58 protein-coding genes and 1 tRNA gene (2 of these 59 cut by a window edge) are annotated in these 55,484 nt (G+C 57.0%); 36 read left to right on the plus strand and 23 right to left on the minus strand.

Annotated elements, in window-relative coordinates; genetic code table 11:
- The 5 genes in view from bluB to AC4FIA_RS07150 are tightly spaced (at most 7 nt apart) and all read right to left on the minus strand, a layout consistent with a single transcriptional unit that may run on beyond the window.
- Positions 1 to 98, minus strand: the 5' end (the start) of a protein-coding gene (gene bluB, locus AC4FIA_RS07130) for a 5,6-dimethylbenzimidazole synthase (protein WP_490365268.1). It extends 526 nt beyond the left edge of the window; the window shows 98 of its 624 coding nt (coding positions 1–98); the start codon lies at positions 96 to 98; the stop codon falls past the left edge of the window.
- Positions 92 to 1,072: a threonine-phosphate decarboxylase CobD gene (gene cobD / locus AC4FIA_RS07135; protein WP_490365269.1), complete on the minus strand. Its 981-nt coding sequence runs from the start codon at positions 1,070 to 1,072 to the stop codon at positions 92 to 94. The genes bluB and cobD overlap by 7 nt, the downstream gene beginning before the upstream one ends.
- A gap of 7 nt (positions 1,073 to 1,079) precedes the next feature.
- Positions 1,080 to 2,015 (minus strand): adenosylcobinamide-phosphate synthase CbiB, encoded by a 936-nt coding sequence (gene cbiB / locus AC4FIA_RS07140; RefSeq protein WP_490365270.1) that lies wholly within the window; start codon positions 2,013 to 2,015, stop codon positions 1,080 to 1,082.
- Positions 2,012 to 2,788 (minus strand): propanediol utilization protein, encoded by a 777-nt coding sequence (locus tag AC4FIA_RS07145; protein WP_490365271.1) that lies wholly within the window; start codon positions 2,786 to 2,788, stop codon positions 2,012 to 2,014. The genes cbiB and AC4FIA_RS07145 overlap by 4 nt, the downstream gene beginning before the upstream one ends.
- Entirely contained in the window at positions 2,785 to 3,363 is a 579-nt protein-coding gene (locus AC4FIA_RS07150; RefSeq protein WP_490365272.1) for a histidine phosphatase family protein, read from the minus strand. Before AC4FIA_RS07150 ends, AC4FIA_RS07145 begins: the two co-directional genes overlap by 4 nt.
- A 54-nt stretch (positions 3,364 to 3,417) precedes the next feature.
- Between AC4FIA_RS07150 and cobU the strand changes: the two genes are divergently transcribed.
- From cobU to AC4FIA_RS07185, 7 genes are all read left to right on the plus strand, one after another.
- Positions 3,418 to 3,948 (plus strand): bifunctional adenosylcobinamide kinase/adenosylcobinamide-phosphate guanylyltransferase, encoded by a 531-nt coding sequence (cobU, locus tag AC4FIA_RS07155; RefSeq protein ID WP_490365273.1) that lies wholly within the window; start codon positions 3,418 to 3,420, stop codon positions 3,946 to 3,948.
- On the plus strand, positions 3,932 to 4,948 hold the full coding sequence (gene cobT, locus AC4FIA_RS07160; RefSeq protein ID WP_490365274.1) for a nicotinate-nucleotide--dimethylbenzimidazole phosphoribosyltransferase: 1,017 nt from the start codon (positions 3,932 to 3,934) through the stop codon (positions 4,946 to 4,948). The genes cobU and cobT overlap by 17 nt, the downstream gene beginning before the upstream one ends.
- Positions 4,945 to 5,679, plus strand: coding sequence for an adenosylcobinamide-GDP ribazoletransferase (gene cobS, locus AC4FIA_RS07165; RefSeq protein WP_490365275.1), 735 nt, complete (start codon positions 4,945 to 4,947; stop codon positions 5,677 to 5,679). Before cobT ends, cobS begins: the two co-directional genes overlap by 4 nt.
- A gap of 150 nt (positions 5,680 to 5,829) precedes the next feature.
- Positions 5,830 to 7,074 carry a tryptophan synthase subunit beta gene (gene trpB, locus AC4FIA_RS07170; protein ID WP_490365276.1) on the plus strand — a complete coding sequence of 415 codons (1,245 nt, stop codon included), beginning with the start codon at positions 5,830 to 5,832 and terminating at the stop codon, positions 7,072 to 7,074.
- A gap of 186 nt (positions 7,075 to 7,260) precedes the next feature.
- Positions 7,261 to 7,749 (plus strand): PepSY domain-containing protein, encoded by a 489-nt coding sequence (locus tag AC4FIA_RS07175; protein ID WP_490365277.1) that lies wholly within the window; start codon positions 7,261 to 7,263, stop codon positions 7,747 to 7,749.
- 79 nt (positions 7,750 to 7,828) lie between these two features.
- Positions 7,829 to 8,311, plus strand: a complete 483-nt coding sequence (locus AC4FIA_RS07180) for a hypothetical protein (RefSeq protein ID WP_490365278.1) — start codon at positions 7,829 to 7,831, stop codon at positions 8,309 to 8,311.
- 42 nt (positions 8,312 to 8,353) lie between these two features.
- A complete protein-coding gene (locus AC4FIA_RS07185) occupies positions 8,354 to 8,875 on the plus strand; it encodes a helix-turn-helix transcriptional regulator (protein ID WP_490365279.1) in 522 nt (173 codons plus the stop codon).
- Positions 8,876 to 8,877: 2 nt separating this feature from the next.
- Here AC4FIA_RS07185 and AC4FIA_RS07190 read toward each other — a convergent pair whose 3' ends face one another.
- The 5 genes from AC4FIA_RS07190 to AC4FIA_RS07210 all read right to left on the minus strand — a co-directional run bounded on the left by AC4FIA_RS07190 (position 8,878) and on the right by AC4FIA_RS07210 (position 12,897).
- Positions 8,878 to 9,252, minus strand: a complete 375-nt coding sequence (locus tag AC4FIA_RS07190) for a DUF2237 family protein (protein WP_103911116.1) — start codon at positions 9,250 to 9,252, stop codon at positions 8,878 to 8,880.
- 3 nt (positions 9,253 to 9,255) lie between these two features.
- Positions 9,256 to 10,290: a DUF2332 domain-containing protein gene (locus tag AC4FIA_RS07195; protein WP_490365280.1), complete on the minus strand. Its 1,035-nt coding sequence runs from the start codon at positions 10,288 to 10,290 to the stop codon at positions 9,256 to 9,258.
- A complete protein-coding gene (gene pth, locus AC4FIA_RS07200; RefSeq protein ID WP_490365281.1) occupies positions 10,287 to 10,979 on the minus strand; it encodes an aminoacyl-tRNA hydrolase in 693 nt (230 codons plus the stop codon). Before pth ends, AC4FIA_RS07195 begins: the two co-directional genes overlap by 4 nt.
- Before the next feature lie 105 nt (positions 10,980 to 11,084).
- Positions 11,085 to 12,155, minus strand: a complete 1,071-nt coding sequence (locus tag AC4FIA_RS07205) for an aspartate-semialdehyde dehydrogenase (RefSeq protein ID WP_490365282.1) — start codon at positions 12,153 to 12,155, stop codon at positions 11,085 to 11,087.
- Positions 12,156 to 12,420: 265 nt separating this feature from the next.
- On the minus strand, positions 12,421 to 12,897 hold the full coding sequence (locus AC4FIA_RS07210) for a hypothetical protein (RefSeq protein WP_490365283.1): 477 nt from the start codon (positions 12,895 to 12,897) through the stop codon (positions 12,421 to 12,423).
- A gap of 353 nt (positions 12,898 to 13,250) precedes the next feature.
- Between AC4FIA_RS07210 and AC4FIA_RS07215 the strand changes: the two genes are divergently transcribed.
- Together AC4FIA_RS07215 and AC4FIA_RS07220 are read left to right on the plus strand one after the other, a co-directional pair.
- Entirely contained in the window at positions 13,251 to 13,616 is a 366-nt protein-coding gene (locus AC4FIA_RS07215) for a DUF3307 domain-containing protein (RefSeq protein ID WP_490365284.1), read from the plus strand.
- Positions 13,617 to 13,620: 4 nt separating this feature from the next.
- A complete protein-coding gene (locus AC4FIA_RS07220; RefSeq protein ID WP_490365285.1) occupies positions 13,621 to 14,301 on the plus strand; it encodes a cyclic nucleotide-binding domain-containing protein in 681 nt (226 codons plus the stop codon).
- Between the two features lie 77 nt (positions 14,302 to 14,378).
- Here AC4FIA_RS07220 and AC4FIA_RS07225 read toward each other — a convergent pair whose 3' ends face one another.
- Positions 14,379 to 15,005, minus strand: a complete 627-nt coding sequence (locus tag AC4FIA_RS07225; protein ID WP_490365286.1) for a 50S ribosomal protein L25/general stress protein Ctc — start codon at positions 15,003 to 15,005, stop codon at positions 14,379 to 14,381.
- A 140-nt stretch (positions 15,006 to 15,145) separates the two neighbouring features.
- Here AC4FIA_RS07225 and AC4FIA_RS07230 point away from each other — a divergent pair, with 140 nt between their 5' ends.
- Positions 15,146 to 16,285: an MFS transporter gene (locus tag AC4FIA_RS07230; RefSeq protein WP_490365287.1), complete on the plus strand. Its 1,140-nt coding sequence runs from the start codon at positions 15,146 to 15,148 to the stop codon at positions 16,283 to 16,285.
- Positions 16,286 to 16,309: 24 nt separating this feature from the next.
- Here the strand turns inward: AC4FIA_RS07230 and AC4FIA_RS07235 are convergent, their stop codons facing one another.
- From AC4FIA_RS07235 to trpA, 5 genes are all read right to left on the minus strand, one after another.
- Positions 16,310 to 17,476 (minus strand): alpha-hydroxy acid oxidase, encoded by a 1,167-nt coding sequence (locus AC4FIA_RS07235; RefSeq protein ID WP_490365288.1) that lies wholly within the window; start codon positions 17,474 to 17,476, stop codon positions 16,310 to 16,312.
- A gap of 86 nt (positions 17,477 to 17,562) precedes the next feature.
- On the minus strand, positions 17,563 to 18,867 hold the full coding sequence (locus AC4FIA_RS07240; RefSeq protein ID WP_490365289.1) for an NAD(P)/FAD-dependent oxidoreductase: 1,305 nt from the start codon (positions 18,865 to 18,867) through the stop codon (positions 17,563 to 17,565).
- Between the two features lie 98 nt (positions 18,868 to 18,965).
- Entirely contained in the window at positions 18,966 to 20,213 is a 1,248-nt protein-coding gene (locus tag AC4FIA_RS07245) for a saccharopine dehydrogenase family protein (RefSeq protein ID WP_490365290.1), read from the minus strand.
- A 60-nt stretch (positions 20,214 to 20,273) separates the two neighbouring features.
- Positions 20,274 to 21,368, minus strand: coding sequence for a carboxynorspermidine decarboxylase (locus AC4FIA_RS07250; RefSeq protein ID WP_490365425.1), 1,095 nt, complete (start codon positions 21,366 to 21,368; stop codon positions 20,274 to 20,276).
- Between the two features lie 104 nt (positions 21,369 to 21,472).
- The gene (gene trpA, locus AC4FIA_RS07255; RefSeq protein ID WP_490365291.1) at positions 21,473 to 22,264 is read right to left on the minus strand and encodes a tryptophan synthase subunit alpha; all 792 of its coding nucleotides are present in this window, start codon (positions 22,262 to 22,264) and stop codon (positions 21,473 to 21,475) included.
- Positions 22,265 to 22,386: 122 nt separating this feature from the next.
- Here trpA and AC4FIA_RS07260 point away from each other — a divergent pair, with 122 nt between their 5' ends.
- The 8 genes from AC4FIA_RS07260 to AC4FIA_RS07295 all read left to right on the plus strand — a co-directional run bounded on the left by AC4FIA_RS07260 (position 22,387) and on the right by AC4FIA_RS07295 (position 29,773).
- On the plus strand, positions 22,387 to 23,295 hold the full coding sequence (locus AC4FIA_RS07260) for an NAD-dependent epimerase/dehydratase family protein (protein WP_490365292.1): 909 nt from the start codon (positions 22,387 to 22,389) through the stop codon (positions 23,293 to 23,295).
- Positions 23,296 to 23,519: 224 nt separating this feature from the next.
- Positions 23,520 to 24,320, plus strand: a complete 801-nt coding sequence (locus AC4FIA_RS07265; RefSeq protein ID WP_490365293.1) for a hypothetical protein — start codon at positions 23,520 to 23,522, stop codon at positions 24,318 to 24,320.
- 155 nt (positions 24,321 to 24,475) lie between these two features.
- Positions 24,476 to 25,252: a hypothetical protein gene (locus tag AC4FIA_RS07270; protein ID WP_490365294.1), complete on the plus strand. Its 777-nt coding sequence runs from the start codon at positions 24,476 to 24,478 to the stop codon at positions 25,250 to 25,252.
- Positions 25,253 to 25,413: 161 nt separating this feature from the next.
- Positions 25,414 to 26,037 carry a DUF1007 family protein gene (locus AC4FIA_RS07275; protein ID WP_490365295.1) on the plus strand — a complete coding sequence of 208 codons (624 nt, stop codon included), beginning with the start codon at positions 25,414 to 25,416 and terminating at the stop codon, positions 26,035 to 26,037.
- The gene (locus AC4FIA_RS07280) at positions 26,019 to 26,951 is read left to right on the plus strand and encodes a nickel/cobalt transporter (RefSeq protein ID WP_490365296.1); all 933 of its coding nucleotides are present in this window, start codon (positions 26,019 to 26,021) and stop codon (positions 26,949 to 26,951) included. Before AC4FIA_RS07275 ends, AC4FIA_RS07280 begins: the two co-directional genes overlap by 19 nt.
- A gap of 53 nt (positions 26,952 to 27,004) precedes the next feature.
- Complete coding sequence (locus AC4FIA_RS07285) at positions 27,005 to 28,384, plus strand: MATE family efflux transporter (RefSeq protein ID WP_490365426.1); 1,380 nt, start codon at positions 27,005 to 27,007, stop codon at positions 28,382 to 28,384.
- Between the two features lie 33 nt (positions 28,385 to 28,417).
- The gene (ychF, locus tag AC4FIA_RS07290) at positions 28,418 to 29,515 is read left to right on the plus strand and encodes a redox-regulated ATPase YchF (protein WP_490365297.1); all 1,098 of its coding nucleotides are present in this window, start codon (positions 28,418 to 28,420) and stop codon (positions 29,513 to 29,515) included.
- Positions 29,516 to 29,683: 168 nt separating this feature from the next.
- Positions 29,684 to 29,773, plus strand: a tRNA-Ser gene (locus tag AC4FIA_RS07295).
- 103 nt (positions 29,774 to 29,876) lie between these two features.
- Here AC4FIA_RS07295 and AC4FIA_RS07300 read toward each other — a convergent pair.
- The 5 genes from AC4FIA_RS07300 to AC4FIA_RS07320 all read right to left on the minus strand — a co-directional run bounded on the left by AC4FIA_RS07300 (position 29,877) and on the right by AC4FIA_RS07320 (position 33,955).
- Positions 29,877 to 30,914, minus strand: coding sequence for a tyrosine-type recombinase/integrase (locus AC4FIA_RS07300; protein WP_490365298.1), 1,038 nt, complete (start codon positions 30,912 to 30,914; stop codon positions 29,877 to 29,879).
- A gap of 287 nt (positions 30,915 to 31,201) precedes the next feature.
- Entirely contained in the window at positions 31,202 to 31,615 is a 414-nt protein-coding gene (locus tag AC4FIA_RS07305; RefSeq protein ID WP_490365299.1) for a MerR family DNA-binding transcriptional regulator, read from the minus strand.
- Between the two features lie 7 nt (positions 31,616 to 31,622).
- On the minus strand, positions 31,623 to 31,838 hold the full coding sequence (locus AC4FIA_RS07310) for a helix-turn-helix domain-containing protein (RefSeq protein ID WP_490365300.1): 216 nt from the start codon (positions 31,836 to 31,838) through the stop codon (positions 31,623 to 31,625).
- A gap of 81 nt (positions 31,839 to 31,919) precedes the next feature.
- Positions 31,920 to 32,738: a hypothetical protein gene (locus tag AC4FIA_RS07315; protein WP_490365301.1), complete on the minus strand. Its 819-nt coding sequence runs from the start codon at positions 32,736 to 32,738 to the stop codon at positions 31,920 to 31,922.
- Positions 32,735 to 33,955 (minus strand): hypothetical protein, encoded by a 1,221-nt coding sequence (locus AC4FIA_RS07320; protein WP_490365302.1) that lies wholly within the window; start codon positions 33,953 to 33,955, stop codon positions 32,735 to 32,737. The genes AC4FIA_RS07315 and AC4FIA_RS07320 overlap by 4 nt, the downstream gene beginning before the upstream one ends.
- Before the next feature lie 167 nt (positions 33,956 to 34,122).
- Here AC4FIA_RS07320 and AC4FIA_RS07325 point away from each other — a divergent pair, with 167 nt between their 5' ends.
- The 4 genes from AC4FIA_RS07325 to AC4FIA_RS07340 are packed head-to-tail and all read left to right on the plus strand — an operon-like array spanning position 34,123 to position 41,049.
- Positions 34,123 to 35,682 (plus strand): class I SAM-dependent DNA methyltransferase, encoded by a 1,560-nt coding sequence (locus AC4FIA_RS07325; RefSeq protein ID WP_490365303.1) that lies wholly within the window; start codon positions 34,123 to 34,125, stop codon positions 35,680 to 35,682.
- Entirely contained in the window at positions 35,679 to 37,025 is a 1,347-nt protein-coding gene (locus tag AC4FIA_RS07330) for a restriction endonuclease subunit S (protein WP_490365304.1), read from the plus strand. Before AC4FIA_RS07325 ends, AC4FIA_RS07330 begins: the two co-directional genes overlap by 4 nt.
- Positions 37,022 to 37,909, plus strand: coding sequence for a DUF6615 family protein (locus tag AC4FIA_RS07335; protein WP_490365305.1), 888 nt, complete (start codon positions 37,022 to 37,024; stop codon positions 37,907 to 37,909). Before AC4FIA_RS07330 ends, AC4FIA_RS07335 begins: the two co-directional genes overlap by 4 nt.
- On the plus strand, positions 37,906 to 41,049 hold the full coding sequence (locus AC4FIA_RS07340; RefSeq protein ID WP_490365306.1) for a type I restriction endonuclease subunit R: 3,144 nt from the start codon (positions 37,906 to 37,908) through the stop codon (positions 41,047 to 41,049). Before AC4FIA_RS07335 ends, AC4FIA_RS07340 begins: the two co-directional genes overlap by 4 nt.
- A 14-nt stretch (positions 41,050 to 41,063) precedes the next feature.
- On the opposite strand, the gene AC4FIA_RS07345 is transcribed toward AC4FIA_RS07340, so the two are convergent.
- Positions 41,064 to 42,284, minus strand: coding sequence for a tyrosine-type recombinase/integrase (locus tag AC4FIA_RS07345; RefSeq protein ID WP_490365307.1), 1,221 nt, complete (start codon positions 42,282 to 42,284; stop codon positions 41,064 to 41,066).
- 277 nt (positions 42,285 to 42,561) lie between these two features.
- Here AC4FIA_RS07345 and AC4FIA_RS07350 point away from each other — a divergent pair, with 277 nt between their 5' ends.
- From AC4FIA_RS07350 to AC4FIA_RS07395, 10 genes are all read left to right on the plus strand, one after another.
- On the plus strand, positions 42,562 to 43,758 hold the full coding sequence (locus tag AC4FIA_RS07350; RefSeq protein ID WP_490365308.1) for a tyrosine-type recombinase/integrase: 1,197 nt from the start codon (positions 42,562 to 42,564) through the stop codon (positions 43,756 to 43,758).
- 8 nt (positions 43,759 to 43,766) lie between these two features.
- Positions 43,767 to 44,456 (plus strand): hypothetical protein, encoded by a 690-nt coding sequence (locus AC4FIA_RS07355; protein WP_490365309.1) that lies wholly within the window; start codon positions 43,767 to 43,769, stop codon positions 44,454 to 44,456.
- Between the two features lie 45 nt (positions 44,457 to 44,501).
- Positions 44,502 to 44,708: a MerR family transcriptional regulator gene (locus AC4FIA_RS07360; protein WP_490365310.1), complete on the plus strand. Its 207-nt coding sequence runs from the start codon at positions 44,502 to 44,504 to the stop codon at positions 44,706 to 44,708.
- Between the two features lie 5 nt (positions 44,709 to 44,713).
- Positions 44,714 to 45,100, plus strand: a complete 387-nt coding sequence (locus AC4FIA_RS07365; protein ID WP_490365311.1) for a helix-turn-helix transcriptional regulator — start codon at positions 44,714 to 44,716, stop codon at positions 45,098 to 45,100.
- A complete protein-coding gene (locus AC4FIA_RS07370) occupies positions 45,097 to 46,770 on the plus strand; it encodes a site-specific integrase (RefSeq protein WP_490365312.1) in 1,674 nt (557 codons plus the stop codon). Before AC4FIA_RS07365 ends, AC4FIA_RS07370 begins: the two co-directional genes overlap by 4 nt.
- An 884-nt stretch (positions 46,771 to 47,654) precedes the next feature.
- The gene (phnC, locus tag AC4FIA_RS07375; RefSeq protein ID WP_490365313.1) at positions 47,655 to 48,455 is read left to right on the plus strand and encodes a phosphonate ABC transporter ATP-binding protein; all 801 of its coding nucleotides are present in this window, start codon (positions 47,655 to 47,657) and stop codon (positions 48,453 to 48,455) included.
- Positions 48,456 to 48,507: 52 nt separating this feature from the next.
- Positions 48,508 to 49,419, plus strand: a complete 912-nt coding sequence (gene phnD / locus AC4FIA_RS07380) for a phosphonate ABC transporter substrate-binding protein (protein ID WP_490365314.1) — start codon at positions 48,508 to 48,510, stop codon at positions 49,417 to 49,419.
- 102 nt (positions 49,420 to 49,521) lie between these two features.
- Positions 49,522 to 50,376, plus strand: a complete 855-nt coding sequence (gene phnE, locus AC4FIA_RS07385) for a phosphonate ABC transporter, permease protein PhnE (protein WP_490365315.1) — start codon at positions 49,522 to 49,524, stop codon at positions 50,374 to 50,376.
- Position 50,377: 1 nt separating this feature from the next.
- Complete coding sequence (gene phnE, locus AC4FIA_RS07390) at positions 50,378 to 51,691, plus strand: phosphonate ABC transporter, permease protein PhnE (protein ID WP_490365316.1); 1,314 nt, start codon at positions 50,378 to 50,380, stop codon at positions 51,689 to 51,691.
- Positions 51,691 to 52,308, plus strand: coding sequence for an LbetaH domain-containing protein (locus AC4FIA_RS07395; RefSeq protein ID WP_490365317.1), 618 nt, complete (start codon positions 51,691 to 51,693; stop codon positions 52,306 to 52,308). Before phnE (AC4FIA_RS07390) ends, AC4FIA_RS07395 begins: the two co-directional genes overlap by 1 nt.
- Here the strand turns inward: AC4FIA_RS07395 and phnF are convergent.
- Positions 52,305 to 53,012: a phosphonate metabolism transcriptional regulator PhnF gene (gene phnF / locus AC4FIA_RS07400; RefSeq protein WP_490365318.1), complete on the minus strand. Its 708-nt coding sequence runs from the start codon at positions 53,010 to 53,012 to the stop codon at positions 52,305 to 52,307. The two genes, AC4FIA_RS07395 and phnF, sit on opposite strands and share 4 nt — an antisense overlap.
- A 116-nt stretch (positions 53,013 to 53,128) precedes the next feature.
- On the opposite strand from phnF, the gene phnG reads away from it, so the two are divergent.
- The 4 genes in view from phnG to AC4FIA_RS07420 are tightly spaced (at most 50 nt apart) and all read left to right on the plus strand, a layout consistent with a single transcriptional unit that may run on beyond the window.
- Positions 53,129 to 53,584, plus strand: a complete 456-nt coding sequence (gene phnG, locus AC4FIA_RS07405; protein ID WP_490365319.1) for a phosphonate C-P lyase system protein PhnG — start codon at positions 53,129 to 53,131, stop codon at positions 53,582 to 53,584.
- On the plus strand, positions 53,584 to 54,147 hold the full coding sequence (phnH, locus tag AC4FIA_RS07410) for a phosphonate C-P lyase system protein PhnH (protein WP_490365320.1): 564 nt from the start codon (positions 53,584 to 53,586) through the stop codon (positions 54,145 to 54,147). The genes phnG and phnH overlap by 1 nt, the downstream gene beginning before the upstream one ends.
- Entirely contained in the window at positions 54,148 to 55,236 is a 1,089-nt protein-coding gene (locus AC4FIA_RS07415; protein ID WP_490365321.1) for a carbon-phosphorus lyase complex subunit, read from the plus strand.
- Between the two features lie 50 nt (positions 55,237 to 55,286).
- Positions 55,287 to 55,484: the beginning of an HAD-IA family hydrolase gene (locus AC4FIA_RS07420; protein WP_490365322.1), read on the plus strand. It continues 342 nt past the right edge of the window; the window shows 198 of its 540 coding nt (coding positions 1–198); the start codon lies at positions 55,287 to 55,289; the stop codon falls past the right edge of the window.

Raw genomic sequence — 55,484 nt, forward strand, 5'->3', positions numbered from 1 at the left:
ATGCCGTCGGGCAGCGGGTCGGTGCGGAAGTGGCGAATATCGCGCCGCCACGTCAGAATGTCCTGAAGCTGCGCGCGATGCGCATCGGTCATTAGCATGTCGCAGCCCCCATGGCGGCTTCAAGCTGTGACCAGCGGTCATCTTTGGGCAGGCCCAGACGTATCCAGCTGTTCGAATAGGGGAAAATCCGGCTCCAGATATGATGCGCGGCAAGGGCATTCTGCGCGGCGGACGCATCCGGTGTGGCGTAGGTCCGGAATAAGGGCGTGCCGCCCACCACTTCCCAACCCGCCTTTTGCGCCATAGCGTCCAAGCGGTCAGAGCCTGCCGTCAGCCAGTCAATCGTCTGTTCTTGCCAGTACGTGTCGGCCAATGCCTGACAGGCGATATCAATCGCGGGGCCGGATACGGGCCACGGGCCGACCATGTCCGCCAGCCGATCCGCCAACGAACCTTGCGCCAGAGCAAAGCCCAGTCGCACACCGGCCAGACCATAAAATTTCCCGAAAGACCGCAGGATCACAACGTTGTCCTGTTCCAACTGCGGGGCCAGCGACAAGTCCGGTTCAGGATCGCCAAAGCTTTCGTCGATGATCAACAGACCAACTTGCTGCGACATTGCCTTCAGGCGGTCAGGTGTGGTGCGTCGTCCGTCGGGGTTGTTGGGGTTGACCACGACGGCCAGATCGGCGCCGGCCAATGCGTCAAGCTTACTGACCTCATCCACTTGCCAGCCACAGGCACGCAGCGCGGCGGCGTGTTCGTTATAGGTCGGGGCCAGCACCGCAGCATGGCCGGGCGCGCGCAGCCAAGGCACCATCTGGATCGCGCCTTGGGCACCGGATGTTGCGATCACGCGGGCGGGCGTGTTGTAGGCTTGGGCAGCGATCTCGGACAGGCGTGCCATCTCGGTCTTGCGAGGTAGAACTTCCCATGATGTTTGCGGGATCGGCGGTAACGGGTAGGGCATCGGATTGATGCCGGTGGACAGGTCAAGCCAATCGTCCGACGTCCCGCCGAAGCGGGCCATCGCCGCATCCAGATTGCCGCCATGATCTCTGCTCTGTGTCATCGGGGCCTTAAAGCATCGCCAGCCCGGCCAAAGCAAGCCCGCAAAGAACTAGGGCGCGGTGATAGAGTGACACAGCCTTGCTCATCGCCTGCGCATCGGGGTCAGGTGCCCCTTCGTTCAGCCAAGGTTCGTTGGCTGTATGGCCGTCATAAACCCGTGGGCCGGATAGTCTGACGTTCAACGCAGCGGCCATTGCGCTCTCGGGCCAGCCAGCGTTGGGCGAACGGTGGTTCGGCGCATCGCGGAGCATTGATTTCAGGGCAACCAACGGGCGGCTGGAGGCACAGGCAAAGGCCAGACCGGTCAGGCGCGCGGGGATCAGGTTGACCACATCATCAACCCGCGCAGCGACCTTACCAAAGGCTTCGTATCGGTCAGACCTGTGGCCGATCATCGAATCCATCGTGTTGATCGCTTTGTACGCATAGATGCCCGGAAGCCCCAGCAGCGCCCCCCAAAACAGCGGCGCAACGATCCCGTCTGATGTGTTCTCAGCAAGGCTTTCTGTCGCAGCGCGCGCAACGGCGGGTGCATCCAGTTGCGATGGATTGCGCCCGACGATCATGCTGACAGCGTAGCGCGCGGCGGGCAGATCGTTGGCGGCCAAGGCCGTGGCGACGGCTTGGTAATGATCGCGCATGGACCGCAGTGCGATCATCGGCCAAGCCAGAACCGCGCCGATCAGCGTCCCGACCCAGCTGTCGGGAAGGGCCGCTTGAACCACGATCATCGGGACCGCAGCCAAGGCGACAACGACCAGAACGGTCACCGCGCCGGCCAAGATGCGGGCGTTCCGAGAACCGTTGTTCAGGCGTGTTTCGCAGATGCTAATGGCCTTGCCGATCCACGTCACTGGGTGCCCGATCCGCGCATAAAGCTTATCCGGCCAGCCGAAAGCCAGATCAAGGATCATTCCGCCCAGCATCATCAACACGAAACTCATGCGCGACCCGTCTGAAAGCAAAGGATGTCAGTCAGGCCGGCCTCGCGTAGCGCGGCGGCGCCATGGGGTGGGACAGTGTCGGGGGCAAAAACAAGCCCACGCGCCGATCCGGTGTGCGCCCGTACCATGCCAAGCGCCCCGAGGTCGCGCGCCAGTTCGGCCATCGGATCGGTAGGACCACGGCGCATTGTGCAGCGTTGTGCTGAAGACGTGGCGATGGCGGCAAGGCGCGTCAGATCGCCTTTGTCGGCGGCGACCTGCCAGTCATCGATCAGGTCGCTGACGTCGTCGAAATCGGTGTCCGTGGCATCGGTGCGTTGCGGCGCCCCCCACAACCCGCCAAGGATGGTCGCAGGCGGAGGTCGGGTAACTTCGCGCAGGACACGCCCCTGCCGCGATGCCCAAACCAGTCGGTCAGGGTCTGCAAACATCAACGGGTCACTTGCCTGTTCGGCGGCAATGCATGCGCCTGCCAGTGTTTCATCTGACCCACTGAAACCCGCCGCGCGGGCCAGCGCCACCAAGGTAGCCGTCGACGCGCCGCCGCCGATGCCCAACGGGAAGTTCCGCGTGACGCCTTTTGGCAAATTGTCGATCCCCAAGCGGGCCGCAAAACGTGACAACACGTCAGCGCTGAACGCCGTCGTGTCGTCGCCCGGTGCGGTAACGCGAAAGTCGGGGCAGGGCAGTGTGATCAGGACGACCGGTCCATCAGGGCCGAAACGCCCCTGCACCCATTCGCCGAAATGTCCTGTGACGGTGGCCGCTGTCATCTGCCATTCACCTCGATCGCGGACAACGGACCGTCGGGACCGCAGCGCAGGCGTGTGACCGACAGGTTCGCCACCTCGAACGCAAGTCCGCCGGGAACGTGCCCTGTCACCAAGGCCAAGGCCGCGCGGATCACGCCCGCGTGGACGACCAACGCCGTGCTGCCGTGCGTCAAAGCCGCGCGGCTGTGGTCCGCCAAGGCAGGGGCCACACGATCGCAAACTTGCTCAAAGCTTTCACCACGGGGGGCGGCGTATCGGACCAGATCGGCGCTGCTGAGGACGCCCAGATCGGGAAGCTCTTCGAACAGAAGGCCGTCGTGGTCGCCAAAGTCCTGTTCCCACAGGCGGTGATCCTGTTCAAAGCTGTCAAACAAAGCCTCTGCCGTTTGGCGGCAGCGCAGGGCAGGGCTGCTGATGACACGTGCAACAGGGCCGATTTTGGCCTTTGCCGCAGCCACTGCATCCGCATCGATTTTGGCGTCCACATCCGTGCGGCCAAACAGGCGACCGGGAACAGCGACGGGCGCGTGACGGATCAGGATCAACTCGGCGCTGGAGTTCGCATTTGTACCCAAGAGGTCGGCTTTCGGACTTTATTTTTGCATTGGAAAGTGCTTTCCCACGGAATGATGAAAAAGTCGATACTGATAACCGGTGGCGCGCGGTCGGGGAAATCCCAACTGGCGGAACGCAAGGCGCTACAGCCCTGTGGGCGGGCTATCTATATCGCAACGTCGCGCATTTATGATGGTGACACCGAGATGGCAGCACGCGTGGCAGCCCATAAGGCGCGACGCGGTCCGGAGTGGACGGAGGTCGATGCGCCCACCGATCTGGCTGGCGCCTTGATGTCCACAGACGGTGACCAGCCAAGGCTGGTAGATTGCCTGACCCTGTGGCTGACCAACCTGATGCTTGATGACGCTGACTGGCAGGCCGAAACCGGCCGTCTGGTCGAAACACTAACAACACAAAGCGCGCCCGTGGTTTTCGTGACGAACGAAGTCGGGCTGGGGATCGTGCCAGAGAACAAACTGGCGCGGGCCTTTCGCGATGCCGCTGGCTACGTGAATCAGGCCGTGGCCGAGGCGTGCGATGAAGTTTGGCTTGCGGTGGCGGGCCATCCAATGAGGGTAAAACCAAATGACACTCCTTTCTGACATCACCTCGCTTGAAGCTGTTGCTGCTTTGGCTGAAACCCTGCCTGCGGCTGACGCCGGCGCGATCAATGCCGCGACGGAGCGTCAGAACAGCCTGACAAAACCGATGGGTGCATTGGGGCGTCTGGAAGAACTGGCGATTTTCATGGCCGGTTGGCAGGAGACAGATCGCCCGTCGATCAAGCGCGCTCAGGCTGTTGTCTTTGCCGGCAACCATGGCGTTTGCGCCCAAGGGGTTAACCCGTTCCCGCAGGAAGTGACTGCGCAGATGGTGGCCAACTTTGAACATGGTGGTGCCGCGATCAACCAGCTGTGCCGCGCGAATGGTGCGGATCTGTCAGTGATCGCGATCGATCTTGATACGCCCACCAACGACATCACCCAAGGCGCGGCCATGACCGAGGCTGAAACACTGGACGCGATGCGCCGTGGGGCCGAGGCCGTTGATGGTGATGCAAGTGTGTTGGTTCTGGGGGAAATGGGGATCGGCAACTCGACGATTGCTGCGGCCCTTGCGATGGCGGCCTTTGGGGGGGATTCGAAAGACTGGGTTGGGCGCGGTACGGGATCGGACGATGCGGGCGTGAACCGCAAGGTCGACGCGATCACCCGTGCCTGCGCGGTCAATTCAGACGCCTCGGGTCTTGCCCTGTTATCTGCAGTAGGCGGACGCGAACAGGCGGCCATTTGTGGCGCCGTTCTTCAGGCGCGCGCGCTGCGTATTCCCGTCATTTTGGACGGGTTCATCTGTACCGCTGCCACAGCCCCCCTGTTTGCCGCCGATCCGCGTTTCCTGGACCACTGTGTTGTTGGCCACGTCAGCCGCGAGCCCGGCCATGCACGTCTGTTGGATGCACTGAACAAACAGCCGGTTCTGTCTTTGGACATGGCGCTGGGCGAAGGCTCGGGCGCGGCTGTTGCGCTGGGCATTCTGCGGTCTGCACTTGAATGCCACAACGGCATGGCAACTTTTGCTGAAGCAGGCGTGTCCGACGGATGAGCCTGCGCGGACGCCTTGCAGAAGTGCAGTTGGCGGTGATGATGCTGACACGGCTTCCCGCCGGTCGCATCATGGGCGATGCGCCTGACCTGTCTGCTGCGCGCTGGGCGTTTCCCTTTGTGGGTCTTCTGATCGGTGGCCTGACATGGGCCGCCCATGCTGCGGCCACCGCTTTGGGCCTTCCGCCGATGGTGTCTGCGGGCGTGGCCTTGGCCGTTCTGGCGCTGGCGACGGGTGCTTTGCATTTTGACGGGCTGGCAGATTACGCCGATGGCATAGGCGGCGGGCGCGACGAGGCCCATGCGCTTGAAATCATGCGCGACAGCCGCGTGGGCAGCTACGGCGTGCTGGCGATGATCCTTGTGTCGCTTCTGTGGGTCGGCTCTGTCGCCGCCGCTGCGCCGGACCTGTCGGAATTTCTTTTCGCAGCCGTCCTAAGCCGCGCGGCGATGGTCGTGGTGCAGGAGGCTTTGCCGCTGGCGCGCGACGACGGGATGGCGCAGCTTGCGTCAGGCCGTTCGACCGCAGCACGGGTTGTGGTGGTGGTTTTGGCTGTTGGTGCGCTGGTCGTTTGGCCTGTGCAATTGGTTGTGTGCGCCTTGGTTGCCGCGTTGATCGCCTTTCAGGCCAAGCGGAAAATCGGCGGGCAGACAGGTGATGTTCTGGGGGCTGTTCAATTCCTGACGGAAACGGCGATCTGGATCACCTTTGCATCCAACCTGTTTGGCTGAAAACCCGAATAATGAGGTCTGGGAACACCCGTACCCTTCTATGCGAAAGGAAGCGCAAAACGTGTATTCCTGCATGCCTCGATTTGACACTGGAAACCCCGGACACAGATGCGTAGACAGGGGCGACACTTTGCGATGGACGACTATGCTATGAATGATCTCTTCAACAGCTTTATGACCGGACCTGACGAAAAGGGCCGCTTCGGCCAGTTCGGCGGCCGGTTCGTGTCGGAAACGCTGATGCCGCTGATCCTTGAACTGGAAAAGCAGTATGAGCATGCGAAGACCGACCAGAGCTTCTGGGACGAGATGGACTATCTCTGGAAGCACTACGTTGGCCGCCCGTCGCCGCTCTATTTCGCCGAACGCCTGACCGAGCGTCTGGGCGGCGCGAAAATCTATCTCAAGCGTGACGAGCTGAACCACACCGGCGCGCATAAGATCAACAACGTGCTGGGCCAGATCATTCTGGCGCGCCGTATGGGCAAGACCCGTATCATCGCGGAAACAGGGGCCGGTCAGCACGGCGTGGCGACGGCAACGGTCTGCGCCAAGTTCGGTCTGAAATGCGTCGTCTACATGGGGGCGCATGACGTTCAGCGTCAGGCACCGAACGTGTTCCGCATGCGTCTGCTCGGGGCCGAGGTTGTGCCGGTCACATCCGGCCGTGGCACGCTGAAAGACGCAATGAACGACGCGCTGCGCGATTGGGTGACCAACGTCCGCGATACGTTCTACTGCATCGGCACAGTCGCCGGTCCGCACCCCTATCCGGCGATGGTGCGTGATTTCCAGTCGATCATCGGCAAGGAAGCTACAGAACAGATCATGGAGGCCGAGGGCCGTCTGCCCGATACGATCATCGCCGCGATTGGTGGCGGGTCGAACGCGATGGGTCTGTTCTATCCGTTCCTTGACGACAAGGCGGTCAACATCATCGGTGTTGAGGCCGGTGGTAAAGGCGTGAACGAAAAGATGGAGCACTGTGCATCTTTGACAGGCGGGCGTCCGGGCGTTCTGCATGGCAACCGCACCTACCTGTTGCAGGATGACGATGGTCAGATCCTTGAAGGCTTCTCGATCTCGGCGGGTCTGGATTATCCGGGCATCGGTCCCGAGCACGCATGGCTGCATGACATCGGTCGTGCGCAATACGTGGCGATCACCGACCGCGAGGCGCTGGATGCGTTCCAGCTCTGCTGTGAAACCGAAGGCATCATTCCCGCGTTGGAGCCGTCGCACGCGCTGGCACACGTCGCGAAAATCGCGCCGGATCTGCCGAAAGACCATATTATCGTAATGAACATGTGTGGTCGCGGCGACAAAGACATCTTTACAGTCGCCAAGGCGCTTGGGTTCGATATGAGCGATACAGAAGGCCGCACAATCGACTAAGTCGTTGTTTTACTTGTGCTTGCGAAACCCCGCTTTTCCAAAAGGCGGGGTTTTTCTTTGGATAAACCAAAGTTTATGGCGCTAGTCCTGCGGTTTATGCAGGGTGATCTAGACCGTGGGTTGATAGCCTGAGTTGTAATTTACCGATCATCTAACACGGCACAGCTTTGATGAGAGGAGATCACTATGAAGCGCAAGACACAGACACTGGGCCTGGTACTGGCTGCAGGATTGCTGGGGCAAATGGCCTTGGCGCAATCGGCGACTGACCAGATCGTCACAGACCTGCAATCGCAAGGCTTCACTGCCATCGAAATCAAAACAGGCCCGACACAGATCAAGGTCGAAGCAATTCGCGGCGGCCAGAAGATCGAAGTCATCTATGATGCTGCGACTGGCCAGATTCTGAAACAGGAAGTCGAAAGCTCGGCTGGTGAAAACATCAGCCCCGGCGTCAGCATCGATCAACGCGATGAAGATTTTCTGGATGACGATGATCGCGATGAAGACGATGATGATGACGACGACGACGATGATGACGATGATCACGATGACGATCACGACAGCGACGACGACGATGATGACGACGATGACGATGATGATGACGATAGCGACGATGACGACGACGATGATGAAGATGATGACGACGATGATGATGAGGACGACGACGACTGATCAGTCGGTTCGTCCAACACTCATGACCTTCGTGCCACCATGGTTTATTCCCGTCCCGTCCTGTGAAAAGGTTTGAGCCATGGTGCCGCGTTATCTACATACTCTTGTTCTGATTGGTGCGCTGCTGTCCGGCGTTCCCGCGTTGGCGCAATCGGCACAAGACCAGATTGTCCAAACCCTACGCAATCAGGGATACACGCGGATCGAAGTGTCCCGCACATGGCTTGGCCGTGTGCGGGTACATGCAGAGTCGCCCTTTGGTGAACGTGAAATCGTTTTCAATCCGAAGACCGGAGCGATCCTTCGGGACTATTTCGAAGACGAAAACGACGACGATGATTATGATGACGATAAATACAACTCGTCATCTGGCAGCTCTAGTGGAAGTTCGTCGTCCAACAGCGGCTCTGGGTCGAATGACGATGACGACGATGATGATCGCGACGATGACGATGATGATCGTGACGACGACGATGATGATGACGACAGCGACGACGAAGACGACAGCGACGACGATGAAGAAGACGACGATGACGAAGATGATCACGACGATGATGATTGACCGGCGCGCATATCCCGCAACATGACTGGCGGGACTTAATATATGAAAGAGCGGTTGATCTTTTCCCTGCTTCTGGCGCTTCAGCTGATCTGTGCGTCGGTGTTTTTGTGGGAAATGCTATCGTCGCTTGTCGGATTTCCTTCGAAACCGATTTCCTGGGCGCTGTACGAAACCATCGAAATCCTCGCAGGAGTGGGCCTGATCCTCGGGGTTGTGATGACCGCTATCCTACTGCGTAGAAGCGCGCGGGCGCGGGACAAGGCTGAGGCATCACTGCGTCTGGCTTCCGGTGCATTCATGGATGTGCTGAACGAACGCTTTACCGAATGGGGTTTGACCCCTGCCGAACGGGACGTTGCGCTGTTTTCGATCAAAGGCCTGTCCACGACCGAAATCGCCGCCCTGCGCCAGACATCAGAGGGCACGGTCAAGGCGCAAACGAACGCCATCTACCGCAAGGCGGGCGTCAGTGGCCGACCACAGCTTTTGTCGCTGTTCATCGATGCGCTGATGGACGATCAGGTGGCGACGGCACCAGCCACCGTCACCGATGATGCGGCCTGACGTTAGCCGTTTAATCCGTATTTCTTGAGAATCTCGAAGGGCACGATTTCCAGTGCTTTCTGGTGCGTGGCCTCAAGGTTCACGCGTGGGGCGCAACCTTCGTCATGGGCTTGCAGAAAACGGCCCGCACACAGGCACCACTGATCCCCCGCGTTCAGGCCGGGGAAATTGAACTCGGGTCGCGGGGTCGACAGATCGTTGCCGACGTATTTCGAAAAGGCCAGAAACTCTGCTGTCATGATCGCACAGACGGTATGGCTGCCTTGATCAGCCATGCAGGTGTTGCAATGGCCGTCACGGTAGAAACCTGTCAGGGGATCATCAGAGCAAGACTTCAGGTCTTGGCCGAAAACATTCAGTGAAGCGTCTTTTTCCATATTTCAATCCAAGCGCGTCGGGCCGGTCCAGTCCACCCATCTTCCGTGAAAATCTGCGCGGCCCAATACGATTTCGCGCGCTTCTGGCCAAAGTGTCAGTGTCACCAGCGCACCTTTGCCCTGACCGTCGTTTTCCATGGAAATGCGGGCAAGGGGGCGGTCTGCGCCAAATGCGTTCATTGCTTTCATGGCGGTGGCCTTGGTCGCCTCGGGGAAATACTGCCACGCGACGGTATGATAGATCACTGCCATATGGTCGGGATCGGTGCGGGGCAGGGCATCAGTCAGCCAATCGCCCGCATCGCCTGCATCCGGTGTCAGGCCACTGCGACGTGCGGCCTCTAGGGCGGCTTGCGTGCGGGTTTTGCGGTCTTCCTGATCGGGCCAGATGTAGGACATCAGCCGCTCGCAGTCCTCGGGCTTTTCGGCCGAGATGGGCGTCAGATCGACGCCGCGCCGTGCTGCGATATCGACACTGGCGGGGGGGGGATGGTCGCCTGTCCACTCGGGTGTCAGGGTGAACAGCGGGTTTTGCGGGCCATACCGGACGGTGCCGGTGTCCACGGCGAACTGGTCGTTCAGCAGGTTCAGGCCAGCGCTTGCGCCCAGTTCCATGATCGACAGCGGTTTGCCCGCCCACGCGGCAATCAGGTGCAATGCGGGGATGATTACCGCAGACCGGCGGACTTCGTTGGTTTGCGGGGCAGAGGCGAGCAGAGGAATGATCTGGTCTGCCTTGTCGGTCAGCGCGGTTTCAACGATTGCCCACAGCGCCGCATCGTCCGTTTCGTGCGGCGGCCAATGGGGCGAAAGATCAGGATCGCCGCGCAGAACCAGCCGGTGCAACGCACCCGCCAGTCGCAGCGGCACGGAATCCGCCTGAATGGAGGGATCGCCTTTCCAGTTCAGGACATGCGCCCCAACAGGGGTATCGGTGGTCAGATGTTCGGCGCACAGCGTCATCAGACGTGCTGTAAAGGGCGAACCCAAAGCGGTGCAGGCGGTGGCCTGAGCGCGAAAGACGTCGAGCACTGTCATCTGAATTTATCCGCCAATTTTTGCAGCGGACTGCGTGTGTCTTCGACGGGTTCAGGAGCGGGTTCGGGGGCCGAGACAGGCTTCGGATCAGGCTTTTTCTTGGGCGTGGTGGAAGAACGCGGAGGAGCCGTCCGCAGTGCGACTTTGTTCATAAAACCGCCAGCATCGCCATCGGCCAGATCCGCCGCACCATCGGAAATGCCGCGCATCATGTCATCCAGCCAGTCCTGTTCGGCCTTGGCAAAATCGTGCAGCACATAGCCCGCAACCAATTCCTTGCGGCCCGGATGGCCGATGCCCAGACGTACGCGTTGGTAGCCTTCGCCGATATGTCCGTGAATGGAACGCAGACCATTGTGGCCCGCGTGTCCGCCACCCATTTTGACCTTCAAGCGCCCGGGCGCGAGGTCAAGTTCGTCGTGGAAAACACAGACGTCAGCGGGATCGATTTTGTAAAATCGCATCGCTTCGCCAACCGACTGGCCCGAGCGGTTCATGAATGTCATTGGCTTCAGAAGCAGAACCTTGTCAGAGCCCAGACGGCCCTCGGTCAGCTCACCCTGAAACTTGGATTTCCACGGGCCAAAGCCGTGGTCTTCGGCAATGCGATCAAGCGCCATGAAGCCGATATTATGACGGTTTCCAGCGTACTCTCGTCCCGGATTTCCCAGACCGACAAACAGTTTCATCGCAGCCCTCCATGGTTGCGCACCAGAAATAGGCGCAAGGCGGGGTATGCGCAACCAAGCGGGGCGCACATCCCCCGCTTGGCGCAACAGACAGATCCCGTGTGATCAGGCCGCGTTGGCCGAGATCAGTGTTTCAGCGATCTGTACCGCGTTCAGGGCCGCGCCCTTTAGCAACTGATCGCCGGACAGGAACATCGCGATTGTGCTGCCCGACGGATCGCCCAGATCGGTGCGGATGCGGCCGACCAGAACTTCGTCAATGCCAGTTGCGTCGCTGGGCATCGGGAAATAGTTCTTGGCGGCGTCATCCACCAGACGGACGCCCGGCGCATCTGCCAGACAGGCGCGGACCTGTTCAGGGCTGACATAGCCGTCAAAGCGGATCGACAGGGCGATGGAATGGGCGCGCAGCACCGGCACGCGCACGCAGGTCACGCCGATGGGCAGTTTCGGCATATGCAGGATGCGGCGTGTTTCGGCGATGACCTTCAGTTCCTCGCCGTTATAGCCGGTTTCTTCATCGATCTCAGCGTTGTGGCTGAACAGGTTGAAGGCATAGGGGTGGGGCAGAACCTTTTGCTCAAAGGGTTCGTTTGCCAGATGCGCCTGAGTGGCGGCGCGGAGTTCTTCCATCGCGGCGGCACCTGCGCCCGAGGCGGATTGGTATGTCACCATGTTCAGGCGGGACACAGTCCAGCACTGGGCCAGAGGGGCAAGGGCCACAGTTGCGATGGCCGCCACACAGTTGGGGTTCGCAATGATGCCCGCGTGGGGCGCAAGGGCGTTGGCGTTGGCTTCGGGCACGACCAGCGGCACGGTGGAATCCATGCGGTAGGCCGAGGAATTGTCGATCACGACAGCGCCCGCGCGCACGGCCAGCGGCGCATATTTGCGCGACAGGGTCGCACCGGCCGAAAAAAAGACGATGTCGCAGCCGTTGAAACTGTCTTCGGTCAGTTCTTCGACCGGAAGGGATGTGTCGCGGAAGGACATCAGTTGGCCAGCAGAGCGGGCCGAAGCCAGCAGGCGCAGTTCGCCGACGGGCAGCTTGCGGTTTTCAAGGCAGCGGATCAGTTCGCGGCCCACAGCGCCAGTTGCGCCGACCACGGCCACAACCAGCGCATTGTCTTGGTAGGGATCAGAGTCCTCGGAATTCAGGGATACATGTGCGTTCATTGGTCTTCTCTCTGGTTTTGTCGGAGAGGACGGGAACGCTGATCATCAGAGCCCCGTCCGCTTCCGGCGGGGCTGTCTGTTTGTCAGTCTCAGATGGTAGACAACATGACAACAGCCCCCGCCGGAGCGGTGGTCTTAGTCGCCATAATTGTTGTCATCATCATCGTCATGGTCGAGCGCTTAGCAAAGGACAGGGGGATATGGCAAATCTTTTTTGATCGCTCGTGCGATCAACGCGGAAAGTGTGGCCGATGGCTCTGGCGGTCTAGCCGCCGAAGAGCCCGCCAAAAATGTCGCCAAAGGTTTCGCTGAGCGATGCCATGATTCCGAAAATGATCACAACGCCTGCGATCACCATGATCGTCCATGTGAACAGCTGGAACCCGATGGCCAGCCCGCCAAGGGCAATGCCCGAAAAGGCAACCTGTCCCCGTTCACGGCGCATGAAGGATGCGATGCCAAGTATGAACGCAACCGCGGCAAGCACACCAACCAGAACCTGCAAGTAGTCGTCGATGTTCTTTTCCGGTGCCACCGGTGCCGGTTGGGGCTGTCCGGCCACCGATCGCGCGGCGGCCTTGGCGATATCAGCGGCCAGTTCGCCCAATCTGACATCCACGCTTTGCTGGGGTGCAAAGGGGCCGGCCCAGAAGATTGCTATCGTCAGAACAAGCGCGCAGGCCCCTGTGGCAAATCCCATCCAGCCAACAGTCGCCGTCTGTGGTCGTGCAACATCTGTCATGGCGTGTGTTCCCTTTGGTGGTGCCTGAAAAGGCCGGATGCAACGAAAGTGGACACAACTTATTGGCTAGATGTCAATCATTTTGGCTGAAGTATCGCGTTTCAAAATACAACCCATAGACGTGAGTAACCGCACAGAGTTTCGGGTGGTGACATTCTAGGATTCTCAGGCTGCAAACATTTGGCCTGAACGGCTCGATCGAAACTTAAACCTCGACAGGCGCGGGGAATAAGGGGTTAGATCAAGATGTTCAGGGGAAGAGGGGCTAATTTGACCAACCTATTGATCCGCGTGTTTCGACCCTTTTCCGCTTCGAAATCGCACGTGACATTTTTAAGAGTTGACGGTTTCTGATGGCGATTATCTTGTGTCTCTTGCTGTTGCAGCTGAAACATTTTCTGGCTGACTTCTGCTTCCAAACGCCCGCCATGCTTGGCGCGAAAGGCCAGTACGGGGCTATTGGCGGGGTTTTACATGCCGTGTTGCACGGGATCGGGACAACCATCGCGCTTTTGTTTTTCGCACCTGTTCCTATCGCTTTGGCGTTCGGGGCGGGGGATGCCATCGTTCACTACCATATCGACTGGGCCAAGGTCCGGTTTCAGGGGAATGCCAAACCACATGACCATATTTTCTGGGTACAGCTCGGGTTCGATCAGTTTCTTCACCAGCTCACCATGCTGGGCATCGTCTATCTTGTCTTTGTGATGCTGGCTTGAGTGTATGTCATCTTTACTCGCCATTGATCCGGCCCTGTTTGCGCGTGCCGCGTTGGTCTTTTACGTGGCGGGCCTGCTGGTGCGCGACGGGCTTTGGCTGCGTGTTCTGCTGCTGTTCGGAACAGCCTTTTACATCCTCTATTACTTCACCGTCGGTGACACGCCGCTTTGGGATGCGATCTTTGCCAGCCTAATGATCGGGGCCGCGAATTTGGTGACCTTAATCCGTATTCTGGTCGAGCGGACGACGTTGGGCATGACGGCAGAGCGTAAGGCGCTGTTTGCGCATTTCCCCACCATGACGCCCGGCCAGTTCCGCAAGGTGATGCGCGCAGGGCAGGTCAGGAAAGTCGATCAGCCCGAACAGCTGGTGTCTCAGGGCGCCGTGCCAACGTCGCTGTATTACGTGCTGGAGGGGCCTGTATTTCTGGAGCGCGACAATCAACGGATCAAAATGCAGTCGAACGTTTTCATCGGCGAGATTTCGTTCATTCAAGGCAAAGCGAGCGAGGCCACCGCCACCGTTGATCTGGGTCAAGGGGCGCGGTTCATCGAATGGGATCGTAAACGCCTTTATAAAATCCTTGAACGGTCACAGCCCCTGTCCAACGCGCTGACCGCGCTGTTCAATCGGGATATGAGCTCTAAGCTGACCCAAAGCTTTCCTTCCCCCGACAGGGGATGACACCGCATTCGGACGCCCCCAAAAGAAAAAGCCCCGCTGGATCAGCGGGGCTTTTCTGTAAGTCGTGCGACAGAAGATTATTCTTCTGCTGCAACCTCTTCTTCGCCTTCGGCTTCGTTTTCTGCGGAAACCAGACCGGACGGTGCGGAAACGTTGCAGATAACAAAGTCACGGTCGATTGTCGGCTTTGCGCCTTCAGGCAGTGTCACCTGAGAGATTGTCAGTGTGTCGCCGATGGCCATGCCAGAGACGTCTACTTCGATCTTCTCGGGGATGTCGCCGGCTGTAACAACCAGTTCGATCTCGGGGCGAACAACAGTCAGAACGCCGCCGCGCTTGATGCCGGGCGATGTTTCTTCGCCAACAAACTCAACCGGGATGTACAGGTTGATTTTTGTTGTGCGGCGCAGACGCATGAAATCAACGTGTGTCGGCAGATCTTTTACGATGTGACGCTGAACGTCACGGCAGATCACGCGCACGTCTTCGTGGCCGTCAACCTTGAGGTTGAACAGGGTCGACTTAAAGCGACCGGCCTTCAGGCGTTTCAGCAGGGCGTTGAAGGGGATGTTGATCGGAAGCGGGTCCGCGTCACCACCAAAAACGATGCCAGGAACCAAGCCGTCGCGACGTGCTTGACGAGCGGCGCCCTTGCCTGTCCCCGTACGTTCCTGGGCGTGAAGATCAGGAATTTCTCCAGCCATGATGTATTCTCCATATCATAGGGCAGGGTGCCTCCAAGGCTGTCACCCCGCATGAAGCCCGCGCGATAGACTGGATTCCCCCGATTGGCAAGAAGATTCACCCACTGGACGGGGAAGTTTCCCCGTGGCACGTCGGATTCATGATAAACGATCTGCATATCAGCCGCGGACCAGCTGCCGCTTTCATCGCGATGGGCCTCTTCTGGGGCGCTTTCGCAGCCTTGGTGCCTGACATCAAGGGCAATGCCGGATTGTCCGACGGGCATTTCGGTGTGGTCATGCTGATTTCGTCGCTTGGGGCGATGTTGTCGATGTGGCTGGCCCCTTGGGCGGATATGCGTTTGGGGCGCATGGCGCTGCCTGTTGTCACGGCTTTTGTGGCGTTATTCGCGGTCTTGCCGGGGGTGGGCTGGAACGGCGTCACGCTGGCGGCGGGCATGATCCTTGTCGCGGTGGCGATGGGCACGATGGACGTGGTGATGAACGCCCGCGTATCGGCGTTCGAGGCCGAAAGCGGTCGGTCTTTGATGAACCTGAACCATGGGCTTTATTCCATGGCATACGCGCTGTCCGCCGTTGTCACGGGGCTGGCCCGCAGCGCAGGGTGGGGGCCGTTCGGCGTTCTGGCCTGCGTGTCGGTCCTGACCTTTGTTTTTGCCGTCTTGATCGCCTTCAGCCCTGTGCCGAAACCCGTCGCGGACGAAGAGCATTCCGACACGACCCTGCCATGGGCCTTGATCGTGCCTGCAGGCGTGATCGTTCTGCTGGCTTTCCTGTCCGAACAAGCGACCGAGGGCTGGTCGGCGCTGCATCTGGAACGTGCGCATAACGCGAGCCCCGCGCAAAGCGCGTTGGGTCCTGCGTTGTTGGGGCTGACCATGGGGATCGGGCGTTTGTCCGGTCAGGTCGTGGCGCAGCACATGTCTGAGCGCGTGGTCATCACATGGGGAGCGGCGGTAGCAGCCGTAGGGGCCATTATCGCGGCCTATGCGCCCAGTCTGGCATTGGCCTATATCGGCTTTGCGTTGCTGGGGACCGGTCTGTCGGTGACTGTGCCGATGTCATTCGCGTGGGTTGGTAAGCATCTGCCTGCCAGACAGCGCGCCTACGGCATCTCGCGTCTGTCGGTGATCGGCTATGCGGGGTTCTTTATGGGACCGCCCATTATGGGTTTCGTGTCCGAGGCTGCGGGACTGTCCGCGTCTTTCACCGTCATCGCCGTGTTGATGGTCATCGTGCCGGTGGTTCTGATGCCGTTGACGGCACGAAACGCGCGCTGAGCGGACCCAGCGCGCGAAGATTGATCAAGCGTCCCAGCCGTCGGAAAAGCCCTTGGGGACGTACAGGATATCGCGGTCGACCTTGGTCACATCGCGGCGGCCACACAGCGCCATGGATGTGTCCAGTTCCTTGTGGATGATCTCAAGCGCTTTGGTCACGCCTTCCTGGCCCATCGCGCCCAGACCATAGACATAGGCGCGACCAATCCATGTGCCTTTCGCACCCATGGCAAGAGCCTTCAGCACGTCCTGACCCGAGCGGATGCCGCTGTCGAGATGCACTTCGATCTTGTCGCCAACGGCGTCCATGATCGGTTCCAGCGCCTTGATCGACGAAATTGCGCCGTCCAGTTGGCGGCCACCGTGGTTCGACACAACGATTGCATCCGCGCCCACATTGCAGGCCTCCAGCGCGTCGCGCGGGTCGATGATGCCTTTTATAATCAGCGGGCCGTCCCACATTTTGCGGAACTCGCGGATACGATCCCAGTCCAGCGACTGGTCAAACGCCTGCGCGGTCCACGACGACAGCGAAGACGGATCGGTCACACCGCTGGCATGGCCCACGATGTTGCCAAAGAAGCGACGTTTGGTTTGCAACATGCCCAGACCCCAGCGGACCTTGGTCATCATGTTGGCGACGGATTTCGGCGTCAGTTTGGGCGGAGCGGACAGGCCGTTTTTCAGGTCTTTGTGACGCTGGCCCAAAAGCTGAAGGTCAACGGTGATCACCGCCGCCGAACATTTTGCATCCTTCGCGCGGTCGAACAGACGCTGCATGAAGTCGTCGTCTTTCAGCGTGTAGACCTGCATCCAAAACGGGGCCGAGGTGTTTTCTGCCACATCCTCGATCGAACAGATCGACATGGTGGATAGGCAGTAGGGTACGCCGAAATCTGCCGCCGCTTGGGCCGCTTTGATTTCACCGTCAAAGTGCTGCATGCCGGTCAGTCCGACGGGGGCCAAGGCCACAGGCATCGATACATCCTGACCGATCAACTGGCTTTTGGTCGACCGGTTGTCCATGTCCACAGCTACGCGTTGGCGCAGGTAGATCTCGTCAAAGTCCGAGGTGTTTTCGCGGAAGGTCTGTTCGGTCCAACTGCCGCTTTCGGCATAGTCGTAAAACATCTTGGGAACGCGCGCCTGATACATGCGGCGCAGGTCTTCGATATTTGTGATTACGGCCATCGGTCTCTCCCATCCCTTCGACGGGTTAGGCGTAGCCGCAGGACCGGCGCAGTGCAATAACCAGTAGTTGGTATACCGAACAGGTTTCAGTGCAATTTCAGGCGCGGTTTGAAAGCGCGGCTGAAAAATGACGTGATGATCTGGACTGTGCCACGGAAAGGCCCGTGCACCTGTAGGATGTGCATCCGGTAAAGCGACTGATAGGCCAGCCGCGCGACGCGCCCCTCAATCGCCAGTTTGCCGCCAACCAGATTGCCCATCAGGCTGCCCACCGTGGCAAAGTGCGATAGCGACACAAGCGATCCGTGGTCTTTGTATTCGAACTGCGGGGCGGGTTTGCCTGCCTCAAGCGCGGTGATCGCGCGGGCAACATGGTCAGCCATCTGATGCGCCGACTGCGCGCGGGGTGGTACAGGGCGCTGTTCACCAGGCAGAACACAATGGGCGCAGTCGCCGATGGCAAATATCTTCGGGTCCGTTACGGTTTGCAGGGTGGGTTCGGTCACGAACTTATCCAGATTGGAAAGCTCCAGATCGGACAGTGACGGCACATCCGGTTCACCCCTGACTCCAGCGGCCCAAAGCACCATGCGGGCGGGGATAAACCCGTCATTGGCAGTTTCTACACCATCCTTGCGCACCTCGGTGACGCGGGTTCCGGTGTGAAGCTTCACACCCAGATCGGTCAGTTCATCACTGACCTTTTGCACCAGCTTTTCATCCAGCGCAGGCAGCAGGCGGGGGCCAGCCTCAATCAGATGCAGGCGCAGGGCGTCGGCGTCAAAGTTGGTCAGGCCGTAAGACCGCAGGGCACGGGCGGATTGTTCCAGTTCCGCCGACAGCTCAACCCCCGTCGCGCCGCCGCCCACGATGGCGATGTCGACGGTCGCGTCGGTTTCGCCACGCTGACGACGGTCATTCACACGCAGGCATTCGTTCAACAGCTTTTTGCGGAACTCATCGGCCTGCGCACGGTGTTCCAGAAACAGGGCATGTTCGCGGACGCCGGGTGTGCCGAAATCGTTGGACACGCCGCCGAAGGCCAGCACGAGGTAATCGTAGTCCAGCGTCTGGGCGTCCAGAATAACCTCGCCCTCATCATCCAGCAGGGGACGTGTCGTGATGGTCTGCGCGGCGCGGTCGATCCGGTCTAACTCGCCTTGGTAGAAACGGTATCCCCAGCGCGCGGCGTGGCCACCGTAGCCGACCTCTTCAAGGTTCGGATCAAGCGCGCCTGCGGCGACTTCGTGTAACAATGGTTTCCAGAAATGTGTGCGGTTGCGGTCGACCAAGGTGACAATGTGGTCTTTGTTGCGGGCAAGTTTGCGGGCCAATCCCAGACCTGCGGCACCACCGCCGATAATCACGATATGAGTTTTGCTGTTGGGCATAATAGGCCCTCCGACTAAGCGATCACTGTCTAGCTGAGTCGTGGGGCGTCGTCACGCGTAAAGCGTGTGGCTGCCCCTGTGCGGGGCAGCCGGTAGGCTTATTCGTTCCAGGCTTTGTCTTCGCCGCCGATGCCACCAACCTGAACGCGGGTCGGCAGACCGATTTTGTCGAGGATGGTGAAGAACGGTTTCGGGTCCAGCTCTTCGACGTTTTTCATCGTCTTGGCATCCCATTCACCTGTCGCGACCAGCATCGCTGCAGCCACGGGCGGAACGCCAGCGGTGTAGGAAATACCCTGCGAGCCGACCTCGTTATAGGCCTCTTTGTGGTCCGCCACGTTGTAGACGAAGACCTCGGTTTCCTTGCCGTCCTTGATGCCTTTGACCAGATCGCCGATGCAGGTTTTGCCGGTGTAGTTCGGCGCAAGGCTGGCGGGGTCGGGCAGAACGGCTTTGACCACTTTCAGCGGCACGACCTCTAGGCCCTCGGCTGTGGTCACGGGCTGTTCGGACAACAGTCCCAGCGACTTCAGAACCGTGAAGACGTTGATGTAGTGATCGCCGAAACCCATCCAGAAACGGACATCCGCGTGGGGGTAGTTCGTTGCCAGCGAATGCACTTCGTCATGGCCGGACATATAGGATTGCGACGGGCCGACAACGGGCAGATCCCAGACCTGACCGACCTCGAACATCTTGTTTTCTTTCCACTCGCCTTCCTGCCACGAATAGACCGTGCCAGTGAATTCGCGGAAGTTGATCTCGGGGTCGAAGTTGGTGGCAAAGTATTTCCCGTGGTTGCCCGCGTTGATGTCGATGATGTCGATGGATTTGACCTCGTCCATATACTCATCAATCGCGAAACGCGCGAAGGCGTTTACCACGCCCGGGTCAAAGCCCGCGCCAAGGATCGCTGTTACGCCTTTTTCAGCGCACAGATCGCGTTTCTTCCATTCGTAGTTGGCATACCACGGCGGTGTTTCGCAAATCTTGTCGGGTTCTTCGTGAATGGCTGTGTCGATGTAGGCCGCACCGGTTTCGATGCAGGCATCCATGACGGACATGTTCACAAAAGCAGTGCCCACGTTGATCACGATCTGGACGCCGGTCTTGTTGATCAGCGCGACCAAGGCCGGAACGTCCAGCGCGTTGACCTCATGCGCTTCAAGAACGCCCTCTTGCTTCATCGCGCCTTTTTCGCGGACCGACTCAAGGATCGCTTCACATTTATCAAGCGTCCGGCTGGCGATATGGATATCCCCAAGCACATCGTTGTTTTGCGCACATTTATGCGCCACGACCTGAGCGACGCCACCTGCGCCGATGATGAGAACGTTCTGTTTCAACTCTCAAGACCCCCTTTGGTGTCAGGTTTCCCAATTGCGCCCAGTGCGGGACGCGCGCATTCACGACAGGGCTGCCGAGAAATCCTCATACCCGAAATCACGGACCAGACGTTCGGTGCCGTCCAGTTCACGGATCGCGATAGCGGGCATCTTCACGCCGTTAAACCAGTTCTTTTTGACCATTGTGTAACCAGCAGCGTCTTGCATGGACAAACGGTCACCGGCCTTGATTGGTTCCGGAAAACGGAATTCGCCAAAGATATCACCGGCCAGACAGGACTTGCCGCAGATCATCCATTCTTCCGGTCCTTCGTTGGGGACCATCTTGGCGCTTTCGCGGTAAATCAGCAAATCCAGCATATGCGCTTCGATGGAACTGTCCACGATCGCAAGGTTTTTGCCGTTATGCAGCGTGTCCAGAACCGTGACTTCCAGCGTGGTCGATTTGGTGATCGCGGCCTCGCCGGGTTCGAGATAAACCTGCACCTCGTTTTCGCCCGCAAAGCGTTTCAGGCGTTCGGCCAGCTTGTCGATTGGGTATCCTTCGCCGGTGAAATGGATGCCACCACCAAGGCTGATCCATTTCATCTGCCGGATCAGATGACCAAAGCGCTGCTCGATTGAACCCAGCATTGCGTCGAACCGGTCGAAATCATCGTTCTCACAGTTGTTGTGGAACATAAAGCCGCTGACCAGATCAAGCACGGGTTCGATATCTTCGGGCGCGTGTTCGCCCAAGCGCGAAAACGGGCGGGCGGGATCGGCCAGATCGAATTCGGACGTGGACACACCGGGGTTCACACGCAGGCCACGGGTGTGGCTGCGCGATACCTCTTCGAACCGGCGCAACTGGTTGGCCGTGTTGAAGATGATCTTGTCCGAGTGCGCGAGCGTTTCTTCGATCTCGTGATCGGCCCATGCGACAGAATAAGCGTGCGTTTCACCGGGAAACTTTTCGCGGCCCAGTTTGACCTCGAACAGCGACGACGAAGTGGTGCCGTCCATATATTCGCTCATCATGTCGAAGACCGACCATGTGGCAAAACATTTCAAAGCCAAAAGCGCTTTGGCGCCCGACTGCTCACGCAGCCACGCGATCTTTTCCATGTTGGGAAGCAGCCGCGACTTGTCGATAAGGTAATACGGCGTCTGGATCATTCCGGTGCCCTGCCTATGAGAATCCGAAAGGTTGAACGCGCCAAGTAGGGCGATTCACCCTTTGGGGCAAGAAAAAGCATGGATCAGGTCGGTCGCAGCCCTTAGGCGCGGTGCGCACCATCCGCCAGCGTTTTGACGTAAGCCGCGATATCTTCGACCGACTGGCCTTCTGCGATCTTGTTTACGATGGCAGAACCGACAACCGTGCCATCCGCGATGGCGGCGATTTCTTCGGCCTTTTCAGGTGTTTTCACGCCAAAGCCTACAATGATCGGCAGGTCTGTCTGGGATTTGATGCGTGCCACTTCGGGGGCCACATCAGCGCCCGAAGCCTCAGCCGCACCGGTGATACCGGTGATCGACACGTAGTAGACAAAACCGGAGGTGTTCTGCAGAACCTTTGGCAGACGTTGATCATCTGTGGTCGGGGTGGCCAGACGGATAAAGTTCAGACCGGCCTTTTGTGCCGGAATGCACAGCTCTTCGTCTTCTTCGGGCGGCAGATCGACGATGATCAGACCGTCGATGCCAGCCTCTTTCGCCTGCACCAGAAACTTGTCTACGCCACGGCTGTAGATCGGGTTGTAGTAGCCCATCAGAACAATCGGGGTCGTGTCATCTTCTTCACGGAAGGCACGTGCAATTCCCAGCGTCTTGTCCAGCGTCATGTGCTGGTCCAGCGCGCGCTGACCGGCCAACTGAATGGTCGGGCCGTCGGCCATCGGATCGGTAAAGGGCAGGCCCAGTTCGATGATGTCCACGCCAGCGCCGGGAAGCGCCTTAACGATTTCCAGCGATTTCGCCTCGTTCGGATCGCCCGCCATTACGTAGGCTACAAAAGCCTTACGGTTCTCAGCCTTCAGCGCGGCGAATTTTGCGTCGATGCGAGTCATGGGCGTCCCTTCCTGTGTTCAGCTTCCCCAACTGCCTGACGGGGGCAGGAAAATCAATGCCACTCTTTTCATTCCTGTGCGCTATGTGTTTGTGTCGCGGAATATGAACCACGGAGGAAGACATGCGTATTTTGTTCACAGGCGGTAGCGGCAAAGCGGGACGGCACGTTCTGCCCTATCTGGTCGCGCAGGGCCATCACGTGGTGAACGCCGATCTGGTCCCGCTTGAGGCCGAGGGCGTGGATAACCTGATCGTGGATCTGACGGACAGCGGACAGGTGTTCAACGCCCTGACCAGCTATGCCAATTTCGATGAACTGGAGCCGGGCACCGGCGTGCCCAAGTTCGACGCGGTCGTCCATTTCGCCGCTGTGCCGCGCATCCTGATCAAGCCGGATAATGAAACCTACCGCACCAACGTCATGTCGACGTACAACGTGATCGAAGCGGCGGTGAAGCTGGGTATCAAGAAGATCATCTATGCCTCGTCCGAGACGACCTATGGCATCTGTTTCTATGATGGCGAGCTGAAGCCTGACTACATCCCTGTGGACGAAGACCACCCGACGATCCCGCAGGACAGCTATGCCATGTCCAAAGTCGTGAACGAGGCCACAGGCCGCAGCTTTCAGGCGCGCAGCGGGTATGACATCTACGGGCTGCGCATCAACAACGTGATCGAACCGCACGAATACGCCGAAAACTTCCCCGCTTTCGTCGAAAACCCTGACCTGCGCCGTCGCAACATCTTTGCCTACATCGATGCGCGCGATTTGGGGCACATGGTGGATTGCTGCCTGAAAACCGACGGTCTGGGGCACGAGGTGTTTAACGTCGCCAACCCCGATATGTCCGTGTCGATCCCGATCGACGAGGTCCGCGCACGCTATTACGAAGGCGTCGAACTGCGTCGCCCCATGGCGCAGGACGAAACGGTTTATTCTATCGAGAAAGCCCAACGCCTGCTCGGCTTCGCGCCGAAACACACATGGCGTGAGGAATTAGGATTGCCTGCGGCTGTTTTAGGATAGGGGCGGGCAACAGGCCTCTGCCTTCTTCGGGAGGCAGGGGATATTCTAGGTGCTATCCCCGTTTATCCGCCCCAGTTTTTGTCGGTCCTGTGGGCGCGGAGTTTGCCGAACGGGTATTGATGGATCACATCTTCTTCGGTCTGTTTTGCATCTGACTAAATCCTCGATTTCTCTACGCAAATTCTAAAGAAACATTGATATAAAGCGGCCAGAGCGATGGGTGGATGGCAACAGTGAATGTACAGAATTACTATTTGATCAGACAAACCGACGCTGGGTCTGCATCCGACGGAAGACATGTGTTCGACTTGCCCCCCGTGCAGCTTTTGGATGGCGATCACCGATCACCGTTTGTGCGGCACCTTTCGCAATCCGGATACAGCGGGCAACCCGTTTTCATCAAATATGTAAAGGCCCCGAACCCGGAGCCGCAGGACGTCGATCTTTGCCGTGGGGTTGGGCTTGTCGAACATATTTGCGATCCGGAAGACCATTTTATGGCGCTGTCCAAAAAGCATTTCACTCGGTTTGAGAAAGAACTGGATGGCTCTTTCGAAGAATTGCACCTGGTAAACTTATATCGTTACCCGGGTAAACGTTCCGGAAAAATCAAACCGAGTGACTATAGGATCGGAACAATAAAATGGCGCGATACCATTGTTGATTGGTGCGATTTTTCCAATTCAACTTTTGACTTGGTGGACACTACGGATTTCCACCGGCACGGCACCAGAGCTATGAGAGGTGAAACTGAGTACGGTACGCTTTATCCGTTGGTGAAGACTGACTGTCGCTTTGAAAATCTGAACGATTTCAAGGATAAGTCACGAACAGCAGTCGGGAATTTTCGCTGCTATGTGCCAAGAAGGTTGTCATTGAAACCTGTGGAACTTCCGGCTCTTTTTAAGTTCGATTCAAGACAGACCCTTGTTCGTGAAGACATTGCTGAAGAGCTTCGAAAATACCGGAAGCCCGGATCACTTTGCCCCTATCCCCCTATCCCGATCATTCGGTCAGCCGCCTAAGCCGCGCATTAGTCAGAGCCCATATGGCAAATGCCAAAGCACGTGCGCTTTTGGATGGCCAGACAACTATGAACGTTTTTGCATAGAGAGAAGACTCAACGATAGTTCTGGACCAAACGCTTGAATAAAAGCGCGGCCTTGGCCAGTTTCTTACGATGACATTGTTTTTACGTTTTATTGGAATTTCCGGCGTCATTCTTTTCGGCGCTTTTATGGCGTTCATTGTCGCGAAGCCAGACAGCTTTGAGCGTACTTCGCTTTCATTTATCAAAGGCGAGGTGATCAGTGAGGTATTGCAGAAGTATCCCGATCTCGCGGAGGGTCCGCTGGATGGTGTTCTGCAAGAAGGGCTTGGGCGGTTATCTGACCGTATTGGCATCAAACAAAATGATTTGAGCGCGTTGGCAGCATCGGAGTTCCCTGATGTGCTTGGTCACATTGTTGAAAGCTTTTGCACCTGCGGGCCGGTAGACGCTGAGGATGCGAAAATTCGTTCTGCGATGATCCGGGAAGGGCTGGAGGCCCGCGCAGCCAAGCTTGGGTTGGATCAGGCAAAGCTCATTGACTTTATGAAGGGGCAGTATGCGCAAACCCTGAGTGCGTTGAGGGGCGACCTGATGCTTTTCCTGTCGGTAAACACGCTCTCATTCGCTTTGGTGGTAGCGGCGACTTTCGTTCCGCGCAGCCGGAGGCATGCGGTGGTTGTGCCTGCTATGTTGCTGATCAGTGCAACACTGGCGAGCGTGGCAATTTATGTCATGGGGACCGACTGGTTCTATGCGATCATTTTCCAAGAATACGCAGGGGTTTGGTACGCTATCGGCTTGTCGGTCATTTACGCGTTTCTTGCCGATATCGTGCTTAACCGTGCGAAGGTAACCTTGAAACTTTTAAGTCAACTGCCGGCCGCGATCCCTGTACCCGTTTGCTAGGAACAAGGGCTCGGGCAGTGCGTTTTAGGTGCTGGTGTTATTCCATCGATATCCTGATGGTGAAGGCTACCTGACACACTGCTCATTGACGAAGCGGCGGGCAATTGCTCAAGCTTTTTGGATTGCTTGTCGAACAGTCTTGTTCTTCGTAAAGGGAATGTATGATCAGAACCGCCGCCTTCCTGCTTGCCCTTCCGACGCTTGGTTTCGCGCATCCGCATATCTTTGTGGATACGGATATGATTTTGCGCGTCGACGAAGAGGGTGCGCTCTACGAGGTTGAACTGGCCTTTGCCTATGACGAATTCTTCTCGCTTCTGATCATCGAGGATATGGGCGTTGATCCGGATGGTGACGGGATCCTGACCGAGGCTGAGAAGGCCAAGCTGTTCGGCTTTGATGTGGCCAATTGGCCCGACGGGTTCGAAGGCGATTTCTACGTTGGTGTGGACGGCGAAAACGTCAGCATGCAGCGTTCGATGGCTATCGGGCTGGATGTGGTTGATGGCAAGTTGGTCGCGACCCAGACCCGTCCGATCCCGTTTGTCGAAGCATCTCAGGCCGTGATCCGTCAGTATGATCCGACGTTCTATGTGCAGTACACATTGCAAAATGTTTCGGTCGAGGGGCCATGTGAAAGCAAGGTCGATGCTCATGATCCGTCGGCAGGGGATCGCGCGGTTGAAGAGGCCTTGAAGACCGTTTCCGATGACGTGATCGATACGCTGGAACTGGGCATTTATTATGCCGACACAATCCGACTGACATGCAGCGCTGGGTCCTAAGCCTTTCCATCATTGCGGCACTGGTCATTGCGGCGCTGGCTGCGTGGCTTTGGCTGGGCAATGGGGCTGATCAGCTTGCGCGCTGGGCGGCGGACGGTCAACGCGAGGCGCAGACGGCTTTGGCCCGCGGGCTGCGGGCGCTTAGGGCAGGGGAGCCGGGCGCATTGATCGCCTTGCTGTCCATGTGCTTCGCCTATGGCTTTTTCCACGCGGTGGGGCCGGGGCACGGCAAAATCCTGATTGGCGGCTACGGCGTTGCGCGGCAGGTCAGCATGGTGCGGTTGTCGGTTTTGGCGCTGGCGTCCTCTCTGGCGCAGGCGGCGACGGCTGTGATCCTCGTGTATTCCGGTGTCTTGTTGTTCAACTGGTCCCGCGAACGGATGGAGGGGCTGGCCGATACGTTGCTTGCCGCGCTCAGCTATGGCGCCATCGCGTTGATCGGTGCTTGGTTGGCGTACCGCGGGCTGCGCACCCTGTGGCGCAGTTTCCGTCCCGCGGACGATCAGCATCATACGCATGATCACGACCATTCCGGTCACAGTCATGTCTGCGATACATGCGGTCACAGCCATGGTCCGAGCATCGAGGAAGTCGCCAAGGTGTCGTCTTTGCGTGACGCTTTGGTGTTGGTCGGGGCCATTGCGATCCGGCCATGTACGGGGGCTTTGTTCCTGCTGATCCTGACGTGGCGCATGGATATTCAGGTGGCAGGTATCCTTGGCGCTTTCGCTATGGGAATGGGCACAGCGAGCGTGACTGTGGTGGTGGCTTTGATGGCCGTCGTGTTCCGTTCGGGCGCGCTTGAGACGCTGTCCGAAGGGCAGACCGCGCGACGGGCGTTGGGGACAGTCGAACTGATTGCCGGTGTCGTAATTGCAATGCTGGCCTTGCAACTGCTGATGCGGGCACTTTGACGCTTGTCGAAACGACAAACGGCACCTATCCCTCATCCATGAATACGACGCAGATGACATATCCCCAGCACATCCGTGCAATCCTTGTACTGGGATTGCCCCTTGTCGGTGGGCATCTGGCGCAGTTCCTGATCGGTCTGACCGATACGATTATGGTGGGGCGCTACGGTGCCGAATATCTGGCTGCTCTGACGCTGTCGCACACTGTTTTCTTTACATTCTTCCTGTTGGGGTCGGGGTTTGCGTGGGCGGTGATGCCCATGGTCGCAAATGCGGTCGCCGCCGAAGATACGACGCGCATTCGCCGCGTCACGCGTATGGGACTGTGGTTGTCGATCTTGTTCGTGCTGTTGGTTCTGCCATTTTTGTTCTTTTCCAAACCCTTGTTGCTGCGATTGGGGCAAGCGCCTGTCGTCGCGGACTACGCCCAAACCTACCTGCGCATCGCAGGCGTTGGCATGTTGCCCGCACTCTTGGTGATGGTTCTGAAAAGCTATCTGGCGGCGATGGAGCACACCCGCGCGGTGTTTCTGGTGACGGCCTTTGCGGCGGCGTTGAACGTGCCGTTCAATTACGCGCTGATCTTTGGCAACTGGGGATTTCCCGAACTCGGCATCGCAGGTGCCGCCATCGCATCGCTGCTCACCAACTTTGTCGCCTTGGGCGGGTCCATGGCCTATGCGGTTTGGAAAACCCCTGAACATCACCTGTTCCAAAGGTTTTGGAAGCCGGACTGGCCCATGTTTTCCGAGGTCTTCAAGCTGGGTTTGCCGATCGGCCTGACCAGCCTGTCCGAAGTCGGTTTGTTTGCAGCTACGTCGGTCTTTATGGGCTGGCTCGGGACGATCCCGTTGGCGGCGCATGGCATCGTGCTGCAAATCGCGACGGCGGCTTTCATGGTGCAGGTTGGCCTGTCGAACGCCGCAACGGTGCGCGCCGGGAACGCCATGGGGCGCAAGGATCTGGCGCATCTGAAACGCGGGGCCAAGGCCGTGCAGGGCATGTCACTGCTTATTGCCAGTTTGGCGATGATCCCGATGCTGGTGATCCCCGCGCCGCTGATCGACCTGTTCTTGTCTGCAAACGAACCCGATCGTCTGGAAATCATCCGCATCGGCAGCCTGCTGTTGATTTGCGCCGCGCTGTTCCAACTGGTTGACGCCACACAGGTCGTCGTTCTTGGCCTGCTACGCGGTCTTCAGGATACGCGCATCCCGATGTTTCTGGCCGCTATCGCCTATTGGCTTCTGGGCCTTCCGGCCGCTTACCTGTTCGGCTTTGTCGCGGATTGGAAGGGCACTGGCGTCTGGCTGGGATTGGTTGCAGGGCTGGCCGTTGCGGCCGTGTTGTTGCTGATCCGCTTCTGGGGCTACGTGCGCCATCTTGAACAGGATGTGGCGCAAGAGGTTGCGCAGACCCCTGCCAACCCCTAGAAGCGCCCAGACACCTGATATTATGAGGCACCAATGGGCTTTCGGATGGGAATCGTGGGTCTGCCCAATGTGGGCAAATCGACCCTGTTTAACGCGCTGACAAAAACGGCTGCTGCTCAGGCGGCGAACTTTCCGTTCTGTACGATCGAGCCGAACGTCGGCGATGTTGCTGTACCGGATGCGCGTCTGGACAAGCTGGCGGAAATCGCCAAATCCAAACAGATCATCCCGACACGCATGACATTCGTCGACATCGCCGGTCTGGTCAAAGGCGCGTCCAAGGGCGAAGGTCTGGGCAACCAATTTCTTGCCAACATCCGCGAAGTCGATGCCATCGCGCACGTCCTGCGCTGCTTTGAGGACGGTGACGTGACCCACGTCGAAGGCCGCGTTGACCCCGTTGCGGATGCGGAAACCATCGATACCGAACTGATGATCGCCGACATCGAATCCATCGAAAAGCGCCTGCAAAACATCGTGCGCAAGGTACGCGGCGGCGACAAAGAAGCCGTTCAGCAGGAACGCCTGATGAAGGCCGCTCTGGAAGCGTTGGAAGCCGGTCAGCCCGCCCGCACCGTCGAGGTCGCCGAGGAAGACGCCAAGCAGTGGCGCATGCTGCAACTGCTGACCACCAAGCCTATCCTGTATGTCTGCAACGTGTCCGAAGAAGAGGCCGCCACCGGCAACGCGCACTCTGAAGCGGTTGCAAAGATGGCTGCAGATCAGGGCAACAGCCACGTCGTCATCTCGGCCAAGATCGAAGAAGAGATCAGTCAGTTGGAAGAAGACGAGGCAGAGATGTTCCTTGGCGAGCTGGGTCTGGAAGAGGCGGGCCTAGATCGCCTGATCCGTGCGGGCTATGACCTGCTGCATCTGGAAACCTACTTCACCGTCGGCCCGAAAGAGGCCCGCGCATGGACCATCAAGTCCGGCACCGCCGCACCGCAAGCCGCTGGCGTCATTCACGGCGATTTCGAAAAGGGTTTCATCCGCGCCGAAACCATCGCGTTTGACGACTACGTCGCGCTGAACGGCGAACAGGGCGCCAAAGACGCCGGTAAGATGCGCGCCGAAGGCAAGGCGTATATCGTCAAAGACGGTGACGTACTGCACTTCCTGCACAGCAACTGATGCGCGGGGGCAGGGCCCAAGAAACTCGGTTTTAAAGATGGCCGTCAGCGCAGGTGCTGACGGCCATTTTTCTTTGGCGTTGAGTGTCCGGAATTAAAAATCTTCATCCCGAAAATTTTTGACAAAACAGCCTTGTTCCCGCCTTCAGCAATCATTACACGGGTCGACGGAGACGTGGCCGAGTGGTCGAAGGCGCTCCCCTGCTAAGGGAGTAGGCGGGAAACCGTCTCGAGGGTTCGAATCCCTTCGTCTCCGCCATTAACACACATTAAGATTTTGATAATGTGGGGAAATTCGCATCTGGCACATTTCCGTTCCCACATTCGTTCCCACGCGGCGCAGTCCCTTGAAACGGCCTCAATCAGTCGTCCAGCAGATCTTCGCCTGACTCGCCCGTAATCAGCGCACGCTGACGTTCGCGGCTTATTTGCCCATAGCTCCGCAAAGTCGTCAGAACATCGGTGTGACCAAGGTTCTGCGCCATGGCGACGAGTTCCGGGACCGTGCAGTCCTTCGTCGCTTGGCGCGCGTGCATGTGCCGGAACGCATGGGGTCCGAAGCTGTCGAGTTTGGCGGCTTGAAATGCGCCGTTCACGATCTTGCGGACGGGTTCGGTGCTTTTCCAATGTCGCCGGTCAAACCCTTCCACGGCAAAGCCGGTGTTGGATTGCGGCGCGATGGCGGTTGCCGGAAAGAGCGGATCGTCGGGGCCATATAGGGCCTCTTCGTCCAGATAGGTGATCCAAGCGCGCAAAGCAGCTTCTGCTTCGGGGAAGCCCTTGGCAAAGAAGGTGTCGATCCGCTTGCCGAACTTTGTCGCCACCTCGCGCGGGTTTTGCGTCACGGATTTCTCGATCAGATCAACGTGCCGAATGCGCAGCGAGATTAGCGCGCCGACGCGAATACCCGTGAGACAAAGCAAGGCAAAGACCGCCTTGTCGCGCATTTCGCGCGGCGTTGCGTCTGGCATAATCTCGAAAGCGCGCTTTGCCTGTTTGACACTGGGCGCGGGGCGGGCGGGGGCAGCGCGGGCTTCGGCCTCGTCCCGGCGCGACAGGTTGAAATACTCTGCGTCCGAAGTTCTGATCCGGCTACGGAACCCGTCTTGCTGAGAGAGCCACAGCGTGAACTCGCGTAACGTCGCCATGATGGCGCGCGCGGTGGACTTGCTCAAAGGTTTGCCGGTAGACCCCTTGACCTTTTCCAGATGGGAGCGGAACCCCATCGCCCATTCGATGTGGAACTTGGCGAAGTCCTGACGCCCGTTCCAGACGTCAAAGCGTTCCAGCGCGGCCAATTCTCGGTCCAGCGTCTTGTCGGACAGTTGGCGCGCATATTTGCGGTAGTCCACGAAGCGGCGTTTCAGGCGCTCGTTCTTTTCGTTCGGTTGCTTTGACATTTCGGCCTCCTTTCAGGCTGTCGTTTGGGAGGGTCGGTTCACGCGTCGCGCGTCAGTGATCCGCACCCATGTTTTCTGGAGAAGATATTTCGCACGCAGGGGCGTGACGGATTTCCAAACCGAAAGCCGCCAAGTTTTACCCTCCCCCCTCCTTGCCCATGGGGCGACTTCGAGAAGACTGCCGTGGGTTGCGGTGTTGCGGTCTGAAAGGTGCCATTTCGACGGCTCTTTCGGTTGGCCAAGAAGTGGAAAAACAAGGGGAGCACTGTCCACCACCTTAGTGTTCGCTATTGCCGCGTGATTTTGAGGTCGAGAGTCCGGGCAATCTCGGGGATTGCGGCCTCACTCACCGGCTTAGACAGGACCGTTCCGCAGGCCTCACACAGCGCCGTCAGCTTGGCCCGCCCGCCGATCACGTTGCAATCGGCCATATCTTCCGCCGCCCGTCGTTCGCGCCGACAGCAGACGCAATAGAAGGTGTCGATCCGGGTTTTGACCGCACGCTTGGATCGTTGCGATTTGATGTGGTCGCACAGGTCGTCGCCTCGGATCAGGATGGGCCGCGTGCCGTCCATGACACGCAACCCGTCCGATTCCCAATTGCGAATGGTGCGAGGAGAGACGCCGGAAACCTCCGCCGCCTCTTCGATGGTGTAACAGCGGAAGCGCTTGATCCCGCTCAGGCGCGCTTGCTTGGGCATCTCCGCGTCACTCGCCCGCCGGGGTTTCGTTGTGCTTGAGCCATTCGCGGAGCGCGTCGAGGGTGATCAGGCGGCGCGTGCCGATCTTGACGCTTTTCAACTCGCCCGAGGACAGGGCGGCGTAGAGGGTCGTGCGCCCGATGCTGCACAGGCGCGCGGCCTCGTTCGGGGAGACTGCCAGCACTTGAGCAGCTTGGATGATAAGGTCGGCTGTGTTCGTCATGGCCCATACTCCTTTGTTTGGGTATGAGCGGACGGTGCCGGACGCGGGGTGGTTCAAAACAGACGCGAGGTTTTGAACCCCTTATGAACCCCCACGCGCGGCCCGGATATAGCGCTTGATTGCAGAGTCGGACGGGATCGGTTTGTCCGGATAGGCAGCATCAAAAGCGCTGCGGATCGCGCGGGCTTCGGCGTTGATTGCATCCAACGCTTCGTATTCACGAATGCGCTGTTCGATTAACAGCTTGAGCAGCGCCCCATGTTCACTTGGTCTGCCGCCGGTGTTCTTACGAGGAACACCGACCAAAACCCCAGGATCGGCGATAGGGCTTAGAGCACCACTTTCGGCGTCGATCTCTACCAGATCATCGAGGTGCACCGCGCTACACCCGGCGACTGGAAAGCCTCCCCGCGACGTGACGATCAGACGCCACTCTGACCGGGCTTCGCGCGCCAAGGCGTTTTGCAGATCGAAGACGTCCTCGTCGCTGCTCAAGGACGGGTGGTAATAAAGCATGACAGTCTCGGAGACTGTCGAGACCGCACCAATGCGCCAAGTCTTACCATGAAGGCTTGAGGATTTGCGCTGACGGCACGCAAACACATCTGCCAACCGTTCGACCAATTTCGGCAGGTCGGGCAGGAAGGCAGTTGAATGCTCGGGGGTGAGCGGGACATAGCCCACCTCAGGGCAATGATAGCCGTGTGAGCCGTCTTCAAAGACAACCCGCGCCGAATGCGGATCATCGCATTGATAGCACACCACCGAAGACATAACGCCTGCCTCGCGCAGAAAGCCGTGCCGAAGCAGTGCCGCAAAGCCCCGGTTATTTTGATGGAAATCCGAGGACACTTTGCCGCCATGCGCGACGATTGCACAAAGCAGCGAAACCGCGCTCAATCATCCACCTCAAACAGTTCTACAACGCTTAGCGGCGGTGCGAGCAGGTTCCAACGTTCGAGGAGGCCATATACGAATTGGCGCTCCGCTTCGGTCTTGTTTGGCACGCTGGTCGTATTCGGTGTCTTCAAAGTGACCGTCAGCGCGCGACCTTTCTTTCCTTCGCGCGGTTCAAGAAAAATCCGCAAGGTCGCCGCCACGATCTGCCAGCCGCCCGCGCGCAACGGGGAATTGCCGCCGAAGTTGCGCGCAAGAAACTGATAGAGGTTTTCCTCATCGCCGCGTTTTTCGACGAGCAAAAAGCCCCCGTCCGAAGATCGGAACGAAAGGGAAGACACTTCGACAGTTTCAACCGCATCCGCTGGAATCGTCGTTAACTCCGGCGCTTGGCGCAGGATGTCCAATTGAACATCGCGGCGAGGCACTTCGACCGGCGGGTTGGATTGCGGTGCAAAGTGTTTTGAAAAGGATTGCAGGTATTGATCGCGGACCTTTGTGCCGCCCTTGGCGCAAATTTCAACAATGCGTTCTTCGGGATCGCAGGCGATACCAACCTCAAGGACTTTCTGTACGGTTTGCCGTTCAAGGCTGGTTGCGCCAAACGCCAATTCGCTTTCGGCTCTATCTTCGACGTATATCGTGGCTTGGGTCAACTTGGCCTGACCGCCGGTCGCCGGATCAATTCTGACGGAATGAAACCAATCTGCCTCGCGTCTTCGATGCATGGGCAAATTGAGAATATCTACGGTTTCGGCCAAGAAGCCGTCGCGCGCACTTTGTTCGTCCAGCGCCCAAGGCTTTCCATCGTCGGGGAATTGAAAACGCGACCACTGCTTTCCGCCATTCCGATGCAAGAGCGACGCCTGCACTTGAACCCGGTCAACCATGCGGGGATGCTCTATCGCCAGCATCAAGAGAACGTCTTCGACGCCTTCTAAGCCCTCTAGGTCAATGAGTTGCCCGGTGCAGACCTGTTCAGCGGCTTGCATCCCGTTTTCGCTGGCCAGCGCGCTCAAGAACTCCAACTCCGCCTTTACAGCATCCTGTTGCGCGTCTGGCAGTTCCTCCAGCAGGGCTTCAATAGACCTCACCAGTGCCGTCCCGCGCCCCTCACTAGTCCAATCGAAATCATCAGGCGTATTTACCCCTCGTGCCGCAAGAAATACTCTGAGCCGCCCCGTAGGGGACTTACGAATAAATCCACTGAATGATGCCATATTTTGAGCCCAAAAAAATGTTATGGGTAAATATGGGGTTCTCCGGTGTTCTTCGCAATACGCATACATCCAGAAATACTCTCAAAGGTAGCAGCAGGCATTGTGCAACCTTAAACGCCTCTGCTACCAAATTAGCCAAGTGCATATTAAGAAAGAATCTATTACACATGGCGCAAAATACCCGCTCCGCTGATCTCGACTTCGCCGCTGATCTCTTCAAGGCAGCCGACAAAATGCGCGGCGGGCTTGAGCCATCCGAATACAAGCATGTCGCACTCGGATTGATCTTCCTCAAATACATCTCGGAAGCCTTCCAAGCGATGCACGACCAGCTTGCAGAAGATGAGTTCGCCGACCCCGAAGACCCCGAGGAATACCTCGCCGAAAACGTCTTTTGGGTGCCGGAAACCGCCCGCTGGTCGCACATCCAGCAAAACGCCCGCTCCGAGAACATCGGCAAGATCATCGACGATGCGATGGAAGCCATTGAAGCTGAACCCACCAACGAGACCCTAAAAGGCGTCCTGCCTAAGAACTACGCCCGCCCGACGCTCGACAAAACCATGCTGGGCGAGCTGGTGGACCTCTTTTCCAATATCAAGATGCACGACAGCGCCGACCGCGCGCGCGACCTGCTTGGCCGGGTCTATGAATACTTCATCAGCGGCTTCGCTAGCGCCGAAGGCAAGCGAGGAGGGGAATTCTTCACGCCCCGCTCCGTCGTAAAAACACTAGTCGAAATGCTCGAACCCTACCAAGGCCGTGTCTATGATCCTTGCTGCGGATCGGGTGGCATGTTCATTCAGTCCGAGAAATTTATCGAAGACCACGGCGGCAACCCGCTGAACCTCTCGGTCTATGGGCAAGAGATCAACCACACCACTTGGCGGCTGGCTAAGATGAACCTCGCCGTTCACGGCATTGACGCCGCCATCGAATGGGACAGCGCGGGCAGCTTCCACAAGGACGCGCATCCGGGGCTGAAGGCTGACTACATCCTTGCCAACCCGCCCTTCAACATCTCGGACTGGGGCGGCGAGCGGCTGCTGGAAGATGACCGCTGGCAATACGGCATCCCGCCCAAGGGCAACGCCAACTTCGCGTGGATACAGCACATCATCCACCACCTCGCCCCGCGCGGCCATGCGGGGGTGGTGCTGGCCAATGGCTCTATGTCCTCGCAAACCAGCGGCGAGGGCGAGATCAGAAAGCGCCTGATCGAAGAAGACCGCGTCGATTGTATGGTCGCCCTGCCGGGGCAGCTTTTCTATTCCACACAAATTCCCGTCTGCCTCTGGATTTTGAGCCGGGACAAAAGCGCCAACGGGCTGCGCGACCGACGCGGAGAGGTGCTGTTCATCGACGCCCGCAACATGGGCCATATGGTGGACCGGGTCCGGCGCGAGTTCTCGGACGAGGACATCGAAAAGATCGCAGGCACCTACCGCCGCTGGCGCGCCAAGCCCGAGACGTTGGAGGAGAAAGGGTGGGAGGCCTACGCCGACGCGCCGGGCTTCTGCAAGTCGGAAGGGCTGGAGACCATCCGCAAGTTCGATCATGTGCTGACGCCGGGGCGGTATGTTGGAGCGGCGGAGGATGAAGGCGACGGGGTGCCGTTCGAGGAGAAGTTTGCGGCATTGCAGGCAATCTTGGAAAGCCAACTGCGCTTATCAGAAGATCTGAACGTTCAAGTCAAAGCCGCAGCAGGCTTGGATGCAGCGAAATGACGGCGGGAACATTTACTGTTGAAGAGTTGATTGATGAAGGGGTGTTGGCTCCACCGATGGACGGCAACCACGGCTCAATCCATCCGAAGACTGTTGACTATGTAGAGACGGGTATCCCGTTCGTGATGGCATCTGATTTGGTCAGTGGACGAGTTGATACCATAAACTGCGCCTTTCTGAGCGATGACCAAGCAAACTCCCTCAGGAAGGGCTTTTCAAAAACCGGTGACGTCTTGCTCTCTCACAAGGCTACCATCGGCAGGACTGCAATAGTTGGACCACTTGAAACCGACTTCATAATGTTAACGCCCCAGATAACCTATTACCGCGTTCTTGATGAAGATCGATTGGATCGCAGGTATCTTTATTACTACTTCAATTCTCGCCCCTTTCAGGAATTGCTGGGCCAATGGGCAGGGGCGGGTTCGACCCGAGCCTATCTTGGCATCACGGGTCAACGTAAGCTGCCAATCGTTGTTCCTGAACCTTCCGTGCAGAAAGACATTGTCGGGCGTTTGGGTGCGCTCGACGACAAAATCGAGCTGAACCGGCGGATGAATGAGACGTTGGAAGAGATGGCGCGGGCGCTGTTTAAGGATTGGTTCGTCGATTTCGGCCCCACCCGCCGCCAGATGGAAGGAGCTACCGACCCCGCAGCCATCATGGGCCACGCCTTCCCCCCCGAAAAAGCCACCACCCTCGCCCCCCTCTTCCCCGCCAAACTCGGCGACGACGGCTTGCCGGAAGGGTGGGAGACATGCCCGTTGAAAACCATCGTCGAACAACAGAAGCAATCCGTTAAACCCGACCAGCACCTCGACGAGACATTCGAACACTTTAGCTTACCTGCTTTCGATAAAGCTAGTTGGCCTACCATCGAACGCGGCGCGGAGATCAAAAGTAATAAAACAGCGGTACCAGCCAACTGTTTGCTGGTTTCCAAGCTTAACCCTCGCATCGAACGTGTTTGGGTTCCGCAGCTCGCGGGCGCGGATCGCCAGATATGTTCGACAGAGTTCCTGTGTTTTAAACCTGCGGCTGGTCATGGACGAGCAACGATCGAAGCTCTGTTCCGGTCAGACCAGATGCGAGAGAAGATGGCGGCAATGGTTACAGGCACTTCTAACAGTCACCAACGCGTACCACCTAAGGTGCTCATGCAAGCTGACGTTCTGCTGCCTGAGACCTGCGGTGCGGCGTTTGAGAAGGTAGCTCTTCCATTCTTGGAAAAGCGGCAAGCCAACGAACAAGAAAACCAAACCCTCGCCGAGATGCGCGACCTCCTTCTGCCCAAACTCATGTCCGGCGAAATCCGCCTGAAAGACGCGGAGGCGGCGGTATGAGAGGATCTCTTCTGTTCAGTCTGTTGGAGTTGGCGCACGCAACATCGCAAAACCTCGGCTTTGCTCATCGTGACGATGTAGAAGTCAGCTATGGCGAAGAAACGATTACAGAAACCAACCTTTTGGAACTGCGCCGCCGCCATCCTGCAATCATCACGCTCAACACTTTTGGTAAAAAGAAGGAGGCCAAGAACGGTGCGGATTGGGAGTGGCATATTATCGGGCGTTGTCGAAAATTTCGGATGCGCGTGCAAGCAAAACGCCTTCAGAAAGACGACAAGCTCAAGATACGCCACGAGGTGAAGTCATCTGGTGAACAGCAAATTGACTTGCTGATCAAGGACGCAAAAGCAAACCGATTGAAACCAGTGTACTGCCTCTATTCGTCAGAGGCGCAGCGAGACTACTGGAAAAAAGAGAATGTTGGCGGCGGTTTGGAAGGTTTCGAGGCAGGTTGCCTCTTGGCGTACGCCGAAACCGTAAAAAAAATTATGCCAAAGACACTTGCGGAAATCGAGAAATACTCGGTGCCTTGGCACTATCTGGTGGAGCGCCGCGACTATGCCCACGCTAGTCTGTCTGAAGTCTTGGGCGCCGAAGTCAGCGTATTGAGGTTTTTGGTATCGTCTGCCGACGTCAGAGTCGCGACCGAAACTGCTCGATCCCGTGACAAGGAGTCCTTGGTCGATTTTCCAACGTTGGATGAATTGAACACGCCAAACCGCCCCGAGCGTGACATAGACGGCCTCGTCGAAGTTGATGATCTGGACTATGAGCGTCGCGGTAGCGAGGCGGAATATCGCGAGCGCGGAATTGGCCGCCTTGTTGAAATCGACGTTCGCGAGTTTCCCGAAGTGCCAATCGACGGGGATGATAGTCAATGAGCTTCACCGAAGACCTTGTCGAACAAGTCGCCCTTGGCACCCTGCAAGAGATCGGCTGGCGGTATGAAGACCAAGTCTTGATTGCACCGGACGGGCCGGAGAAGCGGCGGGTGTCCAACGGGGATGTGGTTCTGGACGGGCTCCTGGAAGAGGCCGCAAGGCGTCTCAATCCCGGCATCCCGGACGAGGCTCTGGAAAACGCATTGCGGCAAGTCCAGATCAACGAGACGCCCTCTCTGATCGAGGAAAACCGCCGCATTCATCGGCTCTTGGTCGATGGGATCGACGTGGAATACCGCCGCCCCGATGGCTCGATCAAAGGCGACAAGGTGCGGCTGATCGACTTTGCCAACTCGGCGAACAACGATTTCATGGTGACGAACCAGTTCACCGTGGTTGAAAGCGGCCATAACCGCCGCCCTGATGTGGTGGCTTTTGTGAATGGCCTGCCGCTGGTGGTGATCGAGTTGAAGAACGCCGCCAGTGAGAACGCGACGATTGAAGACGCGTTCAATCAACTGCAGACATACAAAGCGCAAATTCCGTCGCTCTTCCGCACCAACGCCGCCCTGATCACCTCTGATGGGTTGATGGCGCGAATTGGCTCCCTAAGTGCCGGTGAAGACCGCTTCATGCCTTGGCGAACGGTAACTGGGTCAAAGGATGACTTCACCCCCGAAGGGCCGAAAGAGATGGACACGCTCCTGCGTGGCGTGATGCAGCCCAAGCGCCTATTGCAGTTGGTTCGTGATTTCACCGTGTTCGGTGACAAAGGTGAAGGCATCTTCAAGATCATTGGCGGGTATCACCAGTTTCACGGAGCGCGCAAAGCCTTGGCCAGCGCGGTTGACGCCGTCAGCGCCGAAGGGGACCGCAAAATCGGCGTGATCTGGCACACCCAAGGCTCTGGCAAAAGTTTTTTGATGGCCTTTTTTGCGGGGCTTCTGGTACGCGCGCCAGCATTGCAGAACCCAACAATCCTTGTGGTCACTGACCGCAACGATCTGGACGATCAGCTTTTTGGGACTTTTTCGCTATGCCGTGACCTGATCCGCCAAACTCCAGAGCAGATTGAAGATCGCGAGGACCTGCGCGAGAAGCTCAACCGCCAATCGGGGGGCGTGATCTTTTCCACGTTGCAAAAGTTTTCACCGATGAAGGGCGAAGAAGATTTTCCCATGCTGTCAGACCGGCGGAACATCATTGTAATCGCAGACGAAGCCCATCGTAGCCAATATGGTTTTGACGCGAAGTTGGATCGAGAAACGGGCGCAAGGCGATATGGCTATGCGCACTACCTACGCCAAGCGCTGCCGAATGCGTCCTTTGCAGGCTTCACTGGAACACCAATTGAAGCTGCCGATGTGAACACGCCTGCGGTTTTTGGCGAGTACGTCGATATATATGATATAAGCCGCGCGGTAGAAGACAAAGCGACAGTGCCGATCTACTACGAAAGTCGCCTCGCCCGTGTGGAGCTTGAGCAAGAGAAGCTCCCTGAAATCGACGCTGCCGTCGATGCACTTTTTGACGATGAGAGCTTGTCTGAGCAAGAAAAAGCCAAATCGAGTTGGACAACTGTCGAAAGGCTGGTCGGCGCTCCTCCAAGGCTTGAAAAGGTCGCGCAGGACATTGTCAGTCACTTCGAAGATCGTGTCGAAGCTATGGCGGGAAAGGGCATGATCGTTTGCATGAGCCGCGCCATTTGCGTCGACCTGTACAAACGCATCACAAACTTACGCCCAGATTGGCACTCGGGAGATGACAAAGAGGGCGTGATCAAAGTTGTTATGACCGGATCGGCTTCCGACCCTCTAGACTGGCAACCGCATATCGGCAGTAAAACGCGGCGCGATCTCCTGGCCAAGCGCGCACGAGACCCTGCCGATCCGCTCAAGCTTGTGATCGTTCGTGATATGTGGCTGACGGGTTTTGACGCGCCGAGTATGCACACGATGTATATCGACAAGCCGATGCGCGGCCATGGTCTGATGCAGGCCATTGCGCGTGTGAACAGGGTTTTCAAAGACAAACCCGGTGGATTGGTCGTGGACTATATCGGGATCGGCCAAAACCTTAGAAAAGCTTTGCAGAATTACACGGCGACAGACAGAGACCAGACTGGCATTGACGAAGACGAAGCAGTTGCTGCGCTACAAGAACTTGTCGAGCGATGCCACGACTTTTTCTCGGGCTATGACTACCGGCCCGGAATAGAAGGTCAGCCTCAGGAACGCTTGCAGGCACTAGCCGGTGCTATTGAATGGGCTTTGGAAAAACAGAAAGCTCGCGCCGACAAAACCACTGATGACAAAGCCAAAAAGGCCGAGCTGAACTTCTACGCCGATCTAGTTGCTAATCTTTCGAAAGCTTTCGCTCTTGCGTCCGCCAGTGACTACGCGCAATCGGTCAAAGAGCAAGTTGGCTTCTTTCAAGCGGTACGTGCGGCCTTATCCAAGACTTCCCCAAAGTCTGGTATGAGCAAACGCGACAAAGAGTTCGCGGTTGGCCAACTCATTTCGGAAGCTATCGCTGACGCCACGATCATAGACGTCTTGGCGGCAGCGGGTCTGAAGACACCGGAAATTTCAGTCCTTTCCGAAGAGTTCCTTTCTGAGATTCAAGCGATGGATCAGAAAAACCTCGCGCTGGAGGCCTTGAAGAAGCTATTGGCCGGGGAAATCAAGGCGAGACAACAGCGAAATGTTGTTGAGGCCAAAGCATTCTCTGAGAGATTACAAGCTGCTGTTGCCCGCTACCATGCCAACGCGATCACCAGCCTAGAGATGATCCAAGAGTTGATCGACATGGCCAAAGACATGAAAGCCTCCGCCCAACGAGGGGATGATCTTGGCCTAAGCGAAGAGGAACTGGCATTTTATGACGCTCTGGCACAAAACCAAAGCGCAACGGAGGTTCTCGGCAACGACGAACTACGGAAGATTGCCCATGTATTGGTCGAGCAACTCCAAAAAAACGTGACCGTTGATTGGCAGCGCAAAGAAAGCGCCAGAGCCAAACTTAGAGTGCTGGTCCGGCGCATCCTGAAGAAGTACGGCTATCCGCCAGACCTCGCCCCTGCCGCCGTCAACTTGGTTCTCAGCCAAGCGGAAACCCTCTTGAAGTGGCAGGCGAAGTAAAACGCTGATGGAATTCAGTTGGAAAAAACAACAATCTTCCCATCTCCACTGCTTGCCGTTGAACGCGCAGCCCAAGTCTCCATTAACTTGCGCCGCTTGTCGAATAGGTCAGACCGGGCATAGGCGGCTTCCGCCTTGTCCTTGATGCCATGTGCCAGCGCGGCTTCGATCACTTCGCGGGGGAAGCCGGTGGTCTCGCCCGCCCAATCTCGGAATGTGGAGCGGAAGCCGTGGACGGTTATGTCGGCGCGGTCCATTCTACGCAAAACGGCGGTCATGCTCATGTCGGAAATCGGCTTGCCGGGTTTTGCCTCGCTGCGAAAGACCAGCGCGTCGTCGGGCGTGCCTTCGACGCGCTGACCAAGTAAGGCTAAGGCTTCGTCGGTCAAGGGAACTCGATGTTCCTTTGCTGCTTTCATTCGACCCGCTGGAATGGTCCAGACCTTCGCGTCCAGATCGACTTCGCCCCACGTCATGCCGCGCGTTTCACCGGAACGTGCCGCCGTCAGGATGGTAAACGCCAGCGCCCGAGCGGCAACGCCTTCGCGGTTCGCAAGATCACCCATGAAAGCCGCAATTTGGGCGTGAGGCAAAGCCGGATGATGTTTGACTGCGCGGATTTTCTTGGGCTTCGGCAAGAGGTGGTCAAGGTGACCGCGCCAGCGCGCCGGATTGTCGCCCGACCGAATACCCAGTGCGGAGGCGTAGTCGATCACCGCTTCGATCCGTTGCCGAACCCGGTTTGCAGTTTCAGGCTTCGCCGCCCAGATCGGGGTGAGTGTTGAAATCACATCCGCCGTTTCGATCTTGGCGACCTGCACCGCGCCGATCTTTGGGAACACATAGGCCTCCAAAGTCGAGGTCCATTGCGCGGCGTGTTTGGCATTCTTCCAGCCGGGACGTTTGCTTTCAATGAGTTCAAGCGCTGCTTCGCGGAATGTCTTTGGCTTTGCCTGCTGTTTTTGCGAAATCGGGTCCTCGCCTTCGGCAATGAGACGTCGCGCATCCGCCGCTCGATCCCGCGCCATCGCGAGGCTCACGTCGGGATAGGCTCCAAGCCCTAGGTCTCGCCGCCGCCCCTGCACCTGATAGCGCAGAACCCAAGACCGCGCGCCAGAGGGTTTCACATACAGGAATAGCCCGCGCCCATCGCCATGCCGTCCGGGACCTGCCGTCTCTACTTTCCGCGCGCTCAGGGGCATATCGTTCCCACATTTGTTCCCACACTTCAACATGATTTAGAGCGAACGTGCGCGAACCGCAATAGCAGGGTGCGAATTTATCCCATTGTTTTGTTTATAGTAAATTGAACTCCTGCGAACTGATCCGGCACTGCTAGACCGAAGGTTATACGGACTTCGTCTCCGCCATTATACACTTTTGTTTAAGTCAGTTGGGTCGCTTTCAGCGGCCTTATTTTTTGTTTTTATTGAGTTTTTAGAGCTTGTAGCTTTGTGTTGAAATTCTCTCGCTTGTATCTATTTTTGTACGTTGAGTGGTATGAAATGTGGTATGAAGGCGATGGCCCTTTCTGGAAAGCTGACAAAGAAGCTGGTTGAGAATCTAGGCGCTGGGCGTCATGGGGACGGCAATGGCCTTTATCTCGTAGTTGACCCATCCGGTGCGCGACGCTGGATTGTGCGTGTGGTGGTGAAAGGGAAGAAGAATAAAAATGGCGCGCCACTCCGGACGGATTTCGGTTTGGGTAGTGCGGATCTAGTGCCGCTCAATCAGGCCCGAGAACGTGCACTCGAATACCGGCGCATGGCAAAGCAAGGCATGAACCCGCGCTTCAATGAGCATCAGGAAGTGCCAACCTTCGAGGAAGTAGCTCAGCAGGTCCACATTGACCGAATGCCTACTTGGAAGAACGCCAAACACGGGCAGCAGTGGATTAACACCTTGCGAGAGTATGCGTTCCCCAAAATCGGGCGCATGCCGATCGACAGTATTGGCCAGCCCGAAGTCATGATTTGTCTTTCACCAATCTGGACCGAGAAACATGAAACTGCCAGGCGGTTGTCTCAACGGATCAAGATCGTGCTGGATGTCGCGCGTTCCAAAGGGTTTCGAACTGGGGAAAATCCCGTTTCCATAATCAAGGACTCGCAAGTCTTGCCTAGGGTTAAGGCCAAGCCCAAGCATCACAAGGCGATGAGCTGGCAGGATGTCCCTGCCTTCTATGCAGACCTTTGTGGGCGAAAAGCTATGGCGGCCAAGGCCCTGATGTTCACCTGTTTGTCAGGGTCACGCACTGGAGAAGTGCTGGGAATGCGCTGGGAGGAGATTGATTTTAATAACAAGATATGGGTCTGCCCCGCTGACCGAATGAAGACAAGGGTAGAGCATCGGGTGCCGTTGACGGACGAGATGCTCTCGATCATTGCACCGCTGAAGGCGATGCGCTCGGAATATGTGTTCGAAGGCCAAAAACGGCACCGGCCTTTGTCAAACATGGCGATGCTGATGTTGTTGCGCCGCATCAATGCTGAGGGCGTGACAGTGCACGGGTTTCGATCGACGTTTCGGGATTGGGCTGCAGAGGTTGCAAACGTACCGCGCGAAGTGGCCGAGAAAAGCTTGGCCCATACAATTGGCAATGACGTGGAGCGGGCCTACGCTCGATCTGACCTTTTGGAAAAGCGTCGTGTATTGATGAGTGATTGGTCTCAATATGTTGCATCCAATCGCAGGTTGGAAGGTGAATAATGCACAGGGTGCCAATCAACGAGCAGGAACTCTTATTCTTAGAACTCTTTCGCATTGCTTTGAGCGCGGAGACTCTTGAGAAAAGGTTGACGGCCATCCGATACGTAAAACATGAGGTTGTCGCGGCGCGCCTGCAAAACCTGCATGAGAATCCTGGCCCCGAATGGGTTCAGGACCCAAGAAATCTAGAACTTGTAAATTGGGTGGCTGAGACGGCACCGGAGCGCGACAATGCAGTCTATGAGTTCTCGCGCGTTTCTAGGCAGTACGAAGATATGAACGAACGGCGATTGAACATCGCTGAGCAAGCAAGGAAACTGATTGATCTCTCTATCCAAAAAGGAAAATTCGAGGGCGTTCAGACCCGTAGTGGAATTCTGTATCAGGTTACTGAGGTAGGGAAAGCGCACAAGGTTAGTGGCGCACGCGACAAGGATACGGTTCGCAAAAGCTGGGGAACGTATCGCGGAGTGGTCCATCTGGGAATGGCGATGGATATCTGTGAAGAATTGTCTGAGCCTCTTGTCTCTGTGCTCTTTTGGGCAGAACGGATTCGCCGCAGGCTTTCTGAGACCTGTCCCCAAGGTACCGCCAACCCCTATGTTTCCCCAAGTGAACAAATAACTTTCGTATATGAATCAGGGTGTTGTGGTCCCCGATTTCAAAATCGGGGACTGCCTTTCTACATAAGCAGCTGAGTATCTAATCCCTGCACATTCAACGCAGTGGAAAGAACTTCAAAGATGCCAAAACTTTTCGAAGAAGATCGTAACTACCTTCTCGGCGACCCTGAACTCGATATTATTGGTGACCGTCAAAAACTGGCGCAGTGGCGTCATAAGATGAAAGGCCCAGCCTTCTACCGCCTGGGGCGAAAGATCATCTATCGCGGCGCTGATCTGAACTCTTGGCTGGCGGCAAATCGCGTCGATCCAGCAAAACAGCGGTGACGTCGATGGGCCGCTCAACAATTGATCCCCAAAGCGCTGTTCGAGACCTGTTTGGCACTGATTGCCAAACTGATCTGCCTCCAAAAGCTGCCAAGCAGCGGAGACGTAAGCTAAGGAGTAAGAAATGTCCTGAGGTTACTGATCAGGCGTTCAAGTTCCTGACCGTTAAAGAAGTCGCGCGGCGCTATAGTGTTGGAGAGGCGACGGTGTGGCGTTGGGTGAAAAACGACCCCATCTTTCCAGAACCAATCAAGCTTTCCGCCGGGACAAGCCGATGGAAGGCCGAACAACTACAGAATTTTGAGCATCTTGCCGCCAAGCGGAGCGTGTATGAGGCCAAAAGGGTCTTGGGACCATCAGGTAGCAAGACTCGCAAGGGCGGGTTCAAATGAGCCGCTCCTACAAGAAAGTCCGTCCCAAGAAGGACTGGGTATACACGACGGAAGGCCTTGCCAGACTCTACGGAGTGCATCCAAACACTGTCTCAAACTGGGTCAAGGACGGTTTGCGAAAGTCTGACAATGGCGTGCCATCCGTTTTTAACGGCGCTGAAGTGAAGCGGTTTCATAAGGAACGGCGCGTGGACAGCAATGTGAAATTGCGTCTTGGTCAGTTTAAATGCTTCTCCTGCAAAGGGCGTGTGTTTCCGGATCCCCAATCTGTCAGTTCAGACTCCTCAAGCGACGGGAGAATTAGCATCTGGGGTCAGTGCCCGGACTGCTTAGGTGTGCTCGCTAAGCAAGTGAATGAGAGGGATTGCGACAAGATAATGTACTGCGTCGATACCAATACAAGCTTGGCCTCGTTAGACGAAGAAAACGAACGAGTTCCAGTTGGTGGTGGTAATGAGCGCCTGACCGGTTCTCAGTTCTTAGATAAAGTGAACGACCGCATCCTGCATGAGTGGTTGCAGTTTGCTGGCTGCTGGGATCATAAAACTATCTCAGCAAAGCTGGCGGCCATCCGTCTGTTTGAGGCTTTTTGCGGTGGCAAGGAATTTTCGAAAATCAGTAAAGAGCATGTCGTCGGCTTTCGCGATAGCCTCAAAATGAGTGTTGATCCGAGCAATGAGAAGCAACTCAGCATTTCGACCGTTCGCCATCGAGCTTCTCATCTAAAATCGTTTCTGGAGTGGTTGGTTGAGCAAAAGGGCTATCAAGGTCTGAACAAATCTTTACCCAGCTATTTAGCCCTGCCCAAAAAGTTCGATGCGGCAGTCTTGAGTGAGCGGGAGCGCTATGTACCGTCTGTAGCGGAGGCCGTGCAATTGATCGAGCGCATGCCTTGCCGGACCATGAAAGAGCGTCGGGATCGTGCGATGGTTGCAATTGCGTTCCTGGCGGCACTGCGCGCTGATACTGTCACCTCCTTGCGGGTCAAACATCTTGAGCGGTCGGCCCGGATTGTTGTGCAGGACGCAAAAACCTCCAGGACGAAAAACGGAAAAAGTCTGCGGATCAAATTCTTCCCATTGCCCGAGATTTTTGCAGAGGTCGTATGCGAATGGAAAGAGGAGTTGCTTGGTTTAGGGTTCTCCAGCGAGGATGCGATGTTCCCTGAAGAAAGATTTCTTGTAACACGTGGGTCATATACTCAAAGGGGCAATGTTCCCGTCATGGCTACCACGCATGCAATCTCTAAAGCATTTGAGGTGGGTTCTGAGCTTCTTCAGAAACACATCACTCCGCATTCAGCGAAACACTGCATTGGGAGCCACAGCTTGGCAATTTGCAAGGAGCCTGACGAGCACAAAGCTTGGTCTATGAACATGGGGCATGAAAATGAAGAAGTGATGATCCGCCACTACAAACATCTGTCCGAAGAGCGCGTGTTTGATATCTTCGAGCAGTTTGAGAAAGCTGGCAAAAACGAAAGCGAATTCGGGTTCGAAGAAAGAGAACTAATGTTGGGTTACCTTCTTCGAGATTTCGTTCCAGGGACCGACGAGTATGAACGGGGCGAGGACCTGGTGGATGAACATCGCGAGCGTAAAAAAGCGACGAAGCGACGGGCAGTGCCCAGAAAAACTACCCCCAATGGCTACGACGACGTTATCGAATAGTTTCTCCGACCAAAAAATTGCGGAGTGATGAATTTCAGTGCCATCTATGGATTGACTTCTAAGGTGGGAGAAGGGGAAACAGGAACGCCTAATGCCAACTCCGCAAACAGACATTCGTCGAATGATGCTTACTGGCCAGTACTTGCCTTTGGTATCGGCCTCGAGAAACCACACGGACACGAGCAGTACGGGCGGGAAGCCGACCTTGGCTGCAGATTTGGTTTTGACCTTGCTTTCACCAAAGCTGTCATTCGATGGTAGGATGCGTCTGAAATATTGGATTTGAACTAGCGGCAGTAACGGGAGCTTGTGAGCAGTTCACATGTTGCGGGTGACGCGTTTCTAGCGGCGCACCTCCCCAATTTGCGTAGGTTTAAAGAGTGGGGTCCTTGGGCGCCTCTTCCCAGTATTCACCCATCGCAACAATGCATGAGGTGCCGTTGGCGTAGTTTTGTACGATCATCCAATCGCCATTTCGCCGAGTCACCCAAATTTCAAGCATTGTTTCTGGATCACGAAAGCCGCCCGCCTGACGCTGAGCGCCCAGGGGACCGGTCAATGTTGTGCGAAGGCGTGCAGTGTCGTCACATTTAATATCTCCCAAATTGGCCTGAGCCACGTTTGGTAGCGCCACTGTGATCACCAGAAAGAGTGCACGAAATATCCGCATAGAGACAGTTTAGCCCGAGGTGGTGAGAATTGTAACAAAAACATGACAGGCTGTGGATAATTCCGCGTAGCGCAATGGCCATGGGCGCGAGCTCAATGTGCAAAATGCGACCAGCCGTCACAAATGCGACGTAAAACTTTTAAGATTATGAATCAAAAATTTAGCATTTGTTTCGCGAAGCGCCCGTAGAACCCCGCCAAATTCGGGGGTAAGAATGCTGTCAATAGACGCACTGACAAAGCAATTCGGCGAGAAAATCGCTGTCGATTCTGCGAACATTCACGTCGATAAACCGATGATGATTGGCATCATTGGGCGATCGGGCGCAGGTAAATCGACGATGTTGCGCATGCTCAACCGTTTGAGTGACGCCACCAGCGGGTCGATTGTCTATGAAGGCGAAGACGTGACCCATTTGCGCGGCGCGGCCAAACGCAATTGGCAGTCCCGCTGCGCGATGATCTTTCAACAGTTTAACCTCGTGCCGCGTATGGATGTTGTGTCCAACGTTCTCCATGGCACGTTGAACCGCCGGTCCACTTTGTCGACGATGTTCAACCTCTATCCTCAGGACGACATTCACAAAGCAATCGACATTCTCGACCGTCTTGGCATCGCGGAACAAGCGCCCAAGCGCGCAGAAGCCCTGTCCGGTGGTCAGCAACAGCGCGTCGCGATCGCCCGCGCCTTGATGCAAGACCCCAAGATAATTCTTGCGGACGAACCGATTGCCTCGCTCGATCCGATGAATGCGCAGATCGTAATGCAATCCTTGCGTCAAATTCACGAAGAAGACGGCCGCATGGTCATCGCAAACCTGCACACCCTCGATACAGCACGCCGGTATTGCGACCGTGTGATCGGCATGCGCGACGGGCGTATCGTGTTTGATGGCGCGCCTGAGCAACTGACCACTGGCGTTGCACGAGACATCTACGGAGCTGGCGCTGATTTTTCAGAAGCCGCCACATCAACCGAGATCGAAACACTGGACAGACAAAAAGAGTTTGCCTGAGCCAGCTGCCACTCCGCATCTCGCGGGACCCTTCATCTAACGGAGACACACGATGAAAAAGACACTTGCACTTGCACTTGTTGTAACGACTTCCCTGAGCTCTGCGGCCTTTGCAGAGGACACAATCTCTGAATTCCGTATCGGTATCCTTGGCGGCGAAAACGCGCAGGACCGCATGACATCTCACGAGTGTCTTAAGAACTACACAGAAGAAGCGCTCGGTGTTCCTGTAAAAGTTTTCGCGCCAGCAGACTACGCCGGTGTGATCGAAGGCCTTCTCGGCGGCACCATCGACTACGCATGGCTCGGCGCATCCGGCTACGCGAAAACATATCTGTCCGACCCAGAAGCGGTTGAGCCTGTTCTTGTGAAAGTGAACCTCGACGGTTCCATCGGTTACTACTCCATCGGTTTCGCACGCAAAGACAGCGGCATCGACAGCATCGACGCAATGGAAGGCAAGGTCTTCGGTTTCGGTGACCCGAACTCCACATCTGGCTACCTCATCCCATCCATCGAAATCCCGACATATAAAGACGGCATCACAATGGAATCCGGTGAGTACTTCAAAGAAGTGAAATTCACAGGTGGCCATGAGCAAACAATCGTTGCCGTAAACAACGGCGACATCGACGGCGGGGTGACTTGGGCAGACGGTCAAGGCGCATGGGAAGACGGCTTCAACTCCGGTGCGCTTCGCAAGGCGGTTGACGCAGGTCTCGTCGATATGAACGATCTGACAGAAATCTGGCGCTCCAAAGAGATCCCAGAAGGTCCAGTTGTTCTTCGCAAAGCTCTCCCTGCAGACGTGAAAGCGAAGATGACAACACTCATCGACGACATGTATGAGAACGATCCTGAATGCGCCTACAACATCGCGGCAGGCGACACGCTCGGCTTCAAGTCGATCACACATGATGCGTATCTCTCCATCATCGCAGCACGCAAGCTGAAGTCTCAGTAAGCAGCTGATAATTCTGGCCCCGCGCATATGCGCGGGGCCTTTTTCGTGCGCAGCGTAGCGATGCCACGAAACATACTGCAAAGACTGCAGCGGGGACCAGAAATGACGGATATGTCCACAGCCTCCATCCAATCGAACTACATGGAAATGGTGAGACGCAAACGCCTCTATGGCGGTGCAGCGCTCAGTCTTTTTGCGCTCGTTATGGTCTCTGGCTTTATGTTGGCGGACAGTCGGAACGCCGGCGGGTTTTGGCAAGGTATCCCAAATATTTTTGATTTCCCCAAAGATGTCTGGAAAGACACTTTGCCAAAGCTCGATCAATTGCCCACGCATTTCGCGACCTATTTCCCGTCCTTGATCGAGACGATCAATATCGCGGCGGTCTCCACGTTGCTCGGGTCTATGCTTGCTATTCTTCTTTCGCTTTTTGCGACCCGGGGTCTGGCAAAATACCCAGCCCTCATTGGTCCAGTGCGCCGCATCATGGATATTTTGCGTGCGTTCCCCGAGATCGTGATCGCGCTTGTCCTGATCTTTATCTTGGGCGGCGGCCCAGTGCCTGCGATGATCGCGATTGCTTTTCATACGGCGGGGTCGCTTGGCAAACTGTTTTCTGAGGTCAATGAGAACGCCGATTTGAAACCCATTGAAGGTCTCTCTTCGGTGGGGGCGACCTGGACCCAGCGCATGTGGCTGGGCGTGATGCCGCAAGTTGCGCCGAACTATTTTTCCTACGCGATCCTGCGGTTCGAAATTAACATTCGCGCCTCAGCGATCCTGGGCTTTGTCGGCGCAGGTGGCATTGGGTACGAGCTCAAAAATGCCATGTCCTGGGGGCAGGGGAAATATGATGATGCAGCTGCGATCTTCATCCTGCTGTTCGCCACCATCGTCGTTTTCGATCAACTCTCCAGCTACGTGCGTGACCGTTTGATCTCCAAGGGAGGGCACTGATATGGCTGCTGCCGACTACTATCAAAACGCAGACCGGCTTTTTGCCCGCAAGCGCCTGTTTGGTTTTGCCGTGCCTGCGGTGATCCTCGCCTATCTCGTCTATGTGTTCTTTGCCTTTGATATTCTTGGACTTGCCGAGCGGGCACGTATGGAAAACGCACGCGTCCTGATCTCGGATATGTATTCCCACAAGGTTTTGGTCACACGTGACAACCGTAATGGCGAGATTTCTTACAGCGTCGAAGGTGAGCGCAAAGGTGACTATCCAGAAGGGCAGCGGCCCACATGGGTTTCAGGAGGGGAAACTCAGACCATCAGCGTGGATCTCGATGGCGGTTTGGTTGCTCATTTCTTGCCGGGCAATGAACTGCGCGTTGATGTGCCCGATTTCGGCCCTGTAGAAGCCCGCATGGATGGCCGCGCTGTTGTCACTAATCTGGATCCGAACAACCTGCCCGAATGGGTCTCGCTTTCCAGGTCCCGTTTGGACGTTACCCTGCCAGATGGCCGTGTGACGTTTACGCGGAACAAAACCGAGGCCTTCAACTATTTCATCGGCTGGGAACTGTTCTTCTTTACGCTCTCGAGCCCATATCATGGACATGGGGTGTTCAGTATCCTCTTTGGTGACCAGATTGATCCAACGCGGTCGAACATCGCAGGCGCTTGGCATGATTTTTGGGAAAACCCGATGTGGCGTCATTCCGAGGTTGCATGGGCGATCTTTGAAACTCTGCTCATGGCCTTTCTGGGCACTATGGGTGCGGCGATGATCGCCTTGCCTCTCGCCTTCCTTGCCGCAAAGAACTTTACGCCGCTTGGCCCGATCCGTTTCGCCGTCCGCCGCGTCTTTGACTTTATCCGCGGCGTCGACAGCTTGATTTTTACCATCATCCTATCGCGTGCCTTTGGGCCCGGTGTGCTCACGGGTACCTTGGCGATATTGATCACAGACACGGGGACCTTTGGCAAAATGTTTTCGGAATCGCTCGAAAACGTCGACAAGAAGCAGATCGAAGGCGTTGAATCGACAGGGGCAAAGACGATCCAGCGCTACCGTTTCGGCGTGATCCCTCAAGTGACACCAATCTTCCTGTCCCAAATTCTTTTCTCGCTTGAATCCAGTACCCGCAGCGCGACCATCATTGGAGCGATCACAGGTGGCGGGATCGGTCTTCTGCTGACCCAGGCGATCTACACGCAAAAAGACTGGGAAGAGGTCACTTACTACATCATCTTGGTGATCTTGCTCGTGATGCTGATGGACCAATTCTCTGGTTGGTTGCGTCACAAACTCATCGGAAAGAAAGATTGATGGCCCGCCTCAAACCAACCGAACCCTTCATCCATCCCGATTGCCATATCACAGGCAGTGAATTTGGCGCCTACACTGAAGTGGGGCAGGGCAGCCGTCTCAATAATGCGCATTTTGGCGACTATTCCTATTGTGATCGCTACGCAGACATCGCCAACGCGCGGATTGGCAAGTTCTCCAATATCGCGGCGTTTACGCGTATTGGCGCGACGGACCATCCGCTACACACAGCGTCTTGTCACCATTTTCTATATCGCTCCGATGACTATTGGGATGACGCTGAGGCCGATCCCGATTTCTTTGCGCACCGGAAGTCACGGCTCGCCTATGTCGGCCATGATACATGGATTGGTGCGGGAGCGATGATCAAACCGGAAGTCACGCTTGGCCATGGCGTGGTCGTCGCCTCAGGCGCTGTCGTGACCAAAGATGTCGAACCCTATACGATCGTTGCGGGCACACCGGCTAAGGTGTTGCGGCTGCGTCAGCCGCGCGAGATCGCCGAGCGGATCATCGCTTTGGCATGGTGGGATTGGCCGCACGAGCGGCTGCGTGAAACGCTCGATGATTTTCGCAAGCTGCCCGTCGAAGAGTTCTTGGAGAAATACGAAGGCTAGTTTTCCAAGGTGAGCGTGACGCGGTCGCCGGCAAAATACGTGCGGCCGTATTCAACAGGGCGCCCCGTCGCATCCACGTTCACGCTGGTCGATTTGAGTAAGGGATCGCCTTCGCTCAGATTGAGATGCAGCGCTTGCGTTGTGGTGGCGCGGACCGCCGTCAGCCGCGTTGAGGCACGTGTATAATCCTCGACCCCAACATGGGTGAGTGCTTTTGTAACGCTGTTGATCGTGCGTAAAGCCGTCTCGATCTCGGGCAAACGTTCGAGCGGAAACAGGCTCTCGAACAAGGCAATCGGCTGCTCATCTGCAAAGGATAGCCCATGATAGGCGCAGACCGGATCTCCTTGGGCAATGTCCAATGCTATGGCTTCGCCTTCGGTGGCAAATCGCGTTTCTAAATGGAGCAATTTCCGTAGCGGCGAACGCCCCGCAGCAATCAGATTTTCATGAAAGCGCACGCGTTTTCCGAGAGGGTAATCAGTCGGGCGCGCCGAGACAAAAACGCCCGAGCCGCGGCGGGAGCGTAGCAGCCCTTCGTCCACCAGTGCGGAAATTCCGTGGCGCACCGTATGGCGATTGACCCCAAAGCGATCGGCCAGAGCTGCCTCTGTTGGCAGCTTGTCCCCCTCTCCATAGCGCTTCTCTGAAATGTCTTCGCGCAGGGCATTGGCAATGGCCTTCCAAATCGGTGTCTTACTCAAAGCGACCTCATTTTTTCAACGCGGCGTCACGGAAGTTTCACAAAACTCTTATCGCAGTGAATCAAGCTCTTCGGTAAGATGTGTATAGTTGTATAGGAAGGCGCAAAGTTGTCGACATGAAAGATACTGTAGAGGCGGAAAACCCGCGAAAAATCTGGATGAGCCTCTTGGCAAAGGCACCTGAGGGGCGCGTTTCAGAGCTTTTGAACGCCGCAACCCAGCGCCCGGATTTTACGTGGCTGCGCGCGCCCGAGATCGGTAGCGCTATGGTGCGCGGCCGTGCTGGCGCGACAGGTGCGCCATTTAATTTAGGTGAAATGACCCTCACACGCTGCGCGCTCAAGTTGAGCTCAGGTGAGGTTGGTCACGCCTATATACAGGGACGCCGAAAAGAGGACGCAACGGCTGCGGCCCTTGTCGATGCGTTGATGCAGACCGATCAGGCCACGCTAGTCCAGACCGCCATTCTCGACCCGATTGCCAAGGAAATTGCTGCGCAAAAACAAAAGCGCGCTGAAAAAGCTGCGGCCACGAAAGTTGAATTTTTCACCATGGTCAGAGGAGAGGATTGATGGACGCCGACGTTCTTTCAGGAGGCTTTGCCAATCCCGCGATAGACGCGGCCCAAGCCTTTCGCTCGGTCATGGAAGCCATGGCGCGGCCGGGCCGCATCTACGACATCATGGGTGCTCTGCCGCCCGCGCCGTTGTCACCTGCTGCGGGCGCTGTTTTGCTCACGCTTTGCGATCCTGACACATCAGTTCATCTGGCAGGCCCTGCCGATTGCGACGCGGTGCGCGCATGGCTCGCGTTCCACACAGGCGCGCCAATTGTAGGCCCTCATCATGCGGACTTTGTGCTCGGACGCTGGGAAGATTTGGGAGAGCTGTCCCAATACCAAATCGGGACCTCGGAATATCCGGACCGTTCTGCGACCTTGATCGTCGAATTGCCCAGCCTTGAGGCAGCGGGCGCAACCTTGACCGGCCCGGGCATACAAACAACCGCAGCGTTGTCCTTGCCCGAAACAGCGGCATTTCAAACGAACCATGGGCAGTTCCCGCTTGGCCTCGATTTCATTTTCACCTGCGGCGATCAGGTCGCGGCTCTACCCAGATCGACGGAGGTGTCCTAAATGTATGTTGCAGTCAAAGGCGGCGAGGCCGCGATCGCAAATGCCCATGCTTGGCTGGCCGAAGAGAGGCGCGGCGATCCATCTGTGACCGAGCTGTCGATTGCGCAGATCCGAGAGCAACTCGCACTTGCCGTGAACCGCGTGATGGCCGAAGGATCGCTCTATGATCCGGACCTTGCGGCCTTGGCGATCAAACAAGCGCGGGGGGACCTGATCGAGGCGATTTTTCTCATTCGGGCGTACCGCACCACACTGCCGCGTTTTGGCGCGTCCGAGCCGATTGAAACAGGGGTGATGGCCTGTGACCGCCGCATTTCGGCGACCTTTAAGGATTTGCCAGGGGGGCAGGTTTTAGGCCCAACATTCGACTACACACACCGTTTGCTGGACTTCAAACTTGAAGCCGATGGGGAGACGCCAGAGGCGCCGACGCGCGCGACGAAGCGCTCTGATGTGCCGCATGTTGCCGAGTTTCTCAATGGCGAAGGTTTGATGGAGGAAGCGCCACGTGACGAAAGCGTGCCGCCCGATTTGACGCGTGAGCCGCTTGAAATGCCGGCAGATCGCGCGCTGCGGTTGCAAGCGCTCACCCGCTCAGACGAGGGGTTCACTTTGGGCCTCGCTTATTCCACCCAGCGTGGCTACGCCCGTAACCACGCATTTGTTGGTGAATTGCGCATCGGTAGCGTTCCCGTTGAAATGGACATCCCAGAGCTGGGTTTTGCGATCGATATAGGAGAGGTGACGGTCACGGAATGCGAAACTGTGAACCAGTTCACAGGGTCTAAAACCGAGCCTCCCCAGTTCACCCGTGGCTATGGGCTGGTCTTTGGTCAGACCGAGCGTAAAGCGATTTCCATGGCGCTTGTAGATCGCGCGCTCCGCTGGGAAGAACTGGGGGAAGACTTCGTTGGTGCCCCTGCGCAAGATGCGGAATTTGTTCTCTATCACGCGGACAATATCCAAGCGACGGGCTTTCTCGAACACATCAAGCTGCCGCATTATGTGGATTTCCAATCCGAGCTCGAGCTAGTGCGCAAACTGCGTCGCGAAGCGATGGAAAATACCGCGCAGGAGGCCGCCGAATGAAACATGTCATTTTTGACATTGGCGCGGTTTTGATAGATTGGCAGCCTGCTTTGGCATGGGCTGATGACTTGGGCAAGGCGGAAACCGAGGCGTTTTTGAAACGGGTTTCTTTCGAGAAATTGAACCTGGCCTGTGATGCTGGCGCACGTTTTGAACAGGCTTCGCGCCTGATAGATGATCCCGAAGACGCAGAGCGCCTGCGCCAATATGTCGAGCGCTACACAAAGACGGTGCCGCATAAAATCCAA

The organism is Thalassococcus sp., from assembly GCF_982780845.1.

Coding starts and splice junctions, on each gene's coding strand:
- phnD (WP_490365314.1), top strand. CDS start 48,508: ATGAAAAAGACACTTGCACTTGCACTTGTTGTAACGACTTCCCTGAGC.
- AC4FIA_RS07185 (WP_490365279.1), top strand. CDS start 8,354: ATGAAAGAGCGGTTGATCTTTTCCCTGCTTCTGGCGCTTCAGCTGATC.
- AC4FIA_RS07335 (WP_490365305.1), top strand. CDS start 37,022: ATGAGAGGATCTCTTCTGTTCAGTCTGTTGGAGTTGGCGCACGCAACA.
- AC4FIA_RS07265 (WP_490365293.1), top strand. CDS start 23,520: ATGGCAACAGTGAATGTACAGAATTACTATTTGATCAGACAAACCGAC.
- phnE (WP_490365315.1), top strand. CDS start 49,522: ATGACGGATATGTCCACAGCCTCCATCCAATCGAACTACATGGAAATG.
- AC4FIA_RS07300 (WP_490365298.1), bottom strand. CDS start 30,914: ATGTCAAAGCAACCGAACGAAAAGAACGAGCGCCTGAAACGCCGCTTC.
- AC4FIA_RS07205 (WP_490365282.1), bottom strand. CDS start 12,155: ATGAACGCACATGTATCCCTGAATTCCGAGGACTCTGATCCCTACCAA.
- AC4FIA_RS07270 (WP_490365294.1), top strand. CDS start 24,476: ATGACATTGTTTTTACGTTTTATTGGAATTTCCGGCGTCATTCTTTTC.
- AC4FIA_RS07320 (WP_490365302.1), bottom strand. CDS start 33,955: ATGGCATCATTCAGTGGATTTATTCGTAAGTCCCCTACGGGGCGGCTC.
- AC4FIA_RS07330 (WP_490365304.1), top strand. CDS start 35,679: ATGACGGCGGGAACATTTACTGTTGAAGAGTTGATTGATGAAGGGGTG.
- phnH (WP_490365320.1), top strand. CDS start 53,584: ATGGACGCCGACGTTCTTTCAGGAGGCTTTGCCAATCCCGCGATAGAC.
- AC4FIA_RS07175 (WP_490365277.1), top strand. CDS start 7,261: ATGAAGCGCAAGACACAGACACTGGGCCTGGTACTGGCTGCAGGATTG.
- AC4FIA_RS07235 (WP_490365288.1), bottom strand. CDS start 17,476: ATGGCCGTAATCACAAATATCGAAGACCTGCGCCGCATGTATCAGGCG.
- AC4FIA_RS07305 (WP_490365299.1), bottom strand. CDS start 31,615: ATGCCCAAGCAAGCGCGCCTGAGCGGGATCAAGCGCTTCCGCTGTTAC.
- trpA (WP_490365291.1), bottom strand. CDS start 22,264: ATGACTCGCATCGACGCAAAATTCGCCGCGCTGAAGGCTGAGAACCGT.
- AC4FIA_RS07415 (WP_490365321.1), top strand. CDS start 54,148: ATGTATGTTGCAGTCAAAGGCGGCGAGGCCGCGATCGCAAATGCCCAT.
- AC4FIA_RS07195 (WP_490365280.1), bottom strand. CDS start 10,290: ATGACAGTGCTCGACGTCTTTCGCGCTCAGGCCACCGCCTGCACCGCT.
- AC4FIA_RS07280 (WP_490365296.1), top strand. CDS start 26,019: ATGCAGCGCTGGGTCCTAAGCCTTTCCATCATTGCGGCACTGGTCATT.
- ychF (WP_490365297.1), top strand. CDS start 28,418: ATGGGCTTTCGGATGGGAATCGTGGGTCTGCCCAATGTGGGCAAATCG.
- cobD (WP_490365269.1), bottom strand. CDS start 1,072: ATGACACAGAGCAGAGATCATGGCGGCAATCTGGATGCGGCGATGGCC.
- AC4FIA_RS07365 (WP_490365311.1), top strand. CDS start 44,714: ATGGGCCGCTCAACAATTGATCCCCAAAGCGCTGTTCGAGACCTGTTT.
- cobS (WP_490365275.1), top strand. CDS start 4,945: ATGAGCCTGCGCGGACGCCTTGCAGAAGTGCAGTTGGCGGTGATGATG.
- AC4FIA_RS07310 (WP_490365300.1), bottom strand. CDS start 31,838: ATGACGAACACAGCCGACCTTATCATCCAAGCTGCTCAAGTGCTGGCA.
- AC4FIA_RS07370 (WP_490365312.1), top strand. CDS start 45,097: ATGAGCCGCTCCTACAAGAAAGTCCGTCCCAAGAAGGACTGGGTATAC.
- AC4FIA_RS07345 (WP_490365307.1), bottom strand. CDS start 42,284: ATGTTGAAGTGTGGGAACAAATGTGGGAACGATATGCCCCTGAGCGCG.
- cbiB (WP_490365270.1), bottom strand. CDS start 2,015: ATGAGTTTCGTGTTGATGATGCTGGGCGGAATGATCCTTGATCTGGCT.
- AC4FIA_RS07230 (WP_490365287.1), top strand. CDS start 15,146: ATGATAAACGATCTGCATATCAGCCGCGGACCAGCTGCCGCTTTCATC.
- AC4FIA_RS07260 (WP_490365292.1), top strand. CDS start 22,387: ATGCGTATTTTGTTCACAGGCGGTAGCGGCAAAGCGGGACGGCACGTT.
- phnE (WP_490365316.1), top strand. CDS start 50,378: ATGGCTGCTGCCGACTACTATCAAAACGCAGACCGGCTTTTTGCCCGC.
- AC4FIA_RS07395 (WP_490365317.1), top strand. CDS start 51,691: ATGGCCCGCCTCAAACCAACCGAACCCTTCATCCATCCCGATTGCCAT.
- cobT (WP_490365274.1), top strand. CDS start 3,932: ATGACACTCCTTTCTGACATCACCTCGCTTGAAGCTGTTGCTGCTTTG.
- AC4FIA_RS07220 (WP_490365285.1), top strand. CDS start 13,621: ATGTCATCTTTACTCGCCATTGATCCGGCCCTGTTTGCGCGTGCCGCG.
- trpB (WP_490365276.1), top strand. CDS start 5,830: ATGAATGATCTCTTCAACAGCTTTATGACCGGACCTGACGAAAAGGGC.
- AC4FIA_RS07360 (WP_490365310.1), top strand. CDS start 44,502: ATGCCAAAACTTTTCGAAGAAGATCGTAACTACCTTCTCGGCGACCCT.
- AC4FIA_RS07215 (WP_490365284.1), top strand. CDS start 13,251: ATGGCGATTATCTTGTGTCTCTTGCTGTTGCAGCTGAAACATTTTCTG.
- AC4FIA_RS07240 (WP_490365289.1), bottom strand. CDS start 18,867: ATGCCCAACAGCAAAACTCATATCGTGATTATCGGCGGTGGTGCCGCA.
- phnC (WP_490365313.1), top strand. CDS start 47,655: ATGCTGTCAATAGACGCACTGACAAAGCAATTCGGCGAGAAAATCGCT.
- AC4FIA_RS07340 (WP_490365306.1), top strand. CDS start 37,906: ATGAGCTTCACCGAAGACCTTGTCGAACAAGTCGCCCTTGGCACCCTG.
- AC4FIA_RS07180 (WP_490365278.1), top strand. CDS start 7,829: ATGGTGCCGCGTTATCTACATACTCTTGTTCTGATTGGTGCGCTGCTG.
- AC4FIA_RS07275 (WP_490365295.1), top strand. CDS start 25,414: ATGATCAGAACCGCCGCCTTCCTGCTTGCCCTTCCGACGCTTGGTTTC.
- AC4FIA_RS07190 (WP_103911116.1), bottom strand. CDS start 9,252: ATGGAAAAAGACGCTTCACTGAATGTTTTCGGCCAAGACCTGAAGTCT.
- AC4FIA_RS07325 (WP_490365303.1), top strand. CDS start 34,123: ATGGCGCAAAATACCCGCTCCGCTGATCTCGACTTCGCCGCTGATCTC.
- AC4FIA_RS07285 (WP_490365426.1), top strand. CDS start 27,005: ATGACATATCCCCAGCACATCCGTGCAATCCTTGTACTGGGATTGCCC.
- AC4FIA_RS07145 (WP_490365271.1), bottom strand. CDS start 2,788: ATGACAGCGGCCACCGTCACAGGACATTTCGGCGAATGGGTGCAGGGG.
- AC4FIA_RS07350 (WP_490365308.1), top strand. CDS start 42,562: ATGAAGGCGATGGCCCTTTCTGGAAAGCTGACAAAGAAGCTGGTTGAG.
- pth (WP_490365281.1), bottom strand. CDS start 10,979: ATGAAACTGTTTGTCGGTCTGGGAAATCCGGGACGAGAGTACGCTGGA.
- phnG (WP_490365319.1), top strand. CDS start 53,129: ATGAAAGATACTGTAGAGGCGGAAAACCCGCGAAAAATCTGGATGAGC.
- cobU (WP_490365273.1), top strand. CDS start 3,418: ATGAAAAAGTCGATACTGATAACCGGTGGCGCGCGGTCGGGGAAATCC.
- AC4FIA_RS07210 (WP_490365283.1), bottom strand. CDS start 12,897: ATGACAGATGTTGCACGACCACAGACGGCGACTGTTGGCTGGATGGGA.
- AC4FIA_RS07225 (WP_490365286.1), bottom strand. CDS start 15,005: ATGGCTGGAGAAATTCCTGATCTTCACGCCCAGGAACGTACGGGGACA.